Source organism: Duganella callida, assembly GCF_004614165.1.
Lineage (GTDB): Bacteria > Pseudomonadota > Gammaproteobacteria > Burkholderiales > Burkholderiaceae_D > Rugamonas > Rugamonas callida.
Genome location: NZ_SPVG01000253.1, coordinates 1 through 55,706 on the forward strand (window position 1 = coordinate 1; position 55,706 = coordinate 55,706).

The following is a 55,706-nucleotide window of genomic DNA, read 5'->3' on the forward strand; positions in this document are numbered from 1 at the left end:
TCCTCGCCGCCTGCCTGAGCGAAGCCGCCCAGGCCGACGATGACGCCCGTTCCGCCGAACTGGCCGCCGATGCCGCCCAAGCCGGCGCGCCGTCGTCCGGTTCGCCCGCCGGCGCGGCCTGATCCACGGATGGCCGGCGCCGTCGTCATCACCCGTCCGCTGGCGCAGGCCAGGCCGCTGGCGGCCCGCGTCGCCGCGCTGGGCCGCGCGGTGGAAGTGCTGCCGCTGCTGGAAATCGCCCCGCTGCAAGATCAGTCGGCGCTGCTGAACGCCCTGGCGCGCCTGCCCGACTACGCGCTGGTGGCCTTCGTCTCGCCCAACGCCATCGACGCCGCGTTTGCCCACATCAGGCAATGGCCGCCGGCGGTGACCCTGGCCGTGCTGGGCGAGGGCAGCCGCGCCGCGCTGGCGGCCCACGGCATCACCCCGGCGCAAGCCCGCATCGTCAGCCCGGCCGACGCCGCCCACAGCGACAGCGAACACCTGCTGCAAACCCTGGACCTGGACGCGCTGCGCGGCAAGCCGGTGCTGCTCGTGCGCGGCGAGAGCGGCCGCGAGCTGATGGCCGACGGCCTGCGCGCCGCCGGCGCCCTGGTGGACGTGGTCCCGGCCTACCGCCGCGCCGTGCCCGAGCTGACGCCCGCGCTGGCCGCCACCCTGCGGCGTCTGCTGGCGCAGCGAAACGACTGGGTGATCACCAGCTCCGAAGCGCTGCGCGGCCTGTGCGGCCTCCTGCATCAGATGGACTTGCAGACGGCTGGCGCGATGCAGCACAATAGCGTTGTAGCCATGCAACAACAGCATCTGATCGTGCCCCATGCCCGGATTGCCGAAACGGCAAACAATTTAGGATTTTCCCAGCTGACGCTGACCGGATCAGGCGACGAACGCCTGCTGGCCGCGTTACAATCATGTCTATGAACGATTTGCCTACATTACCTGATCCGGCCGTTTCGACAGCCAAGCCTGTCGAGCCGCCGCCACCTTCGCAGCCCGAACCGAGCCTGCTCGAAACCTTGCAACAACCGCAGATGCTGTCGGTGGGCATCCTCGTGCTGGCGATCCTGCTGGCCGGCCAGACCTGGTCGTCGCACGCGCGCGTGAACAAGCTGCGCGAAGAGATGGCAATGCGGCTGCAGAAGGGCGATGCGTCGAATGCCGACACCGGCAATCTGGTGCGCTCGGTGCAGGAGAGCACCAAGGAGCTGCAAGGCAAGGTGTCTCTGCTGGAGAGCAAGCAGCAGGAAGCCCAGAGCCAGCAACTGGCGCTGGAACAGCTGTATCAGGATCTCTCCAAGAACCGCGATGAATGGGCGCTGACCGAGATCGAGCAGGTGCTGTCGACGGCGTCGCAGCAGCTGCAACTGGCCGGCAACGTGCCGGGCGCGCTGATCGCGCTGCAAAATGCGGACCGCAGCCTGTCGCGCTCCGACAAGCCGCAATTCATCACCATCCGCCGCGCGATCGCCAAGGACATGGAAAAGCTCAAGGCGCTGCCGAGCGTGGACTCGGTGGGTGTGGCGCTACGCCTGGATAATGCGATCGCCCAGATCGATCAGCTGCCGATGCTGGCCGACGAGAAGCCGACGTTGCCGGCGCCGCCCGAGAAAAAGGTCAAGACCAAAATCGTGCGCGGCAAGGACGGCAAGCCGGTCAAGGTGGAGGAGCCGGCCGTCAACCCCTGGCTGCAAGCCTTGCAGGATGGCTGGAATGGCTGGAGCAGCGAGATGTGGACCGATGTGCGCCAGCTGATCCGCGTGCGCAACGTGGAGACGCCGGATGCGCTGATGTTGTCGCCGGCCCAGGCTTACTTCCTGCGCGAGAACCTCAAGCTGCGGCTGCTGAATGCGCGCATGGCGCTGCTGTCGCGTAACGAAGGCGCCTTCCGCGCCGACCTGATCGCGGCGCAGGATGCGCTGGTCAAGTATTTCGATACCCGCGCCAAGTCCACCCAGACCGTACAGGCCGTGCTGCGCCAGGTGCAGAGCAGCAATCTCGCGATCGAGATGCCGACCCTGGCCGAGAGCCTGAACGCGGTGCGCAACTACAAAGCGAAGCCTTAGTCATGCGTTTATTCCTCTGGTTAGTCGCCTTGATGGCCGCCGCCATCGGCATTGCCGTGACGGCGCGTTTCAATCCGGGCAATGTGGTGCTGTTTTATCCGCCGCACCGTATCGATCTTTCGCTGAACTTCTTCGTGGTGCTGGAGGTGGCGCTGTTCGCCTTCCTGTATGTGGTGATCCGCGCGTTCCGCGCCACGGTCAGGATGCCGGCCAAGGTGGCGGCCTACCGTCAGCAGAAGCGCGAGCGCGAAGGCAACAAGGGCTTGCGTGAAGCCCTGAAAGCCTTGTTCGAAGGCCGTTTCGGCCATGCCGAGAAGGCCGCGCTGCGCGCCTCCGAACTGCCGGAAAATGCCGGCGTGGCGGCGCTGATCGGCGCCCGCGCCGCGCACCGCATGCGCCAGGGGCCGCGCCGCGACCAGTGGCTGGCCAAGCTGGCCGGCGACAACGCGATGAAGACGGCGCGCCTGATGACCACCACCGAACTGGCGGTGGATGACCATCAGCCGGAACTGGCGCTGGAGGCCGTACGCGAGCTGAACGCCAGCGGTACCCGCCATATCCACGCCCTGCAACTGTCGCTGAAGGCGCAGCAGCAGGCCAAGAACTGGCCGGAAGTGCTGCGGCTGGTGCGCTCGCTGGACAAGCACCGGGCGCTGCATCCGGCGCTGTCGTCGCGGCTGCGCGAGCTGGCGTATGACGATCTGCTGTCGGGCAATCACGATGCCGAATCGCTGCTGCGCGTGTGGGCGACGGTGCCGACCGCCGACCGCATCAAACCCTACGTGGCCTGCCGCGCGGCGACCGCGCTGAACGCGCGCGGCCTGCACGACGAGGCGCGGCTGGTGGCGGAGGAATCGCTGGCGGCGGACTGGGATGAGCGCGTGGTGCGCGCCTACCGCGACGCGGCGGCCCCGGCAGGCTCGGCGGCGTTGCTGCTGCAGATCGAGCATTGCGAGAACTGGGCCAATGCGCGTCCGACCGACGCCGAACTGGCGCTGACCTTGGGCACGCTGTGCCTCAAGCAAAAGCTGTGGGGCAAGGCCCAGCGCTATCTGGAGCAAGCCTTGTCGGATGCGTCGGAGCCGCGCATGGTGCGCGAATCGCACCTGAAGCTGGCGCAGATGCACGAAGCGCTGGGGCAGGAAGAGGAAGCCGCCAACCACTATCGCCAGTGCGCACTGGCGACGATACTCTAAGGAACAGGCCGGTTGCTACCGGCCGTTTTTTTGTGCGGATACTTTTTCTTTGCATCCCGGTAGAGCCAGACTGATGCCCCTACACCAACGATCACGCCTATGCTGGTGATCAGGTGCGCGAAAATTTCCAAGGGTGTCATGACGGTCTCCTTGACGACAGCTGTCGAAACAGTACCAGACCAAAGGCGATCGATACTGTACATAAGAGGAAGCTGTCTTTTAAGACAGAAGCAGTGTCAATTAGTTCCGGATTACGTTCAGCGATGATGGTAAGTGCGTAAAGAGTGCCGTACAAAGTTACGAACATCAGTGATATAGCATTTAACAGAACTTTTGATCCGTGGTCAGGTGTATGTGCACGCGCAAGCTCATTAATAAGTGAAATGTGGACGACCAGACCAAGTGTTATGAAGTCTGGCGGCGCCAGCAAATTGATGTTGTCTCTCGCGACAGTCCAGGTGAGTAGTCGCGCGAGAACGGGAATCAAACCGATCAGGATAGTATTGATCAGCCATCTGTTGTTCGGGGGAATCATGGCGAGCCTCATCGTGTCGGGCACTAAACCTGCAGTGTAGGTATTGCGCCGGGCAGCGTTATTGAGGGCGCTCAGTTTAGGCGGGATCGCACTCGACCGGGAAGCCTTCGATTTTCCAGCGCAGCATGCCGCCGGCCAGGTTGGCGACCTGGCCGAAGCCGGCCTTGGTCAGCAGCACACTCGCCTGGGCCGAGCGCACGCCGGAGCGGCAGACGGCGACGATCGGCTGCGCGCGGTCGAACTCGCCCATGCGCTCGTTCAGCTGCGACAGCGGCACCAGCCGTGCGCCTTCCAGGTGGCCAAGACGGTCGATGAATTCCGGCGCTTCGCGCACGTCGACGATCTGTACTTCCTTCAGGTGTTCGAGCAGGGCCATCGGTTCGATTTCCCACACGCCGCTGAAGCGCAGGGTCAGCGGCGCCCACGACGGCGTGTCGGTGGGCGCGTCGCCTTCCGGCTTGCCGCAGCGCAGATTGGCCGGCACCGCCACCGCCATCAGCTTGGGATGCGGCAGGTGCAGGTTATTCATGTGGCCGGTGAAGTCGCCGACGTCGACATCGCCGCCCAGGCGCGGATTGTAGCGGCGTTCCTCGGCCACGCTGGTGACGGTGATGCCGCGGTAGTCGTGGGCCGGATACAGCAGGCATGCAGGCGGCAGACTGAGTATCTGCTCGTGCACCGAGGCGAACAGCTGCTGCGGGCTGCCCTGCTGGAAGTCGGTGCGGCCGCAGCCGCGAATCAGCAGGCTGTCGCCGGTGAAGGCCATGCTCTGGTCGTCCAGCACATAGGTCAGGCAGCCGCTGGTGTGGCCCGGCGTCGCGCGCACCTCGAGATGGCGCCGACCGAAGGCGATGCGGTCGCCGTGGTGCAGCGGCAGGTCGGTTTCGCTGGCTTGCGCCGTGGCGGAGATGCCGATACGGCTGCCGGTGCGCTGGCGCAGCCGCCAGGCGCCGGTGACGTGGTCGGCGTGGACGTGGGTATCCAGCGTCGCCACCAGTCGCAGCCCGAGTTCCTGCAGCAGCGCCAGGTCGCGCGGCGCCTGCTCGTAGACCGGATCGATCAGCAGCGCCTCGCCGCTGTCGCCGAGCAGATAGGTGTAGGTGGACGAGGCGGAATCGAACAGCTGGCGGAAGATCATGATGAAATGCGAGTAAGCAACAGGTAGAGGGCGAGTGAGCACCGTAAGTCACCATGATAGCAAATCCCCAACGGTGTTGCGCCGCACAAGCCGCCACTTGTTGGCTATAATGTCGCGGTTATAACCGTCCGCATCAATACAGAGGAAAATCCATGAGCTTGAATAAAGTGCCTTCCGGCAAAGACGTGCCGAACGATTTCAATGTGATCATCGAAATCCCGATGAACGCCGATCCGATCAAGTATGAAGTCGACAAGGAGTCGGGCGCGATCTTCGTGGACCGCTTCATGGGTACCGCCATGCACTACCCATGCAACTACGGTTACGTGCCGAACACCCTGTCGCTGGACGGCGATCCGGTCGACGTGCTGGTGATCACCCCGTTCCCGCTGATCCCGGGTGTGGTGGTGCGTTGCCGTCCCATCGGCGTGCTGAAGATGACCGACGAGTCGGGTGAAGACGCCAAGGTGCTGGCCGTGCCGGTCGACAAGGTGCTGTCGATCTACAGCCACTGGCAGAAGCCGGAAGACCTGAACGAACTGCGCCTGCGCCAGATCCAGCACTTCTTCGAGCACTACAAGGATCTGGAAAAAGGCAAATGGGTCAAGATCGACGGCTGGTACGGTCCGGAAGAAGCCAAGCAGGAAATCCTGGCCGGCGTGGCCAACTACGAGAAGGGCCTGCAGGCTTAATTCGCCGGCAGCCCGCGCAAGCCCCGAGGCGACGGCCCGGGGCTTTTTTTTATGGCTGTTCCGGCCGCGCCACGCCGGTTGCCGCTTCGGCCTCGCGGCGCAGGCGCGACATGTATTGCGGCGTGATGCCCAGGTAGGAGGCGATCGCCCGCTGCGAAATGCGCGCTTCCAGACCAGGATATTCCTCGCGGAACGCCGCCAGCCGCTCGTGGGCCGAGGTTTCGCCATTGGTGTAGGCGCGCTGGGCCAGGCTCTGCAGGCCGGCCATGGCGATGTTCAGGTGATACTGCTGCATCACCTCGTTCTGCGCGCGCAGTTCGCTGGCGGCCTTCCAGTCCAGCGTGAAGCCGTGGATCGGCGTCTCTGCCACCAGGAACTCGGCGGCCGGCTGGCCGGTTTCACCATTGATCAGATCGGTGAGCGTGGTGGCCGATTCGCCCTCGCGATAAAAGCGCAGCGTGATTTCTATTCCTTCGCGGTTGAAAAAGCCGGCGCGCACCACGCCGCTGGCCAGCCAGTGCACCTGGGTGGCCGGCACGCCGGCGCGTTGCAGGTATTCGCCCTTGCGTACATGGAAAGGTTTGGCGATGGTCGCCAGCACATTGGTGACCTGGTTGTACGATTCTTCGGAGACGTCGATCCGCTTCATGGTGGCGGATTTGAAGCGGTTACGTTGTTTTATAAAATCTGCATTCATACTCTTTACCACGTATTGCTTTTTGGAAAACCCTCCAGGGGAAGAAGATATATTGTACTCCCGTACGGGTTTCCCTGATGGATAAACTCATGTTTGAGGGAATCCGTTCCTTTTGGTGCTCTACGGGAAAAATATTTGCCATGGAGACTGTAACCCAAATAACGCCGCCAGCGTATTAGCAGATGGACCGGCCAGGCCGGCCTTTCACTTTTCTGCTTGGGTTGAATTTGCTTATGCTGGTGAATCTGAAAATACGCGCCGCGCTGGCGATGGTGCTGGCCTTGTTTTGCTGTGCGCTGGGCGCTACCCTGTTGGCAGGATGGCTGAACGCGCGCGCGGCGGCGGCCGCCATGGCGCGGGTGACGGCGCTGTCCGACCGCCAACTGCAGCCGCTGCATGACAGCGAACGTTTGCTGCTGCTGACGCTCAGCCGCATGGACAACGCTTACATCGACCTGCTGCGCGGCGATCAGATCACCGCGACCAACCATACGCGCCTGGCGTCCGCTTCGCTGAAAGCTGCCCGTCAGGCGTTCGAGCGCTACCTGCTGGCGTTGCGCGACGATGCCGCGCTGACCCAGCGCTCGGCCATGCTGGTGCGCGCCTACGACGACTATGTGCGCGTGCTGAGCGGGCGGGAAGAGGCGCTGTATGAAGTCTCGCTGGACCAGTACGCCGCCGCCAGCGCCAGCGCGGAGCAGGCCGACGCCGCATTCGCCACCACACTGCACGAACTGATACAGCATGCGGAAACCGTGCGCGCGGGTCTGCGCGATGCGTCCGTTGAGCGCTATCGCGCCGCCAACCGGCTGGCCGCCGGCATTGGTCTGTTTTCGCTGCTGCTGGCGGCCGGTTGCTGGATCTTCTTCCGCCGCCTGGTGTTGCGTCCGCTGACGACGGCGCAGGCGCATTTCGATCGCATGGCGACCGGCGACCTCAGTGTGCCGGTGGCGGCGGCCGGCAACAATGAAATCGCCATGCTGTTGCACGCCCTGCGCCATATGCAGCAGGAGCTGGTCGGCACGGTGGGATCGATCCGGCGCGCGACTGACGATGTGGATGCCGGCGTGCGTCACATTGCCAGCCGCAATACCACGCTGTCGCAGCATAATGATACGCAGGCCGGCGCGCTCAGGCAGACCGCCGCCACCATGCAGCAGCTGGCGCTGGCGGTGCGCCAGAACGCGGACGATGCCGGCGCTGCCGACCGCCAGGCCGCCGATGCGGCGCAGGATGCGGTACTGGGCGGCGAAAAGGTGGCCGGCATCGTGGCGACCATGGAGGCGGTCGGCGCGGCCGGGCAACGCATCGCGGAAATCGTCGGGCTGATTGACGGACTGGCGTTTCAAACCAACTTGCTGGCGCTGAACGCGGCGGTGGAGGCGGCGCGCGCCGGTACGCATGGCCGCGGTTTTGCGGTGGTGGCCGCGGAAGTGCGCGCGCTGGCCCTGCGCAGCGCGGAAGCCGCCGGACAGGTCAAGCAGTTGGTGGCCGCTTCCACCGCGAGCATAGGCGAAGGCGCCGTCCGCGTGGACGAGGCCGGGCAGGTGATGGAGCAGATCGTGCAATCGGCACAGCGCGTGATGGAAGCCATGCGGCGCATCGCGCAGGCGACGGCGGAACAATCCGACGGCATTGCCCAGGTCAGCCAGGCGGTCGCGCAGATGGACCGGACCACCCGGCAGAACGCCAGTCTGGTGGCCGGCACCGCCGAGACTGCCAATGTGTTGGCGCAGCAGGCTGGCCGGCTGGTGGCGGCGGTCTCGGTGTTTCGAACCGCCGGCGTCCCGGTGCTGCCGTCAGAGCGCGGCTAGCGGCCAGATTTGAATGGCGTATGTTCTTCGAGTTCGTCGATATAGTCGTCCATGGCGGCGGTTTCCTGTTGCAGGAAGTCGGCGATGGCGTCGGCGAAGCGGCGGTCGGCCACCCAGTGCGCCGACCAGGTCGGCGTCGGTACCAGGCCGCGCGACATCTTGTGCACGCCCTGGGCGCCGCCCTCAAAGCTGGCGATGCCGTGGCGGATGCAGTAGTCGATTGATTGCACGTAGCAAGTCTCGAAATGCAGGCCGGAGATGAATTCCCGCGTGCCCCAGTAGCGCCCGTACATGATGTTGTCGCCGACCAGATTCAGCGCCACCGCCACCGGCTGCTCGCCGCGCTTGGCCAGCACGAGCATCAGATTGTCCGGCATCTCGGCCAGCAGCCGCTGGAAGAAGGCCAGCGACAGATAAGGCTTGGAATAATGCGCCTGGTAAGTCGAGACGTAGCAGCTGTAGAAGAAGCGCAGCACCTCGTCGCTGATCGCGGCGCCGGCCAGGTGCTCGAAGTGGATGCCGGCGTCGGCCACGCGGCGGCGGTCCTGGCGCAGCTTCTTGCGCTTGTCCATCTTCATGCTGCCCAGGAAGGCGTCGAAATCGGCATAGCCGGCGTTCTCCCAGTGGAACTGCACGCCTTCGCGCAGCATGTAGCCGGCGTCGGCCAGCGCCTGCTTGTCATCGGCGTTGGGGAACAGGATGTGCAGCGAGGACGTCTCCAGCTGGCGCGCCGCCTGCACCGCGGCCTGCGCCAGCAGCAGGCGGTCTTCGGCCGTGCGCGCCAGCAGGCGGCTGCCGGTCACCGGCGTGAACGGCACCGCCGACAGCAGCTTGGGGTAGTAGGGGATGCCGTTGCGGTGGAAGGCGTCGGCCCAGGCGTGGTCGAACACGTATTCGCCGCGGCTGTGCTCCTTCAGGTACAGCGGCATCGCGGCCCGCAGCACGCCGTCGCGGTACAGCACCAGGTAGCGCGGGGTCCAGCCGGTGCGCGGCGCGGCGCAGCCGGTTTCATGCAGGGCGTGCAGGAAAGTGTAGCCGAGGGTCGGATTGTCGCCCGCCAGCGCCTGCCATTGCGCCGGATCCACGTCCGCCAACGAGTCGATAACCATGAACTCCGCTTCTGCCACACTGCCTCCCGCCCGATGCCTGATGATGCCGCCAGTCTAGCTCATCTCCGGGTTTCCCGTAGGCTGCGGCTTCGTCTTGCCCATGCGATAATCGGATTTTGCAGCCCTGAAAATATTGCCATGGCCTCCAACTTCTTCAATCTGTACACGCACGACTTCGCCCGCGTCGCCATCGCCGCGCCGGTGTGCCGCATTGCCGATCCGGCCTACAACGCCGAGCAGACCATCCGCCTGGCCGAGCAGGCCGCCGGGCAGGGCGCGGCGCTGGTGGCGTTTCCCGAACTGGGCCTGTCGGCCTATACCTGCGACGACCTGTTCCATCAGCGCGCCTTGCTGGACGGCGTGCTCGACGGGCTGAGCGCGATTCTCGACGCCTCCACCGATTGGAAGATGGCGGTGGTGGTGGGCGCGCCGCTGCGCGTCGACCACCAGCTGTACAACTGCGCGGTGGTGATCGCCAACGGCCAGATCCAGGGCGTGGTGCCGAAGAGCTATCTGCCGAATTACGGCGAATTCTACGAGGCGCGCCAGTTCAGCAGCGCCGATTACGCGCTGGCCACCGAGATCGATCTGCTCGGCGAGCGCGTGCAATTCGGTTCCGGCCTGCTGTTCGAAGTGGCCGATATTCCCAACTTCAAGTTCCACGTCGAGATCTGCGAGGACGTGTGGGTGCCGATCCCGCCGTCGTCGTTCGCGGCGCTGGCCGGCGCCACCGTGCTGGTCAACCTGTCGGCCTCGAACGCGCTGGTGGGCAAGTCGAACTACCGCAACCAGCTGGTCGGCCAGCAGTCGGCGCGCTGCATCGCCGCCTATCTGTACACCTCGGCCGGCGGCGGCGAATCGAGCACCGACATGGCCTGGGATGGGCAGGGCGTGATCTACGAAAACGGCGAACTGCTGGCCGAGCCGAAACGCTTCATCGACGAACCGACGCTGACCTTTGCCGACATCGACCTCGAACGCCTGTCGCGCGAGCGCATGCGCATGAACACCTATGCGCAATCGGCGCAGCGCCATGCCGCCGAAATCGGTAAGTTCCGCACCGTGTTCTTCGAGCTCGAACTGGCGCGCGACCAGCCGCTGGCGCTGAAGCGCTGCGTCGAGCGCTTCCCCTACGTGCCGGCCGATCCGCGCCGCCGCGACGAGCGCTGCAACGAGGTCTACAACATCCAGGTGCAGGCGCTGGCGCAGCGCCTGGTCACCAGCGGCCTGAAGAAAGTGGTGATCGGCATCTCGGGCGGCCTCGACTCCACCCACGCGCTGCTGGTATGCGCGCGCGTGATGGACAAGCTCAAGCTGCCGCGCACCAACATCCTGGCCTACACCATGCCCGGCTTCGCCACCAGCGAGCGCACCTTGAAGCAGGCGCATGCGCTGATGCAGCTGGTCGGCTGCGCGGCGCAGGAAATCGACATCCGCCCGAGCTGCCTGCAGATGCTGAAGGACCTCGGCCATCCCTACGCCGAAGGCAAGCAGCAGTACGACATCACCTTCGAAAACGTGCAGGCCGGCGAGCGCACCAACCACCTGTTCCGGCTGGCCAACCACAACGGCGCGTTGGTGATCGGCACCGGCGACCTGAGCGAACTGGCGCTGGGCTGGTGCACCTATGGCGTGGGCGATCACATGTCGCACTACAACGTCAACGCCAGCGTGCCGAAGACGCTGATCTCGCACCTGGTGCGCTGGGTGGCCGAGTCGGGCGTGATCGGCCGCAACGACGCGCAGGTGCTGCTCGATATCCTGGCCACCGAAATCAGTCCCGAACTGGTGCCCGGCACCGCCGCAGGCCAGCCCGAGCAGCGCACCGAAAGCACCATCGGCCCGTACGAGCTGCAGGACTTCAATCTGTACTACACGCTGCGCTTCGGCTTTAACCCGTCCAAGGTGGCGTTCCTGGCGCACACGGCGTGGAAGGACAAGGCGCAGGGCCGCTGGCCGGACGGCGACCACGTTACGCGCAACCAGTACGACCTGGCGGCGATCAGGAAAAATCTCGGCATCTTCCTCGACCGCTTCTTCCGCACCAGCCAGTTCAAGCGTAGCTGCGTGCCGAACGCACCGAAGGTGGGCAGCGGTGGTTCATTGTCGCCGCGCGGCGACTGGCGTGCACCAAGTGATGCCCAAAGCGTTGTATGGATGGAAGAACTGCGCGCCATTCCGGTGCAAGAGTAAAGAATAAGCTTATGCGCATGGACAGTCTCCGTGTGTCGATTACAATAGAACCAAAGTTTGCAGTTTTGCTGCACCGGATTTTCGATTTAGACATAAGGAGAAGTCATGAAACAGATTACCGCTGTGATCAAGCCGTTCAAACTCGACGAGGTGCGCGAGGCGCTGGCTGAAGTCAATGTCACCGGCCTGACCGTGACCGAGGTGAAAGGCTTCGGCCGCCAGAAAGGTCATACCGAGCTGTATCGCGGCGCCGAATACGTGGTCGACTTCCTGCCCAAAGTCAAAGTCGAAGTGGTGGTCGACGACGGCGTGGCCGAGCAGGTGGTGGACGCCATCATCAAGGCCGCGCGCACCGGCAAGATCGGCGATGGCAAGATCTTCGTGCAAAACGTCGAACAAGTGATCCGCATCCGCACCGGCGAGACCGGCCCGGACGCGGTGTAAGTCAGTTTCAGCCTTATTCGGAATGCCGGCCTCGCCGGCATTTTTTTTGGGCGGGGCCGATTAAGGTGATTTTTGTATATCTTTTATTGGTTATATTAGTTCGGGTTTTCTAGGTGAATCGGTAATATGGAAAAACTGTCCACTCCTGAAAGCCCGTGCCATGCCCAAGCATCCCTGCAAGCTTATCGCCCTGTCATTGCTGTCGCTCGCCGCCGCCAGGCTGGTTGCCGCGCCCAGTGTCTATCCGACCGGTGTCACCCGCTATGACCCGGCCACCGCGTACAACACCTACGTCATCTTCAGTGGCCAGGACAAGAATACCCATTTGATCGACATGAACGGCAACGAGGTGCACCGCTGGTCGGCGGAAGGCTTCCCGCCGGTGCTGCTCGACCCGGCGCTGACCGGCGGCCGGCGCGGTAACGTGCTGGTGCAGCTGGCCAGCGTGCCGGGCACCAGCAACGAAGGCAATGGCTTGCGCAATCAGGCCATCGGCGAGCTGGACTGGGATGGCACGGTGGTGTGGCAGTGGGGCGCGGCCGCCAGCGCGCAGGACGCGTACGCCGCGCCGGTCGAGGGCAGGGCGCCCGCGCAAGTGCCGGGCGGCGCCGCCCGCCAGCACCACGACTGGCGCCGCCTGGCGAATGGCAATACGCTGGTGCTGGCGAACCTGGTGCATGCGCTGCCGGGCTTCAGTGCGCCGCAGGTGCTCGACGATGTCATCTACGAGGTCGACCGCCAGGGCGACGTGGTGTGGAAATGGGTGGCGTCCGATCACCTGGACGAGTTCGGCTTTTCGGCGGCGGCGCTGCGGCTGGTGAAGCAGGGCGCTTCGCCGCGCGGCAAGGCGGCGCCGTTCGACTACCTGCACATCAACAATATGTCGGTGCTGGGGCCGAACCGCTGGTACGACGCCGGCGATCAGCGCTTCCATCCCGAGAACATCCTGATCGATTCGCGCGAAGCCAACTTCATCGTCATCATCGACAAGCGTACCGGCAAGGTGGTGTGGCGTCTGGGGCCGGATTATCCGGCGCCGGCGCGCGGTCCGCGCGTGCTGCCGCGGCCGGTCGATCAGATCGTCGGCCAGCACGATGCGCACCTGATCGCGCCCGGACTGCCCGGCGCCGGCAACCTGATCGTGTTCGACAACCAGGGCGAGGCCGGCTATCCGCGCGTCAGCGTCGGGGTGCAACCGCGTTCTCGCGTGCTGGAAATCGATCCGGTCAAGCAGCAGATCGTGTGGGAATACACGGGCGGCGATTCGAATGGACCCGACTGGGGCTTTTACAGCTCCTTCATCAGCAGTGCACGCCGTCTGCCGAACGGGAATACCCTGATCGACGAAGGCATGAACGGCCGCATCTTCCAGGTCACGGCGAACGGCGCCATCGCCTGGGAATACATCAGCCCTTATTTTGCGGCGACGCCGGTGGCCGGCGCCGGCAGGCCGGTGCTGAGCAACTGGGTCTACCGCGCGCAGCCGGTGCCGTACGACTGGGCGCCGGCGGGCACGCCGCGTTCGGAAAAAGCGGTGACTCCGCCGGAGCTGGGCGCGTACCGCGTCGTGACCAACTAAAACAGTTCTTCTTATCTTCTTTCATAACGATAACGCGCCGGCCAGCCAGCCGGCGTGCGGGGCAGTCTATGCCCGCTTTTCAGAAAGCCCGGAACATGCGACAGAAAAAAATCGCCGCCGCCATCGCGTCGGCACTGATACTGGCCTACGGGCCGTGCGCGCTGGCACAAACGCCGGCGGCGCCAGCCGCCGCCGTGGCCGTGCCCGGCGCTGTGCTGGCCGCCGATGGCGCCAGCGCCGAGACGGCTGACGCCGACAGCGCGCTGGGCGTGATCGCCAGCGTCACCGTCTCGACCCGGCGCCGCAACGAAACGGCGCAAAGCGTGCCCGCCACCATGAGTGTGCTCGACGACAAGACCCTGGAAAACAACCGCGTCTACCGCGTGCAGGATTTGCAGCAGCTGCTGCCCAGCACCACGGTCAATTTCGTCCATGCGCGCCAGCTCAGTTTTGCCGTGCGCGGGCTGGGCAACAACACCGCCAGCGACGGCCTGGAGGGCAGCGTCGGCCTGTACCTGGACAATGTCTACCTGGCCCGGCCCGGCATGGCCGCTTTCGATGCGCTCGACGTGCAGCAACTGGAACTGTTGCGCGGTCCGCAGGGCACGCTGTTCGGCAAGAACACCACCGCCGGGGTGCTCAACATCACCACCAAACAGCCGGGCTTCCGCAGCGAAAACAGCGCTTCGCTCGCCGTCGGGCAGGACCGTTACGCGCAGGCCAAGGCCAGTCTTTCCGGCGCCTTTTCGGACACGCTGGCCGGTCGCCTGTCCGTCTACAAGACGCACGAAGGCGGCTACATCACCAATCTGTACAATGGCAACCGGGTACAGGGCGGCGAGCGCGAAGGCGTGCGCGCCCAGCTATTGTACGAGCCGGACGCCAGCCTGAGCGTGCGCGTCATCGCCGACTACAACAGCGAAGATTCGAACAACGGCACGCTGGTGTTTTACAACGCCGGCCCGAGCGGACGATTGCTGACGCAGGCCGCCGCGGTCGGCGGCCACGTGATCACCGACCCGGCCCGCTACGCGGTAAACCTGGACAGCGGCTCGCACGTCGACGTGCACCAAGGCGGGCTGTCGGCGGAAACCAACTGGAAGCTCGACAACGACTACAAATTCACCGCGGTCAGCGCGTTCCGCTACTGGAACTTCACGCCCCGCAACGACGACGGGCTGGATGTGCCGGTCACCCTGAACGTGGGCGCGCTGACGCGCCACCGCCAGTTCACCCAGGAATTGCGCCTGGCGACGCCGTCCGGGCGCGAGGTGGAATCGGTGGCCGGCGCCTACTACTATTACCAGAACCTGGACAACACCAGCTTTACCTACAACGGTCCGCTGGCCGATACCTTCAACGCGGCGCCGGCCGGGGCGCTGAGCAACCTCACCAGCCTGGCCGACGGCCATCTGCGCGTCAACAGCTACGCCTTGTTCGGCCAGTCGATCTGGCATATCGATCCGCGCTGGGATCTGACCGGCGGCTTGCGCGCCACCTATGAAGACAAGCGCGCCTATGAAATCCGCTACGCGCCGACCGGCGGCGCCAGCGTCACCGGCGCGGCGCTGGCGGCGCGCAACGCCCGCTACGGCGCGTTCGATTCCGGCGACGTGCGCCTGCATAATCTGAGTCCGTCGGCCCTGCTGACGCTGGCTTACCGGCTGGATGCCGATGTGCTGACCTTCGCCACGCTGTCGCACGGCGAAAAGTCGGGCGGCATCAACCTGACGGTGCCCGGCGCGGCCGGCATCGCCTCGCTCAAGGTGGGCAACGAGAAAGCCAACAACCTCGAACTGGGCATCAAGAGCAATCTGTGGGAGCGCCGCGCGCAGATCAATGCCAGCCTGTTTGCCAACATCGTGCGCGGCTACCAGAACAATGCCTACGACCCGGCCACGCTGACGTCTTATCTGACCAACGCCGGCGACGTGCGCAGTCGCGGCGCGGAACTGGAAACGTCGTGGCTGGCCGCGAAAGGCCTGACCCTCGGCGCCAACGCCGCATACAACGACGTCCGCTATCTGCGCTACACCAACGCGCCGTGCCCGCCGGAGAGTGGCGCCACAGCGTGCGATTTGTCGGGCCGCGCCGCGCTGGTCAACGCGCCGCGCTGGACCGGCAGCCTGAACGCGCAATACGCGCACGCGCTCGCCGAGCGGGTGGAGGGCTACGTCAACGCCAACTATGCCTACCGCGACGAGGCCTACGGCACATTGGACGCGTCGCGTTATTCGAAGATTCCCGCATACAGCCTGAGCAACCTGTCGGCCGGCGTCCGCTTCAAGGCCGGCGGCGCCCGATGGGACGTATCGCTGTGGGCCAAGAACGCCTTCGACAAGCTGTATTACACCAGCATGTGGAACACCAGCTTCGGCGCGTACAACGCCGTGATTGGTACACCCCGCACTGTGGGCCTCAGCGCCCGCGCAGATTTCTGAACAGGAGACATGATGACCAGCACTTCCCGCCGCCGCGTGCTCAAAACCCTGCCTGCGCTGGCGCTGGCAAACTGCCTGCCGGCCGCACGCGCGGCCGGCCAGCCGCAACCGAACATCGTCTTTATCCTGGCCGACGACATGGGCCACGCCGACCTGGGCGTGTACGGCCAGACCGACTATCAGACGCCTCACCTGGACCGGCTGGCCGCGCAGGGACTGCGCTTCACCCAGGCTTACGCCAACTCGGCGGTGTGCTCGGCGACGCGCTTCGCCCTGATCACCGGCCGCTACCAATACCGTTTGCGCGGCGGGCTGGAGGAGCCGATCGCCGGCGCATCGGACACCATCGGCCTGCCGCCATCGCATCCGACCCTGCCGTCGCTGTTGAAGCGGCAGGGCTACACCACCGCGCTGATCGGCAAATGGCATCTGGGCTACCTGCCGGCGTTCGGCCCGCTGAAAAGCGGCTACGACAGCTTCTTCGGCAACTACGGCGGCGCGATCGACTACTACACGCACAAGCCGGGCGTCGGTCCGCAGGTGCGGGAAGATTTGTACGAAGGCGAGGTGCCGGTCCACCAGGTCGGCTATTACACCGATCTGCTGGGCGCGCGCGCGGTGGCGTTCATCAACCGCCAGCAGGCCGGCCAGCCGTTCCTGCTGTCGCTGCACTACACCGCCCCGCACTGGCCGTGGGAAGGGCCGGGCGACGAGGCGGTGTCGCGCGAGATCGACAACATCTTCCATTACGACGGCGGCGACCTGGCGACCTACGGCCGCATGGTGGAGGCGCTGGACGCGTCGGTCGGCCGCGTGCTGCGGGCGCTGGAACAGCGCGGTCTGGCCGACAACACCATTGTGATCTTCACCAGCGACAATGGCGGCGAACGCTTTTCCAAGACCTGGCCGCTGACGGGCCAGAAGACCGAGCTGCTGGAAGGCGGCATCCGCGTGCCGGCGCTGGTGCGCTGGCCGGGCAGGATCGCGGCCGGGCAGGTCAGCGCGCAGGTGGCGATCAGCATGGACTGGCTGCCGACCCTGCTGGCGGCGGCGGGCGCGGCGCCCGACCCCGACTATCCGAGCGACGGCCAGAACCTGCTGCCGGTCCTGCTGGGTCAGGCGCAGCCCTATGAGCGCACGCTGCTGTGGCGCTACAAGGCCAACGCGCAGCGCGCAATCCGCGCCGGCGACTGGAAATATCTGAAGATCGGCAAGAACGAATTTTTGTTTGATGTGGTCAAGGATCAGCGCGAGCGCGCCAACCTGGCCAGACGCCATCCCGAGGTGTTCGCCAGGCTCAAGGCGCAGTGGGAGGCGTGGAACCGGCAGATGCTGCCGATAACGGCCGATGTGCGCACCCACGCCGTCACCGGCAATGTGCAGGCGGACCGCTATGGCGTCACGACAGCGGGCAGCCTGGAGGATTGAGGCGCACGCCGGCGGTCGCGCGCTCAGGGGTTCTTGTGATAGTGGATGTGCAGGTCGAACTTCCAGGTCACCAGCCGCAGGATGGTGATGAAGGCGGCGCTGGTCCACAGCGCGAAGTCGTCGGAAACGTCGGTGTATTGCAGTCCGATGTAGAGCCAGGCGCCGAAGAAGGCGCAGATGGCGTACGGCTTGCCATCGCGGAAGACCATCGGCACCTCGTTGCAGACGATGTCGCGCAGCACGCCGCCGAAGATGCCGGTGATGACGCCCATCATCGAGGCGATGAAGATCGGCATGTGCGCGGTCTGCGCCTGCGCCACGCCGGCCACCGCAAACAAGCCGAGGCCGATGGCGTCCGCCACCACGATCACCCGTTCGGAAATGATCTGCCTGACGGTTTTCATCAGCGGCGTCGCCAGCAGGGCCAGCACGAAGATCAAAATCGCGTATTCCTGGTGCTGGACCCAGAACAGCGGCCGCTTGTCGAGCAGGATGTCGCGCAGCGTGCCGCCGCCGAACGCGGCAATGAAGGCGACCGTGAATACGCCGACGATGTCCATGCGCTTGCGTCGCGCTTCCACGAAACCCGATAGCGCCCCCACCAGTATCGCCACGACTTCAATGATGGCGATCAGGGAAACGTGCGGTATCGGTAAATGCTTCATCGGTTGCTTGCAGGACCATGGTTGCGTTGCACGTAGGTTAACATGACCGACCCGTCAGGGATAGATCCGTTGAATCAGATTAACGTTTCGCGGGGGGGGGGCAAACAACAACGGCAGCCGGCCGTGGCGGCGGCACAGGGGAGGGATGCGGGCGCCGCGGCGCCCGGCGGTCAGTAGCGCTGCGGCTGCAGGGCGGCGCGCAGCAGCACGATCAGCGCGCCTTCGCCGCCTTCGTGGTTGCGTGCCTGGCAGAACGCCACCACGCCTTTTTGCACCAGCCAGCTGTGCACCATGGATTTCAGCACCGGCTCCTGGCCGCGCGAACCGAAGCCGCGGCCGTGGATCACGCAGACGCAGCGGTGATTGCGCTGTTGGGCGCGGGTCAGGAAGGCGCCCAGCGCGTCGCGCGCCTGGTCGCGGTTCATGCCGTGCAGGTCCAGCTCGTCCTGGACCGGCCAGTGGCCCTTGCGCATTTTCTTCATCACGTCCGGGCCGACGCCGGGCGCCGAGTAATTCAGCGCCGGATCGTCTTCCAGGTAATGATCGACCTCGAACAGGTCGGACAGCGATTCGCGCAGCACGGCCGCGTCGTCCTCGGCCTGGGTCAGCTTGCGGGCCGGCGCCTTGTCCGGCGCGACCGATTTGGGCACGCTGGGCGGCACGTAGCGGTCCGAGACCGGCATGCGTTGCACGCCACCCAGCGCCGACTGGAACAGATTGGCTTCGACGGCCTGCTTCTTCTGCTGTTGGACGCGCTCCTTGTCGGCGACGGCGCGCGCCTCGGCCTGCTCCTTGAGCTGTTTGCCCAGGGATTTCAGGTCGGCGAAGTCTTTCATGCGCTTACTCCTGCGCTTCCAGGTAGCGCTGCGCGTCCAGCGCGGCCATGCAGCCGGTGCCGGCGCTGGTGATGGCCTGGCGGTAGATGTGGTCCTGCACGTCGCCGGCGGCAAACACGCCTGGCACGCTGGTGGCGGTGAACATGCCGTCGCTGCCGGCATTGGTCTTGATGTAGCCGTTGTGCATTTCCAGCTGGCCTTCGAAGATGCCGGTGTTGGGCTTGTGGCCGATCGCCACGAACAGGCCGTGCACGGCGATTTCGGTGATGGCACCGGTGTCGGTCGATTGCAGCTTGAGGCCGGCCACGCCGCCCTCATTGCCGGTGACTTCCTGCAGGGTGTGGTTGTACTTGATCTCGACCTTGCCTTCGGCGACCTTGGCGTGCAGGCGGTCGATCAGGATCGGTTCGGCGCGGAACTTGTTGCGGCGGTGGATCAGCGTGACCTTGCTGGCGATGTTCGACAGGTACAGCGCTTCCTCGACCGCGGTGTTGCCGCCACCGATCACCGCCACTTCCTGGTTGCGGTAGAAGAAGCCGTCGCAGGTGGCGCAGGCCGACACGCCGCGGCCCATGAATTCCTGCTCCGAAGGCAGGCCCAGGTACTGGGCCGAGGCGCCGGTGGCGATGATCAGGGTGTCGGCGGTGTATTCATGGCTGTCGCCGATCAGGCGCAGCGGCTTTTCGTTCAGCTTGACCGTGTGGATGTGGTCGAACACGATTTCGGTGTTGAAGCGTTCGGCGTGCTGCAGGAAGCGCTGCATCAGGTCGGGACCGGTCACGCCCATCGGATCGGCCGGCCAGTTCTCGACATCGTGGGTGGTCATCAGCTGGCCGCCCTGCTCGACGCCGGTGACCAGCATCGGTTTCAGGTTGGCGCGTGCCGCGTAAATGGCGGCGCTGTAGCCGGCGGGGCCGGAGCCGAGTATCAGGACGCGGGCGTGTTTGGGAGTGGTCATGGCAAGCTTCTTCAAGTATGTTGGATTAATCCGAATGTGGGGGCGCACGCAAGAGCCGCAAGGGATGCTGCTATTGCAATTACGCAAGCAATACAAGATTATAGTGCAAGCGCGGAATCAGGATGAATCGTGGGGCCGGAATGGCCCGTATGCCTTAGAATACCGCTTGAGGAACATTTCCTGACCGCCAACATTGCAACACCTTAATACCTATGAGCAGTAAAAAAGTTCAGGAACGCACGCCGCGCAGCAGCGCCGGCAGCGCCGCCGCCTCCGGCTACACCCGCACGCCCGTCGAGCGCCAGCCGCTGCCGAACCGGCTGGTGCGGCTGCTGTCGGAAGCGCGCTGGCTGGCGCTGGCGGTGCTGGGCGTGTATTTCGTGCTGATCCTGGCCAGTTACAACAAGCTGGATCCGGGCTGGTCGCACGAGACGCTGGTGCCGCAGGTGCGCAACCTGGGCGGCCGCGCCGGCGCCTGGCTGTCGGACCTGCTGCTGTATATTTTCGGCATCTCCGCCTGGTGGTGGGCGTTCTGCCTGCTGCGCGTGGTGTGGAAGGGTTACCGCGGCCTGACGCACAAATACGTGCTGTCGACCGAGCCGGAACCGGAGCACGCGCAGGAGGGGCTGATCCGCGCGATCGGCTTCGTGCTGCTGTTCATCGGCAGCGTCGGCCTGGAATTCCTGCGGCTGCGTTCGCTGACCAGCCACGCCGCGCTGCCGCGCGTGTCGGGCGGCGTACTGGGCGAGCTGATCGGGCATTCGGCGCACGTGGCGTTCGGCTTCACCGGCGCCACGCTGTTGCTGTTGCTGCTGTTCGGGCTGGGCTTCAGCCTGTTCTTCCAGGTGTCGTGGATGGCGGTGGCCGAGCGTATCGGCGCCGGCATCGAGAACGTGATCGACTGGTTCATCCAGCGCTACCAGTACCGCGAGGACCGCCGCCAGGGCGAGGTCGCGGCGGTCAAGCGCGAGGAAGTTGTGGTGCACGAACGCGCCAAGCACGTGGAAAAGCATCCGGTGGCGGCGCCGCCGATCAAGGTCGAGCCGCAGGTGGTCACGGTGGTCAAGTCCGAGCGCGTGGAGAAGGAGCGCCAGGCCAGCCTGTTCCAGGACCTGCCGCGCCCGGGCGGCGACGGCGGCCTGCCGGCGCTGTCATTGCTGGACGAGGCGCCGGAAACCCAGGAGACGCTGTCGATCGAGACGCTGGAATTCACCAGCCGCCTGATCGAGAAGAAGCTGTCCGACTTCGGCGTCGAGGCCAAGGTGGTGGCCGCTTATCCGGGGCCGGTGGTGACGCGTTACGAAATCGAGCCGGCCACCGGCGTCAAGGGCAGCCAGATCGTCAATCTGGCGCGCGACCTGGCGCGTTCGCTGTCGCTGACGTCGATCCGCGTGGTCGAAACCATCCCCGGCAAGAATTACATGGCGCTGGAGCTGCCGAACCCCAAGCGCCAGATCGTGCGCCTGACCGAAATCCTCGGTTCCAAGGTCTACAACGACAACGCCTCGCCGCTGACGGTGGCGCTGGGCAAGGACATCGCCGGCAAGCCGGTGGTGGCCGACCTGGCCAAGATGCCGCACCTGCTGGTGGCCGGCACCACCGGTTCCGGCAAGTCGGTGGGCATCAACGCCACCATCCTGTCGCTGCTGTACAAGGCCGATCCGCGCGACGTGCGCATGATCCTGATCGATCCGAAGATGCTGGAGATGTCGGTGTACGAGGGCATCCCCCACCTGCTGGCGCCGGTGGTCACCGACATGCGCCAGGCCGGCCACGCGCTGAACTGGGCGGTGAACGAGATGGAGCGCCGCTACAAGCTGATGTCCAAGCTGGGCGTGCGTAACCTGGCCGGCTACAACGCCAAGATCGCCGAGGCCAAGAAGAAGGAAGAACACATTCCGAATCCGTTCAGCCTGACGCCGGATTCGCCGGAACCGCTGGAAAAACTGCCGACCATCGTCATCATCATCGACGAGCTGGCCGACCTGATGATGGTGGTCGGCAAGAAGGTGGAAGAGCTGATCGCGCGTATCGCGCAAAAGGCCCGTGCCGCCGGCCTGCACTTGATTCTGGCGACGCAGCGCCCATCTGTGGATGTGATTACCGGCCTGATCAAGGCGAACATCCCGACCCGGATCGCGTTCCAGGTCTCGTCGAAGATCGACTCGCGCACGATTCTGGATCAGATGGGCGCGGAAACCCTGCTGGGCATGGGCGACATGCTGTACATGCCGCCCGGCACCGGCCTGCCGATCCGCGTGCACGGCGCCTTCGTCTCGGATGACGAGGTGCACCGGGTGGTGAAACACCTCAAGACCACCGGCGAGCCCGATTACATTGAGGGCATCCTCGAAGGCGGCACGCTGGAAGGCGAGGGTGGTGGCGCCGACGGCGCCCCGGCCGGCGAGGGCGGCGGCGAGGCCGATCCGATGTACGATCAGGCGGTGCAGGTGGTGCTGAAGAACCGCCGCGCCTCGATCTCGCTGGTGCAGCGCCATCTGCGCATCGGCTACAACCGCGCGGCGCGCCTGCTGGAACAAATGGAAAATAGCGGCGTGGTCTCCGCCATGCAATCGAACGGCAACCGCGACATTCTCGTGCCGGCTGCCAGTGCAGAATAAGGATAAATCGTATGATGCGTTTTAAATCGGCCATGGCCCTGGGCGCCGGCCTGCTGCTGGCGGGCTTCGCCCACGCCAGCGCGCTGGAGCAGTTCAAGTCTTTCGTGGCATCGACCAAGGCGGCCAGGGGCGAGTTCGTGCAGCGCCAGGTCAAGGGCAGCACGGAGGCACCGAAGGTGTCGACTCCGGCCAGCGGCACCTTCGTGTTCGCGCGCCCCGGCAAGTTCATCTGGACCTACAGCAAGCCGTACGAGCAGGTGCTGCAGGCCGATGGCGACCAGCTGTTCGTGTACGACAAGGATTTGAACCAGGTCACGGTCAAGAAGCTTGGCGATGCGCTGGGTTCGTCGCCGGCCGCGATCCTGTTCGGCAGCAATGATCTGGAAAAGAATTTCACCCTGTCCGAAGGCGGCAGCAAGGATGGCCTGGAGTGGCTGAAAGCAGTGCCGAAAGGGAAGGACACCAGCTTCGAGCAAATCAACATCGGCCTGCGCAACGGCTTGCCGGAAGCGATGGAGCTGAAGGATTCCTTCGGCCAGACCTCGGTGCTGAAGTTCAGCAAAATCGAAAAAAATCCGGCGCTGAGTGCCACGAGTTTTAAATTCGTCATCCCCAAGGGCGCGGACGTATTCAATAATTGACCGCTGGCTGAATCATTGTCATTCCCGCGCACGCGGGAATCCATGCTGAGCATCCCGGCCAGCGCTGTATGGATTCCCGCGTCCGCGGGAATGACATTATTGGCCTTAAGAACATGGCAGACTTATTTTCCACCGAACCGCGCCAGCCGCTGGCCGAAGCCCTGCGGCCCAAGACGCTCGACGACGTCATCGGCCAGCGCCACCTGCTGGGGCCGGGCAAGCCGCTGCGGCTGGCGTTCGAGTCGGGCCAGCCGCACTCGATGATCTTGTGGGGGCCGCCCGGCGTCGGCAAGACCACGCTGGCGCGCCTGACCGCCAAGGCCTACGACTGCGCCTTTATCGCGCTGTCGGCGGTGTTCTCGGGCGTGAAGGATATCCGCGCCGCCATGGAACAGGCCCAGCACAACCTGGACATGGGCAAGCACACCATCCTGTTCGTCGACGAGATCCACCGCTTCAACAAGTCGCAGCAGGACGCCTTGCTGCCATACGCCGAATCGGGGCTGGTGACGCTGATCGGCGCCACCACCGAGAATCCCTCGTTCGAGGTGAACTCGGCACTGCTGTCGCGCGCGCAGGTGTATGTGCTGAAATCGTTCGACGAAAGCGAGCTGCGGCAGATGGTCGACCGCGCGCGCGCCAAGGTGCTGACCCAGCTGGAATTCGACGAAGCGGCCATCGACACCCTGATCGGCTACGCCGACGGCGACGGCCGCCGCCTGCTGAACCTGCTGGAACAGACCAGTACCGCCGCCAACGCCGCCAAGACCAACAAGATCACGGCCGAGTTCATCCAGAACGCGCTGACCCTGAACGCGCGCCGCTTCGACAAGGGCGGCGACAATTTCTACGACCAGATCTCGGCGCTGCACAAGTCGGTGCGCGGCTCGAATCCGGACGCGGCGCTGTACTGGCTGTGCCGCATGCTGGATGGCGGCGCCGACGCGCGCTACCTGTCGCGCCGCATCGTGCGCATGGCGTGGGAAGACATCGGCCTGGCCGATCCGCGCGCCATGCAGATCGCCAACGACGCGGCCACCACCTACGAGCGGCTGGGGTCGCCGGAGGGCGAGCTGGCGCTGGGGCAGGCGGTGGTCTACCTGGCGATTGCCGCCAAGAGCAACGCCGGCTACAACGCCTTCAACGAAGCCATGGCCTTCGTGCGCAAGGACAAGTCGCGCGAAGTGCCGGTCCACCTGCGCAATGCGCCGACCAAGCTGATGAAGGAGCTCGGCTACGGTCACGAATACCGCTACGCCCACGACGAGCCGCACGCCTACGCGGCGGGCGAGACCTACTTCCCCGACGACATGCGCGAACCCGGCTGGTACCAGCCCGTCCCGCGCGGGCTGGAAACCAAGATCGCCGACAAGCTGGCCTTCCTGCGCAAACTGGATGAGGACGCTGGCAAGTCGTAATGTTGTAAGATAAGACATTCAACAGCGCGCAGTTTTCAGAGGAGCAGCATGCAGCCGGCTATGGTGGTCGACGGGATCGACATTTTTATCGAAGGTGAGGGCGACGAGACCATCGTCATGATCCACGGCTGGCCCGATACCTACCGCCTGTGGGACGCGCAGGTGGCCGAGCTCAAGCATCGCTACCGTTGCGTGCGCTTTACGTTGCCCGGTTTCGATATCGCCAAGCCGCGCCGCTCGTATACGCTGGACGCCATGGTCCGCATCCTGCTGCACATCGTCAACAGCGTGAACAAGAAGGACAAAGTCATCCTGATGCTGCACGACTGGGGCTGCGTGTTCGGCTACGAGTTTTACATGCGTAATAAGGCGCTGGTCTCGGCCATCATCGGCGTCGACATCGGCGATGCGCAGTCCAAGGCCACGCGGCGCTCGTATTCGGTCGGCCAGAAAATGATGGTGGGCGGCTACCAGAGCACGCTGGCGCTGGCCTGGACCATCGGCGGCCCCATCGGCAGGATGATGACGCGCTCGATGGCCGGCGCGCTGGGGGCGCCGTCGCCGCGGGAATACATCAGCTCGGGCATGAACTTCCCGTACTACATCCTGACCGCCGGCGCGGCCGGGTCGTACAGCTCGCTGGTGCCGTTCGTGCCCAGGGTGCCGATGCTGTACATCTACGGCATGCGCAAGCCGTTCATGTTCCACTCGCCGCAATGGACGGAAACGCTGGCGGCCAAGCCGGACAGCAAGGTGGTGGCGCTGGAAACGGGACACTGGCCCATGGTGCATCAGGCGCAGCGCTTCAATGAAATCGTCCTCGGCTGGCTGGACAAGCCAGCCCAAACCGGGGACGCGGAGGAAGAGGACGCCGCCTGAGCGCGCTTAGCGCAGGCGGATCGGCTTCTGGTACGGGGCGAACGGCGGCGGCGGCAGCTGCGCCGAAGCGTAGGCGTCGCGGAAGCACTGGGCTTTCTTGTTCTCGACGTCGGTGATGGTCTTGGTGACCTTGCCCTGCGCGTCCAGGGTCAGGATGATCACCACCGGGTACTTCGACATGTCGTGGCAATTGCCGCGCTCATCCAGCTTCTGCGCGTTGTTATAGTTCAGCGAGACTTCCTCGTACTTGGTCGCCTTGTCGTTCGGGAACTGGCCGTTAAACTGGTTCATCGCGGCGGCGAAGTTGGGATTCTGCGGCGGCGGCGGTTCGTTGGCGTTGGAGCCGGCGCCGCCCATCGTCGAGCAGCCCGCCGCCAGCAGCACGGCGGCACTGGCCGCGGCAAGTTTCAGCATCTTGGTCTTCATTTTTTTCTCCTTGTGGTTTGTACTGTTGAGCACATAGTACAAATTTCAATCGGCGCATGGCGCACGATTAGTTGCGTAGGAGAAATCCTACGCGGGCTGATGGCGGCGTCCTGCATGTCGTTGCCTGCCGGTTTTTCGCATTTCAGCCGCCGTTTTTTGCGCTTCATCGCAAGCCGGTGGAGGCCCGGAGCGCCTTTGGATACAGTATCACCATACCGCAGCAGTTCTTAACCGACACCCGAAGGAGAACATCATGAACATCGCCAAACATATGGAAGTCATCTTCGTTGCCGCCGCCGTGATCGGCGCCGCCACCAGCTACGCCTCGGCCGCCAACGACCGCGCCGAAGCGCTGGCGCCGGCCGCCATCACGACCGTGATCGCCAAGGCCGACAGCAGCATGCCGAGCGTGACCGTCAGCGCCAAACGCCTGACCGCCGCTGAAAAAGCCGCCCTGTAATGTCCGCCAGCCGGCGGGCTGTTAAAACTCGCAAGGAAGTGGTCTCGTCTTGGTACAATTGACGTTTTCGATACAAACGGCTTTCGTTCCCATGATTGATATCCAACTTCTCCGTAAAGACATCGCCACCGTGGCCGCGCGCCTGGCGACCCGCAAGTTCCAGCTCGACGTGGAAGCCTTCAACGCCCTCGAGTCGGAGCGCAAGGCGATCCAGACCCGCACCGAAGAACTGCAGGGCAAGCGCAATTCGCTGTCCAAGCAGATCGGCATGATGAAGGGCAAGGGCGAGGATACCTCGGCCGTCATGGCGGAAGTGGCTGGCCTGGGCGACGAGCTCAAGGCCAATGAAGTCAAACTGGGCGAACTGCAGACCCGCCTCGGCGAATTCCTGCAAACCATCCCCAACCTGCCGCATGAGTCGGTCCCGGTCGGCAACGACGAAAGCGGCAACCTCGAAGTGCGCAAGGTCGGCACGCCGCGCAGCTTCGATTTCGAGGTGAAAGACCACGTCGACGTCGGCGCCGCGCTGGGCCTGGACTTCGACACCGCGACCAAGCTGACCGGTTCGCGCTTCTCGGTGATGAAAGGTGGCATCGCCCGTCTGCACCGCGCGCTGGCGCAGTTCATGCTGAACACCCACACCGACGAGCACGGCTACACCGAGTGCTATACCCCGTACATGGTCAACGCCGATTCGCTGTACGGCACCGGCCAGCTGCCGAAGTTCGAGGCCGATCTGTTCTCGGTGAAGAAGGGCGGCGCGGAAGGCGAGGGCGAAACCTTCTACCTGATCCCGACCTCGGAAGTATCGCTGACCAACATCGTGCGCGACGAGATCGTCGCCGCCGAAAGCCTGCCGCTGAAGATGACCGCGCACACCCCGTGCTTCCGCTCGGAAGCGGGCAGCTACGGCCGCGACACCCGCGGCATGATCCGCCAGCACCAGTTCGACAAGGTCGAAATGGTGCAGGTGGTGCATCCGGACCAGTCCTACGCCGCGCTGGACGAGATGGTCGGCCACGCCGAAACCATCCTGCAGCGCCTGGGCCTGCCGTACCGCGTGCTGTCGCTGTGCACCGGCGACATGGGCTTCGGCGCCGCCAAGACCTATGACCTGGAAGTGTGGCTGCCGGCGCAGAACACTTACCGCGAAATTTCCTCGCTGTCGAACTGCGAAGCGTTCCAGGCGCGCCGCATGCAGGCGCGCTTCCGCAACGCCGCCGGCAAGCCGGAACTGCTGCACACGCTGAACGGTTCCGGCCTGGCGGTGGGCCGCACCCTGGTCGCCGTGCTGGAAAATTACCAGCAGGCCGACGGCTCGGTGGAAATCCCGGAAGTGCTGCGTCCGTACATGGGCGGACAAACGCATTTGAAAGTGTAATTTCACCCTTCCATTTTCCTGAAGGCCTGCTATAATCTTGCCTTCTCGCAGCAGCACGTGGGAAAACGGAGAGGTGGCAGAGTGGTCGATTGTACTTGACTCGAAATCAAGCGATGGGGCAACCCATCCGTGGGTTCGAATCCCACCCTCTCCGCCAATGTGCGGTTGTAAGAAAAAATGCGTCACCAGGAGAGGTGGCAGAGTGGTCGATTGTACTTGACTCGAAATCAAGCGATGGTGCAAACCATCCGTGGGTTCGAATCCCACCCTCTCCGCCAATATTCAATAAAAAAGCTCCCGCAAGGGAGCTTTTTTATTTCCGGACCGGAGAGGAGCGAGCGCAGCTCGCGCGTGGGATTCGAAGACTCGCGCGTACTCGCGCGAGGGCGGCCTGCAGGATGTAGGCGAATCCCACCCTCTCCGCCAATATTCAGTAAAAAAGCTCCCGCCAGGGAGCTTTTTTATTTGTGTGGCCGCTTCTTCGGTATTGGTAATAGAATTCAAGAAAAATTACCAAAGGAGCAAAGATGAGAACACCCGCCGCCTTCCTGATCGCCGCATTGCTGGCCGGTTCCGCGCACGCCGCCACGGCCAATCCCGACGCCGCCCAGATCAAGGCCGCGCACGACCTGATGGCCGCAATGCAGGCCGAGAAAATGATGCGCATGACCGCCGGCATGAGCAAGTACGCCTCGCCGGCCCAGCGCGAGCAGGTGATGGCCAAGGTGAAGGCGCTGCCGCCGGAAACCGTTTATACCCGACTGGCGACGCCGGTGGCCAAACTGCTCAGCACCGAAACCGCGCTGGAAATGACCAAGTACTACCAGTCCAGCTACGGCCAGAAAGTGCTGCATGACACCTACAACAGCGCGCCGCAGCTGTATCCGACGCTGCCCAAGCCAACCCCGGCCGAAGCGGCCGAATTGAAGAAACCGGCCTACGTCAAGGCCGACCAAGAATTCAAGGCCAACGAGTCCGCCATCCAGCACGAAACCTTTGTGCTGCTGAAGGACATCATCAACGGCAAATAACCCTCAGGCGCCGCAGCACTTCTTGTATTTCCGGCCGCTGCCGCAAGGGCAGGGATCGTTGCGGCCGACCTTGGCCGCTTTCGGTTGCGGTGTGTGGAAGAAGGCGTTGATCTGGATGACGGCCAGCGGCAGCTTGCCGACCCAGTTGTCGCCCTTGCGTTCCAGCGGCGCCAGCAGCGCCGGCTGTTGCGCACGCAGCGGCGCCCATGCTTCCTGCGCCAGCTGCATGCCCTCGACAAACCCTTCGCTCCAGGCTTCGGCGGTCCAGGTGCCGCCGCATGCGTAAATCGGTTCGAAGCTGTCCGGGTCCTTCGCCATCCAGACGCGCATGTAGTCGTGATGGCGCAGCACCAGCGCGGCGGCTTCGTCGCTGCCGCCCTCGCCGCCCCAGACCCTGGGCAGCCACACATCCCTTGCGACCTCGGCCGGACCGACCGCCAGCGCGGTCAGAAAACCCTCCAGCTTCGCCACATCCATGCTCTGCGGCCCCATGGCGGCCAGCAGGTCGTCGAGTCGATCGTATTCGTCATCGTTCAGTGGTGTGCTCATCGGGTGATCCGCGCGGGACAGAAAAACGCCATTGTACAGTGGGGCAAAAACCTGGCGGCAGACTGCGTGCGGCAACGCACGCAGGGACGCATTGACGCCTTGTTTCTCGCCGCGCTTCCCCAACACTGAAAGCAAGTTCAAAAAGGAGAGCAGCATGACTTACTACGCCCACATCACCCCCGATCCGGACGATCCGCCGCCGCAACCCTTGCCGGAAAAAGAACCGCCGCCCGACAATTCGCCGCCGCCACCCGAACACGCGCCGATCGAGGAGCCGGCGCCGCCCAAGCCACCTATCAAAATGTAAATATTGCTGTGCTTGTGTGCGCCAGCGTACCGTCCGTTCCGTGCAACGGACGGTAAAGTATCCTTGACTCTGGAGCGTATTGTGCTCATGTTGCTCGGTGGATACTTTTTTTGTTATTTGTGCTCGCCGTCACAATCAGGTCATGCAGTGTTTTCTATAATTTAGTCATGTCATCGGACCTGTCACGGAGAGCATCATGGGCAACTCTTTGCACAACAAAATCTATCTCGGCCGCCGCAGCATCGCCCTGAGCGAGAAGCGTGTACAGGCCATGCTCTGCCTCGCCGCCTTCGCCAGCATCGGCCTGGCCTGGCTGCTGATCCGCGTCCTGCAATAAACGTTCCGGATTTGCCATCGCCCCGCCGGGCGCGTACCATGAGGGCCGCAGCAGTCTCTTATGGAAAAAATGGCAATGAAGAACGAAAAATTCACGCAGGACGAGTACGACGCCCTCAACGAAATCAAGCGCGGCATCAAGGGCGACCGCGTCAGTGCGTGTGTGGGCCGCAACAGCAAGCGGCTGTCCGGCCTCAAGCTGATCAGCATCGCCCGTAACGGCCGCATCAGCCTCACCGACAAGGGCGAGGAAACCCTATTCCTGCGCCGTTGCGTGCTGGGCTTGCGCGCGATCGAGGCCGATCCGGCCAGTCACATCGATCAGGACGTCGCGCTGTTCCTGGGCAAAAAATCCCACATCATTCCCCGCCCCGACGGCGGTTACGACATCAGCGACAAGGGCCGCGAGTCGCTGGCCGACATCATCAGCCAGGGTTTATGAAAAAAAACGCTCCTGTGGGGCGTTTTTTTTGCTGTAATGTATTAGCCAAGTCAGCAACGTTATAGGGCCTCCGCTGCCATGAGATTTGCCACGCTGCAAAAGTTTCGCCAATTGTTCGGTGTATTGGCGACTGCCGTAGTTCTGGTGTTGCTGATAGTTTCGCTCGCAGTATTCCATGTCCTGAACAAAAGTCGGGAACGCTATTACGCGACCGCCGAGGAAACCTCGCGCAATCTCGCCATCACGCTGGAAAATTACCTGCAATCGCACTTTCTCGAGGTCGATCTGGCCATGCGGCGGGCAGACCTGGAGTTCCGTACCCTGCATCAGGAACACCGTTTCAGCGACGAGGTCTTCAGCGCCTACCTGCGTTCGCTGAAGGAGCGGCTGCCGCATGCGCAGGCCGTGCGCGGCGCCAATGCCCAAGGCATGGTGATTTACGGCGAGCAGGTCGATCCCGCCAATCCGCAGGACCTCAGCATTCGCGAATTCTATCCGCGCTTGCAGAGCGAGCATGAACTGATCTTCGGCATCCCGGTGCAGTCGCGCATCAGCGGCGAATGGGTGTTGCCGCTGGCCTACCCGCTGACCAGGGCCGACGGCAGCTACGGCGGCGCCGCCTATGTGCTGATGAACAGCTCGCGCCTTACGGAAGCGTTTTCCCAGCTGAATATCGGCGCGCACGGCTCCATCGTGCTGCTGGATGACCGCAAGCGCGTGCTGCACCGCTACCCGGAAGCGGCCGACATGAAGTTCGGCTCCGTCATCCGCGTCAACCCCGCCACTCAGGCCATCCTCGACGGCCGGCAGAAGCGCGCCAGTTATACGGTGGTCAGTCCGCGCGACAACCGCGAGCGCACGCTGAGCGTGGAGAAGGTGGGCGCGTATCCGGTATATGTTGTGGTGGGGCTGGCCAGCGAAGACTTCCTGGCGCCGTGGCACAAGGAAATCCGCAATGCCTCGATCTTCCTGATCCTGCTGGTCGGCTTGTCCGGCGCTCTGCTGGTCGGCGTGCGTTATGCCTTGCAGCGGCAGTACCAGGTGCTGCGCACGCTGGGCGAAACCGACCGCGCGCTGCAGGATTCGCTGGCGCGGCTGACCGCCTCGGAATCGCGCTGGCGCTCGCTGACCGAGGGCTTGCCGCAGATGGTGTGGACCGCGACCCCCGACCTGCGCCTGGATTTCCTCAGCCACCACTGGGAAGCGTTCAGCGGCGTGCCGTCGGCGCAATTGCTGGCCACCGGCGACTGGTCGCGCGTGATCCATCCGGACGACATCGACACCGTGCGCGCCGCCTGGCGCCAGGCGCTGGCGGACGGACGCCAGTTCCGCTGCGACTGCCGCCTGCGCCGCCATGACGGCGTATGGCGCGTGTTCGACAACCACGCGCTGCCGCAAAAGGATGGCGGCGGCGCGGTGGTGAGCTGGGTCGGCAGCAGCACCGACAGCACCGAATTGCGCGCCGCCCACGACGAACTGCTGCGCGCCAAGGAGGACGCCATCCAGGCCGGCCGTGCCAAGTCCGACTTCGTCGCCAACATGAGCCATGAAATCCGCTCGCCGATGAACGCGGTGCTGGGCATGTTGCAGCTGCTGCGCCAGACCGCGATGAACGGCCGCCAGCAGGACTACGTCGACAAGGCGCACGCGGCGGCCAGCGCCCTGCTGGGGCTGCTGAACGACATCCTCGATTTTTCCAAGGTGGAGGCGGGCAAACTGGCGCTGGACCCACATCCGTTCCGGCTGGACAAGCTGTGGCGCGATCTGGCGGTGATCCTGTCGGCCAATGTCGGCCACAAAGACATCGAAGTGCTGTTCCGCATGGATGCCTCGCTGCCGGCGGCGGTGGTGGGGGATGCGCTGCGGCTGCAGCAGGTGCTGCTCAACCTGGCCGGCAATGCCATCAAGTTCACCGAGCGCGGCGAAGTGGTGGTCTCGGCCCAGGTGCTGACCCGCAGCGACGACAAACTGATGGTGGCGTTTGCGATCCGCGACACCGGCATCGGTATCGCGCCCGACCAGTGCGAGCATATTTTCGACGGCTTCTCGCAAGCCGAAGCGTCGACCGCGCGGCGCTATGGCGGCACCGGGCTGGGGCTGGCGATCAGTCAGCGGCTGGTGCGGCTGATGGGCGGGGCGTTGCGCGTCAGCAGCCAGCTGGGGCAGGGCAGTGTGTTCGACTTCGCGATCGAGCTGGGCGTCGCGGCCGAGCAGCCCGAGCCGGCCAGCACGGCGACGCCGCCGGCCGCCATGCGCGGCCTGTCCTGCCTGGTGGTGGACGATAACCCGGTGGCGCGCACGGTGCTGCGCGAGATGGCCGCCTCGTTCGGCTGGCGCGCCGACGTCGCCGGCAGCGGTTACGAAGCGCTGGACCTGATCGCCGCACGCCTGCGGCAGCGCAAGGCGTACGACGTGGTGTTCATCGACTGGCGCATGCCGACCCTGGACGGCTGGGAAACCAGCCGCCGCATCCGCGAGCTGACACCGGCAGGCAAGACACCGCTGATCGTGATGGTCACCGCGCACGACCGCGAACTGCTGGCGCGGCGGCAGAAGGAAGTCGCGTCGGTGCTGGATGGCTTCGTCGTCAAGCCGGTGACGGCCTCGATGCTGTTCGACGCCGTGGCCGATGCGCGCCTGGAACAGCGCAAACCGCCGGAACGGCCGGCGCAGCCGACGCAACGGCGGCTGGCCGGCCTGCGCGTGCTGCTGGTGGACGATAACCCGGCCAACCAGCAGGTCGCCAGCGAACTGCTGAGCAGCGAAGGCGCGCAAATGGAAGTGGCCAGCTCGGGGCAGATGGCGATTGGCGCGCTGTGCCGCTCCGGACCGCTGCCCGACCTGATCCTGATGGACATCCAGATGCCGGAAATGGACGGTTACCAGACCACGGCGGCCATCCTGGAGCAGCTCGGCAACACCGCGCCACCGATCGTCGCCATGACCGCCAACGTCATGCAGTCCGACCGCATCGCCGCGCTGGACGCCGGCATGGTCGACCATGTGGGCAAACCGTTCGACCTCGATCAACTGGTGGCGGTCATTCTCGTCCACACCGGGCGCGCTGGCGCGAACGCGGACGCCGGCACTGCGCCGATACTGTCGGAGGGCGGCGCACCCGGTCGAGAGACGGCGGAAGAGAGTCCCGCCGCGCTGCCCGCACCGGGGCTGAATACCGCGGCGGCGCTGAAGCGGCTGGGCGGTCTGGAATCGGTCTACCAGATCGCGCTGCGCAGCTTCGTCACCGAAGCCGAACGGCTGGCGGCGCAGCTGCACAGCGCGCGCGAACGCCGGGATTGCGGCGCCGCGCTGCCCGTCATCCACACCCTGAAAGGCTTGGCCGGCACGGTCGGCGCCGACCTCCTGGCCGCGTTGTCGCAGCGGGCCGAGCTGGCACTCAGCCAGACCCCGCCCGATTGGGAGCCGCTGCAAGCCGTCCTCACCGCCTGTCCCCGTATCACCGCCGAAATCGCCGACAGGCTCTGACCCCGACTTTTTTAGCGGAAGCCGTCGGCGGCGATGTCGAGTTCGGTGACGTCGCCCCAGGTTTTGGCGATGTCGCGGATGGCGTCGGCTTTGCCGATCAACACCGTCTGCAGGTTGTCGCGCGGGTAGTGCCGGGCGATCAGCGCTTGCGCTTTTTCGGGCGTCAGGCTGTCGACGTCGCGCGTGAAGTGGTCGATCTGCGCGCGGCCGACCTGGTTGGCGTACATGTCGCCCAGCAGGCTTGCCAGCTGTTCGCCGGTTTCGTAACGCGGCGGGAACTGGCCTTTGACGTAGGCCTTGGCCGATTCCAGCGTGGCCTTGTCGATACCCCGGTCCCACAGCCGCTGGTAGGTCTTGTTGGCCAGGGCCAGCGCCGCTTCGGTCTTCGGCAGCGCGGTGAAGCTGCTGATGGCGAAGGTGCCGGTCTGCGACAGTGTGGCGAACTGGCTGCTGGCGCCATAGGTCAGGCCGGAGTTGACCCGCAGTTCGTCGTTCAGCCATGAGGTGAAGCGCCCGCCCAGCACGGTGTTGATCACCTGCAGCGGCACGTAATCCGGGTCGTTGCGGGCGATGCCGGCGCCGCCGATCAGGAAGGTGGTCTCGATGGCGTCCGGTTTGTTGACCAGCCAGACGCGCGCCTTGTCGGCCTTGACCTTGCCGTTGTCCTGCGCCGCCGGCGCCGGGCCGCTGGCTTTCCAGGCGCCGAACAGGGATTCGATCTGCTGGCGCATGTCGGTTTTCTGGAAGTCGCCCACCACGATGATGGCGGCGTTGTCCGGACGATAGTAGCGCTGGTAGTAGCCCTGCACATCGTCGCGTTTCAGCGCGCCGACGCTGCTGACGGTGCCGCCGGGCGGAATGCCATACGGGCTGTCGCCGAACAGCATGGCGCGGTAGTAGTTCTGCACCACGTTGCGCGGCGCTTCCTTGGCTTGTTTCAAGCCGTTGACTTTGCGGTCGCGCAGCTTGGTCAGTTCGGCCTCGTCGAAGCTGGGCTGCTGGACGATTTCGGCGAACAGCGGCAGCAGTACGGCGCTGTCGGCGCGGGCGAAGTTGGCCTGCACGGTGCTGGCCTCGGTGCCGGCGCCGCCGGCCAGACGCGCGCCGCGGTAGTCGAAGGCGTTGTCGATGGCGGTCTTGTCGTGCGCTTTGGTGCCGAGCAGCAGGCCGTCGCCGGTCAGGTTGGACAGGCCGGGCTGCCCGCCGTCGTTGACGGCGCCGGCTTTCACCACGGCGCGCACGGAGATCAGCGGCACGTCGTGCCGTTCCATCAGGTAGACGGTCAGGCCGTTCTGCAAGGTGATGGTGTCGAATTCGGGCAGGCGGAATTCGGCGCCGTGGGCCACGCCGACGGTCAGCAGGGCGGCGGCAATGATGGTGTTGCGCATGTGATCAATCCTCCTTCGCGGCCAGCACGCCGACGGTGCGCTGCGATTTCTTCAGGTATTTGGCGGCGACGGCCTGGATGTCGGCCGGCGTCAGTTTTGCGTAGGCGGCGGGGGCGTCGAACATTTTGCGGTAGTCGCCGAAGAACACTTCATAGGTGCCCAGCGATTGCGCCTTGCCGTTGATGGTTTCCTGCTCGCGGTACAGGTTGACCAGCTTCTGGTTCTTCACCTTTTGCAGTTCCTCGTCGGAGACGCCGTCCTTGACCAGTTTGTCCACCTCGGCCAGCAGCGCCTTTTCCAGCACGGCCGGTTCGGTCTTGGCGGTGGCCACCGCCGACAGGTAGAGCAGGCCGGGATCGAATCCATCGAGGCTGCTGGCGCCGACCTGGGTGGCCAGCTGCTTTTCCACCAGCGCCTTGTACAGGCGCGAGGTCTTGCCTTCGGCGAGCAGGCTTTGCAACACTTCCAGCGCATAGAAGTCGGGATTGTCGGCGCGCGGAATCTTGTAGGCGATGGCCAGGTTGGCCGAGGTGGCCGATTCCTTGGTGACGAACACGCGCCGTTCGCCTTTCTGCGGCGGTTCGATGGTGCGCACGGCCGGCGGCGCGGCGCGTTTCGGAATGCCGCCGAAGTATCGGGTGGCCAGCTTCTTCACCTCATCGGCCCTGACGTCGCCGACGATCACCGCCACCGCGTTGTTGGGCGCGTAGTAGGTGCGGAAGTAGTGCTCCAGGTCTTCCTGCGTCCACGCCTTGATGTCGGACTCGTTGCCGATCACCGACCACGAATACGGATGCGCGAGGAAGGCGACGCTGTTGACTTCCTCGCGCAGCATGCGCATGTTGGAATTCTCCAGCCCAGTGCTGCGCTCGGACAGCACCACGCCGCGCTCGCTGGCCACCATCTTGGGATCGATGGTCAGATGCGCGATGCGGTCGCTCTCCAGCGTGAAAATGGTTTCCAGCGAGGTGGAGGGGAACCAGTCCTGGTACACGGTCAGGTCGGTGCTGGTGTAGGCGTTGTTGGCGCCGCCCTTGGCTTCCATGGTGCGGTCGAACATCTTCGGCCCATAGTTCCTGGAGCCGTTGAACATCATGTGTTCAAAGAAGTGCGACAGGCCGGTGATGCCGGGCGCCTCGTTGCGCGAACCCACCTTCCAGAAGGTGTACATATTGGCGTTGGGGATGCCGTGCGATTCGAGGACGATGAACTTCATGCCGTTGGCCAGCGTGAAGGTCTGCACCTGGTCCGCCGTGACGGCGGCTTGCGCAGTCAGGGTCAGGCCCAGCGCAAGGCCGGCGGCGAGGACTTTCCATTTCATGAGCGCTCCTTCCAAAGTAAGCGCAAAGCATACAACTATTGTTTAGTAATTGCGAATGCCGGCTTTAGCGGCTAGCATGGTGCAAACATAACCTCCGGAGCAAACATGGAAAAACCGATGAATTGGGAGGCGCATGAGCTGAGCATGACCGTGCTGATGACGCCCGATATGGCTAACTTCTCAGGCAACGTCCACGGCGGCACCATCCTGAAATTCCTCGACAGCGTGGCCTACGCCTGCGCCAGCCGCTGGGCCGCCAGCTATGTGGTGACGCTGTCGGTGGACCAGGTGATGTTCCTGCAGCCTATCCACGTGGGCGAGCTGGTGACTTTCCTGGCCTCGATCAATTACACCGGCAACTCATCGATGGAAGTCGGCATCCGCGTGGTGACCGAGAACATCCAGCAGCGCCTGGTGCGTCACGCGAACAGCTGTTACTTCACCATGGTCGCGGTGGATAGCGACCGCAAGCCGGTCAAGGTGCCGACCCTGGTGCCGCACACCGAGGAGCAGAAGGCGCGCTGGGAACAGGCGCTGCTGCGCAAGCAGGCGCGCCAGATGGTGCACGGCAACCGCAAGAAATGAGGCGGCTGGCGCTGGCAATCATGCTGGTCGCGGCGGCGCTGGGCACGGCCGCCGCGGCCGAACCGGCCGGCAGGGACATCATCGCCGATGTCGGCAGGATCGTCGCGCCCAACGGCGTGCAGGAGAATTTCAAGCTGCGCATCGGCGGCATCGACCAGTGGATCTATACGCGCGGCCAGGACCGCCGCAACCCGGTGCTGCTGTTCGTGCACGGCGGCCCGGCCTCGCCCAGCGCGCCCACCATGTGGATGTACCAGCGTCCGCTGGAAGAGTACTTCACTGTGGTGAATTACGACCAGCGCGGCGCCGGCCGCACCTATCTGGAGACCGATCCCGAAGTGGTGCGGCCGACGCTGCGCATCGGCCAGTTCGTCGACGATGCGGTGGAGATTGCCCGCGCCGTCAGCAAGCGCTATGGCAAGCGCAAGGTGATTCTGGTCGGCCACAGCTGGGGTACGGTGGTGGGCATGCGCGCGGTGCTGGCACATCCTGAGCTGTTCCATGCTTACGTCGGCATCGGGCAGGTGATCAGCATGCGCGATAACGAGAAGCTCAGCTTCGACTTTGCGCTGGCGCAGGCGCGCAGGGAACACAACGGCAAGGCGATCGGCGAGCTGGAATCGATTGCGCCGTACCCCGGCGATACGCCGATCACGCGCGAGCGTATCGTGATCGAACGGAACTGGGCGCAGCATTATGGCGGGCTGGCGGCGTATCGTGGCGATTTCGCGTATTACTTCAACGCGCCGCTGCTGTCGCCGGAGTATGACGACAAGGCTGTCAAAGCCATCGATCAGGGCAGCCTGCTGACGCTGGACCGTGTGTTGAACGAATGGCTGCAGGTGGATTTCAAGCCGGTGACGAAGTTTCCGGTGCCGGTGCTGATGTTCATGGGACGGCACGATTACACCACCCCATCCGAACCGACGGCGGCCTGGCTGGCCAAGGTGCAGGCGCCTTACAAGCGCGCCGTCTGGTTCGAGAACTCCGCGCATCTGGTGCAGTTCGAGGAGCCGGGCAAGACGCTGGTCAGTCTGCTGGAGTACGTCCGCCCGCTGGCGCAGGATTAAGATTTGCGGCGGGTGAGGAATACCAGTCCCGCCGCAAGGACCGACGCCGCCGACAGCGCATACAGGCCGCCCTGGATGGAGCCGGTCTTCTGCTCCAGGTAGCCGAAGGTGGCTGGCGCCACGAATCCGCCCAGATTTCCCAGCGAGTTAATCAGCGCGATCACGCCCGCCGCGATGCGGCTGTCCAGGTAACCCTGCGGAATCGGCCAGAACAGCGAGGACGCCGCCTTGAAGCCCAGGCCCGCGAAGCAGATCGCCACGAACGCGAACACCGGGCCGCCGGTGGTGGAGGCGAACATGCCGCACGCCGCCACGATCAGCGCCACCGCCACCCACGCCTGCTGGTTGCGGTAGCGCTGCGCCAGCGCCGCGAACATGTACATGGCCGCGATCGAAATGATCCACGGGATGGAGTTGAACAGCCCAACCTGGAATTCCGAGAAGTGCCCCATCTTCTTGATGATGGACGGCAGCCAGAACGTGGTGCCGTAAATGGTCAGCTGGATCGCGAAGTAGATGAAGCAGAACAGCGCGATGCGGCCATCCTTCAGCAGCGACAGCATGCTGGCGTTTTTCGGCTTGCTGGCGTCGCGCTCCTTTTTCTCGGCGTCGATCACGGCCGCCAGCGCGTCGCGTTCGGCCTCGCTCAGCCACTTGGCGTCCCTGGGATGCGAGTCCAGGCAGAACCAGACGATGAAGCACAATACCACCGAGGCCAGGCCTTCGATGATGAACATCCACTGCCAGCCGTGAAAACCGCCGCCCTCGATCTGCAGCAGGCCGCCCGACAATGGCCCTGACAGAATCGACGCCAGCGCGGAACCGCTGAGGAAGATGGCCATCGCCTTGCCGCGCTCGCGGTTCGGCAGCCACTGGGTGAAGTAGTACACCACGCCCGGGAAGAAGCCGGCTTCGGCCACGCCCAGCAAAAAGCGCATGATGTAGAACGAGGTTTCGCCCTGCACGAAAGCCATGCCGGTGGCCACCACGCCCCAGCTGCCCATGATGCGCGTCAGCCAGGCCTTGGCGCCGAAGCGCTGCTGCAGGATGTTGGACGGCACCTCGAACAGCGCATACGCCAGGAAGAACACGCCGGCGCCAAAGCCGAAGGCCGCCGCGCCTATGCCCAGGTCCTTCTCCAGGTGCGCGCGCACAAAGCCGATGTTGACGCGGTCGATGTAGTTCGCAATGAACATCACCACGAACAGCGGCAGGATGCGCCATTTGACTTTCTCGACCGCGCCATCGAGAACGGTGGGCGCCGCTGCGGCCTGCGCGGCCGCTGGAATTGCTGTATTCATGATCGTCTCCTTGATCGTTCCGTTGTGTTTTTATCGAACCATGCAAGGCATCTTGTTATTGAATTTCCAGCCGGGGATCAGGAACTGCATGGCCACCGCGTCGTCGCGCGCGCCCAGGCCCATGTTCAGGTACAGCTGGTGCGCCGCTTCGATGGCGTCCAGGTCGATTTCCACCCCCAGGCCCGGTTTCTGCGGCACCTGCACCATGCCGCCCTTGATCCGCAGCGGTTCCCTGGTCAGATGCTGGCCGTCCTGCCAGATCCAGTGGGTATCGATGGCGGTGATGTTGCCCGGCGCCGCCGCGGCCACATGGGTGAACATGGCCAGCGAGATGTCGAAGTGGTTGTTCGAGTGCGAGCCCCAGGTCAGGCCCCATTCGTGGCACATCTGCGCCACGCGCACCGAACCCTGCATGGTCCAGAAGTGCGGGTCGGCCAGCGGAATGTCGACCGATTGCAGCTGGATCGCGTGGCCCATTTCGCGCCAGTCGGTGGCGATCATGTTGGTGGCGGTCGGCAGGCCGGTGGCGCGGCGGAACTCGGCCATCACTTCGCGGCCGGAATAGCCGTTTTCGGCGCCGCACGGGTCTTCGGCGTAGGCCAGTACGTCGCCCTGGTCGCGGCACAGGCGGATCGCGTCCTTCAGCAGCCAGCCGCCGTTCGGGTCCAGCGTCACGCGCGCCCGCGGGAAGCGCTCGTGCAGCGCGGTGACGGCTTCGATCTCCTCTTCGCCGCGGAACACGCCGCCTTTCAATTTGAAGTCGTTGAAGCCGTAGCGCTGATAGGCAGCTTCGGCCAGGCGCACCACGGCCTCCGGCGTGACGGCGGCTTCATGGCGCAGGCGCAGCCAGTCGTCTTGTTCTCCGGGGGCTTCATCGTAGGGCAGGTCGGTGGCCTTGCGGTCGCCGATATAGAACAGATAGCCAAGCATTTCCACTTCGCTGCGCTGCTGGCCTTCGCCGAGCAGGGCGGCAACCGGCACGCCGAGGAACTGGCCGAGCAGGTCGAGCAGGGCGGCTTCCAGCGCGGTGACGGCGTGGATGGCGATGCGCAGGTCGAAGGTTTGCAGGCCGCGGCCGCCGGCGTCGCGGTCGGCGAAGGCCTTGCGTGCGGCGTTGAGGATGGCGTTGTAATTGCCGACCGGCTGGTTCAACACCAGGCTGCGGGCGTCTTCCAGTGTCTGGCGGATTTTCTCGCCGCCGGGCACTTCGCCAACGCCGGTGTGGCCGGCGCTGTCGGTCAGGATCACGACGTTGCGGGTGAAGTAGGGGCCGTGGGCGCCGCTCAGGTTGAGCAGCATGCTGTCGCGGCCGGCGACCGGCACCACGCGCATGGCAACGATGCGAGGGGTGTCATTTTTTTGCTGTTCCATGGTATGTCCTTGTGAAATGATTGCGCTGTCAGAAGTCATGGTAGCGGTGTCAGGCAGTAAACACAAGCTTAAACCTGCGGTTTTGATGAATTGTAAATGATAGAAAATGATGTTCGATGCTATAATGGCATATCGACTTTTATCAGGATTGCGATGGATAAGCGGACTTTGCGCACGGCGGCCGGCATGTTGGAAGTGAGCGGCGCCACCTTGGCCGATGTGGCGAAAGTAGCCGGCGTGTCGCCGATCACCGTGTCGCGCGCGCTGAATCAGCCACACCTCGTGCGGCCCAACACGCTGGCCAAGGTGCAGGCGGCGGTGCAGCAGACCGGCTATGTGAAAAACATGATGGCCGGCGCACTGGCGTCCAGCCGCAGCCGGCTGGTGTCGCTGGTGCTGCCCAGCATTTCGACGCCGATCTTTGCCGACATGGTGCATGCCGCCAGCGAATGCCTGACCGCCGCCGGCTACCAGGTGATGCTGGGCCTGTCCAGCTACGAAGCCTGGCGCGAGGAAGTGCTGGTTGAAACCATCCTCAGCCGCCGGCCGGACGGCGTCATCCTGACCGGCTCGCTGCACACCGACAGCACGCGGCGCCGCTTGCAGGCGGCGCAGGTGCCGGTGGTGGAAGCCTGGGATTTGACGCCGTCGCCGATCGACATGATGGTCGGTTTCTCGCACGAAGACGTCGGTCACGTGATCGCCCAGCACCTGCTGCAGCGCCGCTACCGCCGCATCGCCATCCTGGCGGTGCAGGATCCGCGCGCCGCGCGCCGCAATCAGGGCCTGCAGGCCGGGCTGGCCAAGCAGGGCATCGAGGTGGCGGCGGTGGAAATCATGGCGCTGCCGTCGACCTTCGAACTGGGGCGCGACGGCGCCGCGCGGCTGCTGGCGCGCTGTCCGGACCTCGATGTCATCGTCTGCAGTTCCGACACTCTGGCCCATGGCGTATTGACCGAGGCGATCGCGCGTGGCATCAATGTGCCTGAGCAACTGGCGGTGGTGGGTTTCGGCGATATGAACTTCGCCGCGCGCACCTATCCGCCGCTATCGACTGTGCGCGTCGATGGCGCTAATATCGGACGTGTGGCGGCGCAAGCGATATTGGACCGGATCGAAGGCAGGGCTGCGGCCAGCCTGACCGACACCGGCTTCCAGTTCATCGAGCGCGGCAGCACCTGAATAACCATTACAGGGAGAGAGGGCCGGCATGGAAATGAAGCGCATCAATGCGGGGAAATTGCGGGCCATCGGCTACGACGCGCGCGACAAGCTGCTGCGCGTGGAATTCGACGACGGCACCGCCATCGATTACTCGGGCGTCGGCAACGAGGTCTGGCGCAAGCTGTCGAGCTCCGGCGCGGCCTGGAGCTACTACCGCGACAATATCGAGGAAGAATACAGCGGCCGCAAAGGCACGGTGCGCAAACCCACCACCCGCGCCGACCTGGAAAACCTGTTCCGCGCGCCGGACGAGTGAACCATCAGCGGGGACTGACGAGAAAATCCGATTGAATCGCGCCAGGGGCTGTGGTCTAATCAAAAGATCATCGATCTCACGGTTCATCATGACTTCCGCCAGCTCATCCGCAGTCTTGCCCGCCTATCGCGTTCACAGCTCATCGGTTCACGGCAACGGCGTGTTTGCCGAGCGCGACATCGAACCCGGCGAGCGCATCATCGAATACGCCGGCCGCGAGATCAGCTGGGACGAGGCGCAGCGGCGCGCGGAAGTCTCGGGAGCGCCGCACAACCACACTTTTTTCTTCAGCCTGGCCAACGGTAACGTCGTCGATGGCGGCGATCATGGCAACGAGGCGCGCTTCATCAACCATTCCTGCGAGCCCAATTGCGAAGCCATCGAGGAAGAGGATGGCCGCATCTTCATTTACGCGCTGCACGCGATCAAACAGGACGAGGAACTCAATTATTCCTATCCGCTGATCTACGAGGGCCGCCACACGCCGGCGATCAAGAAGGCATTCGCCTGCCGCTGCGGCGCCCCGACTTGCAGCGGCACCATGCTGGCGCCCAAGCCGCGCAAGCGCAAACCGCGCGCCCAGCCGCAACTGCCGGTGGAACCCATCCCTGGCGCGGCGGCCGCCCGCCATCCCGAGCCGGTGGCGGCGCACTGACCTGATCCTCTCGCCGGGCGGTGGGGCAGCTCAGCGGTTTTGCCACTGGAGCTTCGCCACGGTCCAATGCGCCAGTACCCGGTTCAGCAGCGGCAGGCCGCCGGTGCGGGCGATTTTCTGCTGCATGGCCAGCGCCGGCGTGTTGCCGCCGCCACGCACCGCGAACAGGATGTGGTTGTTGCCGGCGATACCGGGAAAGCGGCAAATGCGGCCCTGGAACGCCTGGCGCAGGCGCTTGACCATACCGTGATAGTTGGGATCGTAGTTGAAGATGTTCGCCGCCAGCACGCCGCCCGGACGCAGGGCGCGGCGGCAATCGGCGTAAAAGCCGGCGCTGCCCAGCACCGGTGGCAAGCCGTCCGCGTCGAAGCCGTCGATCAGCAGCACGTCGGCGCCGCCGGCCAGTTGTGGCATATAAGTCACGGCGTCGGCCTGAATCACGCGGAAGCGCGCATTGTCGCGCGGGACCGCAAACTGCTCGCGCAGGGCGATCACCTCCGGGTTCAGTTCCAGCACGGTGATGCGGCTGTGCGGCAGGTAGCGGTAGCAGAATTTGGCCAGCGAGCCGCCGCCCAGGCCCACCATGACGATATGCTCGGGCCGGGGATGAAACAGCACGAAACACATCATGGCGCGCAGATAACTAAGCACCAGATCGTCGGGGCGCGACAGCTTCATCTCGCTTTGCACCATGCCCGGACGGAATTCCAGCCGGCGGCGGTCGCCTTCCGTGTGCACCTGAGGACGGTCGTTAGGTGTGGTCAAGTTTCTTTGTGTTATGGATTTACCCCGGGGATTTATAGTAGCATGGCGTTCGTACCGGCATGCCTCTGTGGCGGCCCACTTGGAGAGAGACGATGTTTTTAGACCACCCCACGCTAACCGCCACCAACAGCTTTACCGAGCCGGACCGTCTGGAGCGCCTGACGCGCGTCTACGGCTACGTGGCCGCGCTGGCCGATATCGCCGGCAAGCAGAGCTTTATTGAGAAAGTCAGCCAGCTGCACGACCACAAGGGCACCCTGATCGTGTTCTGGCACGACACCCCCACCGAAGAGGAAAAAGAGCTGTTCACCAAGGCCTGGGCCAGCAAGGTGGGCGACGGCAGCACCAACGTCGAGCACGAGGTCTGACGCCGCCTGCGGTCATGGATATCCGAACGCTGTTACTGGCGCTGGCACTGGGCAACCTCAGCCTGTGCGCAGCGCTGTTCTTTTTTGAGCAGGGCGGCTCGGCCAATGCAACTGGCCCGGCGCCGCGCCGTCACCTGAGCTGGGGTCATGCCAAGCTGTGCCAGGCGGTGGCGTGGACGCTGTTGTATTTCCGTGGCGTGCTTCCCGATTTCCTCACCATCCCGCTGGCCAACGCCATCCTGTTCGCCGGCTTCGCGCTGGACGCCGCCGCGTTGTGGGAGCTGGCCGGCCGCCGCGTGTGGCGCCGCTACCTGCTGCCGGCGCTGGGCGCGGCCGTCGGCGTGTACACGGCCGGCTGGCTGCTGCAGTTCGGCGCCGGCGCGCGCACGGCGATCGCCTCGGTGGCCGCCGGCTTCTTCTTCGTCTCCGGCATCGCGGCGTTGGGCCGCGGCTGGCGTGCCGGCACGCCATTGCGCCGCTACCTGCTGCTGCTGATGCTGGTGCTGACCGTGATGGTGGTGGCGCGCGGCCTGCGCGGGCTGACCCCGGACGGCGCCAGCCCGCTGCTGGCCCAACTGGGCGTCGCCGCGCTGTACCTGATGATGCTGGCGAACGCCTTCGGCTATCTGCTGCTGGTGCGCGAACAGGCGCAGAGCGAGCTGGCGCGGCTGGAGGTGGTGGATCCGCTGACCGATGTGCCCAACCGGCGCGGCTTCTACCAGGCGCTGACGCCGTGGATCGCGCTGGCGCGCCGGCCCGGCATGCCGGCCGCGCTGATCGTCATGAACCTGGACCAGTTCAAGCGCGTCAACGACAACTACGGCCACCCGGCCGGCGACATGGTGCTCAAAGCCATGGTTGATATCTGCAAGAAACAGTTGCGCGACTCCGACCAGATGGGCCGGCTGGGCGGCGCCGAATTCGCCATCCTGCTGCCGCGCACGGGCCAGGCCGACGCCGTCATGGTCGCCGAGCGCATCCGCAGCGCGATTGCCGCGCTGCCCGTGAAAGCCGAGGCCGAAAAGGCTATTATCTCGATGACGGCCAGCCTGGGCGTGACGGTGATCCGCGCCGAGGACAGCACCGTCAGTCTGTTCAAGCGCGCCGACGAGGCGCTGCAGGCGGCCAAACTGGCGGGCCGCAACCGCGTCATGGAAGCTCAGGTCAGCAGCATGATAGATGCGTAATGTTGCCGCTTGGTCATCAAGCTGTCACATTCGGAGCATATCGTGCTTATAATGGTGTAAATCGTTTAGTCTGATTCTTAGAACGGGGCCTTCCAATAACATGTATGCAGCAGTAGATCTGGGTTCCAACAGTTTTCGCCTCCACATCGGCAAGCACGATGGGGAGGCCATCCGCGTCCTGAAGAGCGTGCGCGAGCCGATCCGCCTGGCCGCCGGGCTGGACAAGGACGGCAACCTGACGCCGGCGGCGATGCAGACCGCGCTCGCCTGTCTGAAGAATTTCCGCACCGTGCTGGCCGCCTACAAGCTGGACGCGGTGCGCGTGGTGGCGACCTCCGCCATGCGCGTGGCGCGCAACTCGGCCGTCTTTTTGCCGGAGGCCGAGCAGGCCATCGGCTATCCGATCGAGATCATCTCCGGCGAGGAGGAGGGGCGTCTGATCTACATGGGCGTGGCGCACGCGGTGGCGCTGCCGGGCGAACGCCGGCTGGTGATCGACATCGGCGGCGGCTCCACCGAGCTGATACTCGGGCGTGGCCAGGAAATCGAGAAGGTCGAGTCGTTCAGCGTCGGCACCGTCAAGCAAAGCCTGGCGTTCTTCATCGGCGGCCGGGTCGACGGCCCGTCGTTCGAGGCGGCCATCCTGTCGGCGCGCAGCCATTTCGAGGACGCCGCGCCGCCGTACCATCCGCAGTTCTGGAAGCAGTGCTACGGCTCCTCCGGCACCGCGCGCACCATCGCCGACATCATCCAGAAAAACGGCCTGGGGCGCCAGGTCGACGCCGCCTCGCTGGAGGCGCTGAAGCAGCGCTTCATCGATTTCGGCAACGTCAGCCGCATCGACATGCCGGGCCTGAAGCCGGACCGCGCCGCCACCATCATCGGCGGGCTGGCGATCCTGATCGGCCTGGTGCGCGAGCTGGACATCCCGGTGGTGCAGCCGATCGAGGCCGGCCTGCGCATGGGCGTGATGTGGGACTTGCACCTGCGCTCCACCAAGCGCGACCGGCGCGAGCAGTCGGTGCAGGCCTGCGTGCAGAAATTCCACGTCGACGAGCGCCGCGCCAACCGCGTGGCCGACGACGCGCTGGCGCTGTACGCGCAGACCAAGCCGGCCTCGGACCAGTACACGCGCCACCTGTACTGGAGCGCGCTGCTGCACGAGATGGGCATGGTGGTGTCGCACACCGGCTACCACAAGCACGCCGCCTACATCATCGAGAACGCCGACCTGCCGGGCTTCACCGCGCGCGAGCAGCGCATGATGAGCCGTTTGATCGTGGCCCACAAGGGCAATCTGCGCAAGGTGGCCGAGGTGCTGCACGAGCCGGACTTCACCAAGGCCATCGTGGCGCTGCGGTTGGCGGTGTTGTTCATGCACTCGCGCATCGACATCGACTTCACCCAGATCCGCTTGCGCGTCAAGAGCCGCATCGAGCTGGAAATCCGGCGCGTGTGGGTGGCTGACCATCCGACCCTGTCCTACTGGCTGGAAAAGGAGCAGGAGCAGTGGGATGACGTCGGCGTGGACTTCGCCATCCGCACCAGCTAAGCCGGAGCCGCCATGACCAGCATCCCGCGCCATCTCGCCTGTCTGCTGCTGGTCCTGTCGTTGCCGGCGTCCGCCGCCGAGACGGTGCGCCTGTGCTTCGAGGCGCAGGACGTGCGGCCGTGGCGCACGGAGCAGGGCGGCGGCCTGAATTTCGAGCTGCTCAAGATGGTCGGGCAGCGGCTCGACGTCCGTTTCGATTTCCAGAGCATCCCGTGGAAGCGCTGCCTGGCGCAACTCAAGGACAACGCGGTCGACGGCGCGTTTGCCGTCAGCTACAAGCCGGACCGGCGCGAACTGGGCGAGTATCCAGGTGGCGAGCGGCCCGACGCCGGCAAGCGCATGCACACCGATACCTACATGGTCCTGCGCCGCAAGGGCAGCAGGGTCGATTGGGACGGCAAACGCTTCCGCAACCTCGATGGCGCGGTCGGCTTCCAGCTCGGCTACTCGGTGGGCGACGTGCTGCGCGCGCAGCGGGTGGAAGTGGACGAGGGCAGCCAGCGCGCCGATGAACTGGCGCGGAAGCTGATCGCCGGCCGGCTGGCGGCGGCGGCGGTGGGCGGCAGCGACGCCGCCACGCTGATGCGCGGTCCGCTGGCGCCGCGGCTGGAGCTGCTGCCCATCCCCATCGTCGAAAAACCGTATTTCCTGATCCTGTCGCACGCCATGCTGGCACAACGCCCGCAGCTGGCGCAGCGCATCTGGGACGAGATCGAAACCACCCGCAACGGAGCGGCCTACCGGAAGCTGGAACAAGCGCAGGGAGTTCGCCATTGACACTGAACTGAACGACGGCGGCGGTCCGCTGATGCAACTACGCCTGGCGTGGCGGCGCAACATCCTGCTGCGCCTGGGCGCCGGCATTTTCCTCGCGGTGGCCTTGTTCACCGGGATTTACACCACCTATGTGATGCAGTCGCTGCGGCATGAGGCCGAGCAGAACCTGCTGGAGCGCGCCGAGCGGCTGGCGGCGGTGCTGTCGCGGGCGCTGGCGCGGCCGCTGTTCGACATGAACGGCACCGCGGTGTCCAGCGTGGTCGACGCTTCCGGCGCCACGCCGGAAGTGCTGACGCTGCGCGTGCTGGACCCCGACGGCAAACTGCTGGCCAGCTATGCCGCCGCGCAGAAGGAGCAGATCGGCGCCATCAGCGTGCACCGCGACATCAGCTACAGCGATGCGCGCCGCAGCTATCCGGTCGGTTCTATCGACCTGTCTTATTCGCGCCAGCAGATGGACGGCGACCTGCAGCGCCAGATCGTCAATACGCTGACCGCCAATCTGCTGCTGGCGCTGGGCATCGTGCTGGCCATCTTCCTGGTCGGCCGCCGCGCCTACCGCCAGTTTGCCGGCATCCGCCACGGCCTGGAAAAGCTGACCCACGGCGAGACCGACTTCAAGCTGTCCGGCGTCGGCCGCATCGACCAGGTGGGACGCATGTCCGACGCGGTGCTGCGCTTCCGCGACACCATGACGCGGCTGCGCGATACCGAGCGGGCGCTGCGCGACCTGAATTACGAGCTGGAGGAACGCATCAGCGCGCGCACGGCGGAACTGAGCCTGAGCATGCAGATGGCGCGCGACAGCCAGGCGATCCTGCAGGCCATCGTCGACACCGCGCTGGACGCGGTGGTGCGCATGGACGCGCGCGGCCGCATCGTCGGCTGGAACCGGCAGGCCGAGACCATCTTCGGCTGGAAGCGCGAGGAAGTGCTGGAGCTGGAACTGGAGACCACCGTGATTCCGCCGCGCTTCCGTTACGACTTCCGCACCGACCTGCAGCGCCTGCTGAAGCACAGCGGCAGCGCCAGCCGCACCGAGGTGTTTGCGCTGCGCCGCGACGGCGAGGAATTCCCGATCGAGCTGGCCATCACCCAGGTCAGCACGGAGGAGGGCAACACCCATGAATTCTGCGCTTTCATCCGCGACATCAGCGTGCGCCGCGAGCGCGAACAGAAGCTGGTCAGCGCCAACGTGATGGCGGAAGCGGCAAATGTCGCCAAGACCGAATTCCTGGCCAATATGAGCCACGAGATCCGCACGCCGATGAGCGCCGTGATCGGCATGTCCTACCTGGCGCTGCGCACCGAACTGACGTCCAAGCAGCATGAATACATCAGCAAGATCCACCGCGCGGCGCTGACGCTGCTGGGCATCATCAACGACATCCTGGACTTTTCCAAGATCGAGGCCGGGCGGCTGGAGCTGGAGGCGATCCCGTTCGCGCTGGAGGACGTGCTGGCCAATGTCAACAGCGTGACGGCGCAGCGCGCGGCCGACAAGCAGTTGCAATACCTGGTGCACGTCGACACCGACGTGCCGCGCTATCTGGTCGGCGACCCGCTGCGCCTTGGGCAGGTGCTGATCAACCTGGTCAACAACGCCGTCAAGTTCACCCAGGAAGGCCGGCTGGAGCTGCGCTGCCAGCTGCGGGCCGAAGCGCCGCCCGGCGGCAAGGCACTGCTGCGCTTCACCGTGCGCGACACCGGCATCGGCATGACGCCGCAGCAAAGGGCCCGCTTGTTCCGCGCTTTCAGTCAGGCCAACGGCTCGACCACGCGCCAGTATGGCGGCACCGGTTTGGGCCTGTCGATCTCGCAGCAACTGGTGCGGCTGATGGGCGGGAATATCGACGTCGAGAGCGAGCTGGATCGCGGCTCCACCTTCCATTTCGATCTGCCGTTTGCGCTGTCGGATGCGGCGGCGCTGGCGGTGCAGGCGGCCGTGTATCACGGCCCGGCGGGCGAGCCGCTGGACGGCGCAGCGCGCCGCAGCGCGCGCGTGCTGCTGGCCGAGGACAGCGCCGACAACCAGGATGTGACGCGCGAGCTGCTGGAGCTGCAGGGGCTGGAGGTCGATGTCGTCGACAACGGCCTGGATGCGGTGAAGCGGCTGATGGAGGCTGGTCCCGGCGTCTACGATCTGGTGCTGATGGATCTGGCCATGCCGGCGATGGACGGCCACGAGGCCACCAGCCTGCTGCGCACCGACAGCCGCTTCAGCGAACTGCCCATCATTGCCGTCACGTCGGATGCGGTGGCCGGCGTGCAGGCGCGCTGCCTGGAGGAGGGCATGCAGGATTACCTGACCAAGCCGCTCGATCCGCAGCGGCTGTTCAACGTCCTGTCGCGCTGGCTGGGAATGGCGATGAAGGTGATCCCGCCGGCGGCGCCGCTTCCGCAGACGGACGATGAGCACGACGCGCGTCAGGCGCTGGACGAACTGGCCGCGCTGCTGTCCGAATACAGCGGCGAGAGCAAGGACTATTTCAGCCGCGTGCGCGGCAGCCTGGCGACGGTGCTGTCGCCGCAGGTGATGGCGCGGCTGGATCATCACATGGAACAATACGAATACGAGGCGGCCGGCAGTCTGCTGGCCGTCGCCATCAGGAGCCTGCATGAATAATATTCACCGTCCCACCGTGCTGATTGTCGATGACACGCCGGACAATCTGACCTTGCTGTCCAATTTGCTCAAGGACAAGTACAACACCAAGGTCGCCAACAACGGCGCGACGGCCTTGCAGATCGTCGCCTCGTCCCGGGTCGATCTGGTCCTGCTGGACATCATGATGCCGGAACTGGACGGCCTGGAAACTTGTCGCCGCATCAAGGCCGATCCAGCCGGCGCGGCGGTGCCGGTGGTGTTCCTGACGGCGAAAAGCCAGCAGGAAGACGAGGCGCAGGGCCGCAGCGCGGGCGCGGTGGATTTCCTGCGCAAGCCGGTAAATCCCGGCGATTTATTTGCCCGGGTGGCAGCACATTTGCGCTAGATTAAGAAAATAACCGGATAAATGATATATACTATTTATATTGTTGAATAAATCGGAGCTTACAATGGCCACCAAGCCAACCACCAAAACCAGTCCCAAGGCCGCAACCAAGGCTGCCGCCGCCCCCGCGGCCAAAACCGTAGCCGCCAAGACCGCGACCCCGAAGGACGCAATCCCCAAGGCTGCAACCACCAAGGCCGCAGCTTCCAAGCCGGTAGCGCCGAAAGCCGCGCCCAAGGCTGCTCCTAAAGCCGCTCCTAAAGCCGCCGCGCCCATGGCCGCGGTGAAAGCGCCGGCCAAGGCCGCGACGCCGAAGGCCGCGCCGAAAGCTACTCCGAAGGCTACTCCGAAGGCCGCCGCCCCGAAAGCCGCCAAGCCGGCCGCCGGCGATGATGCCAAGGCCAAGGTTCAAAAAGAAAAGCTGGTGCGCGACAGCTTCACCATGCCGGAAGCCGAGTACGCGGTACTCGGTCAGGTCAAGAAAGCCGCATTGAAAGCCGGTTTCGAAGTCAAGAAAAGCGAACTGCTGCGCATCGGCGTGGCGCTGATCTCGCAGATCGACATGGCCACGCTGAAGAACGTACTGGCCGGCCTGCCGCAGCTGAAAACCGGCCGTCCGAAGAAGGCCTGACAAAAAAACAACACGTCATGAAAATGACATCGGACTGTCATTTTCCTGAAAAATTCGCTGGTTACGCTTGCTTCGTCTTCCACAGAAAGGATGAAGCATGCAAACCTCGATCATACAAGCGGACGCCCGAGCAACGTCCGGCAAGCTGGTACTCAGTATGGCAAGCACGCCGGAAGAACTGCGCGAAGTGCAGCGCTTGCGTTACAAGGTGTTTATCGAATCGATGGGCCTGAGCGCGCTGGAACGCGCCGACGGCCTCGATAGCGACGAGTTTGACGAGCATTGCGACCACCTGATCGTGCGCGACCGCGACACGCTGATGGTGGTGGGCACCTACCGCCTGCTGAGCGCCGCCCGCGCGCGCAAGCTGGGCCGCCTGTATTCCGAAGGCGAGTTCGATCTGGGCCGCCTGAACAACATCCGCAACCGCATCGTCGAAGCGGGCCGCGCCTGCATCCATCCTGATTATCGTGGCGGCAGCGTGATCATGCTGCTGTGGTCCGGCCTGGCCGACTACATGCGCCGCGAGAACTGCGAATTCCTGATCGGCTGCGCCAGCATCTCGCTGGCCGATGGCGGCCACAATGCCGTCGCGGTCTACCAGCAACTGGTGACCAAGCACATGGCGCCGGTCGAATATCGCGTCACCCCGCACCTGCCGTTCCCGTTCTCGAAACTGGACGCGGCGCAGAAGCCGCAAGTGCCGGCGCTGCTGAAGGGTTACATGCGCTCGGGCGCCTGGATCTGCGGCGAACCGGCCTGGGATCCTGATTTCGAAAGCGCCGACCTGTTCCTGCTGATGCCGCTGTCCAATCTGGACACCCGCTATGCCCGCCACTATGGCGTCGGCGCGGAAGCATCGGCCCAGCCGCTGGTCGCCTGACGCGGTTCGGCCGCCCCGTGTAGAATAAGCCGTTGTGCTTATTCTGCGGGGCTGTCATGAAGTTGGATCTGGAGTCGGACAAAACGGGTTTTGAGGAGCGTCCGGTGCTGCGGCACCGCGGCGCCAGCGCCGCCCGCACCACCGACAGCGTGATCGAGGAAGTGCCGGTCGCCCTGGTCTTCAATGGCATTTCGCATGCCGTCATGATGGTCACGCCGCGTGACCTTCAGCCGTTCGCCATGGGCTTTGCCCTGACCGAAGGGCTGGTATCCAAGGCCGCTGATGTTTTCGATATCGAAGTGCGCGAGCATGCGCGCAGCTTCGAGATCGACGTCACCATCGCCAGCGAAGATTTCGTCCAGCTCAAACAGCAGCGCCGATCGATGGCGGGCCGCAGTGGTTGCGGCGTATGCGGCATCGAAAGCCTGGAACTGCTGGATCTGCAGCCGGAGCGCATCAGCGCGGCTCCGCTGCATGCGGAAGGCGGTCTGCAGCCGGCGATTGCCGTCGCCGCCGCGCAGCTTGGGCAGCACCAGGAACTGATGCGCGCCACCGGCGGCGTGCACGCGGCGGCGTGGTGCGATGCGCAGGGCAATGTGCTGCGCGTGTGCGAAGACGTCGGCCGGCACAATGCGCTCGACAAGCTGATTGGCCATCTGGCGCTGGAGGGTACGGACATGCGGCGCGGCTTTGTGTTCATGTCCAGCCGCGCCAGTTATGAGCTGGTGCGCAAGGCGGCGCGCATGAATATTCCGATGCTGGCCACTATCTCCGCACCCAGCACGCTGGCGATCGACATCGCCGCCGAAGCAGGCATCAAGCTGGTCAGCTTCTGCCGCCAGGACGGCTGCGTCGAATACACTTAGGCCGCGCAAGGCTCCAGCAACACCGGAATCGACTTGGAAGTCGGCGTGCCGGCGATGTCGGCCTTGCTGTGCAGCGGCACCAGGCCGTTCGTCTCGGGGAAGTAGGCGCCCAGGCAGCCGCGCGGGATGTCGTATTCCACCAACAGGAAACGCTCGGCGCGGCGCACCACATCATCATCCCACACGCTGACCAGATCCACATGCTGGCCATTGCGCAGGCCCAGCATCGCCAGGTCGTCGCGGTGGATGAACACCACGCGGCGCAGGCCATACACGCCGCGATAGCGGTCGTCCAGCGCGTAGATGGTGGTGTTGTACTGGTCGTGTGAGCGCATGGTCATCAGCGTCATCAGCCTTTCGCCATGTTGTGCGCGGGCGCGGTGCAATGGCGTATCGGTATCGACCGCATGCGGCGCGAACTGCGCGCGTCCGCTGGGTGTGCGCCATTCGCGTTCGCGCGAAGCCACGCGCAGATGAAAACCGCCCGGATGCGCCACCCGCGCATTGAAGTCGTGGAAATCGTCGAACACCTGCTCGATCATCTCGCGGATGCTGGCGTAATCGGCGGCGCAGGCCAGCCAGTCCACCTTGGCGCTGCCGAGCGTGGCATGCGCCAGCTGCGCCACGATCGCGGTTTCCGACAGCAGGTTGGGCGAGGCGGGCTTGTTCATGCCGTACGAGAGGTGCACCATGCTCATGGAATCCTCCACCGTCACGCCCTGCGCCACGCCATTCTGCAGATCGATCTCGGTGCGGCCCAGCGTCGGCAGGATCAGCGCTTCCTTGCCGATCACCAGATGGCTGCGATTCAGCTTGGTCGACACCTGCACCGTCAGGTCGCAGGCGCGCAACGCCTCGAAGGTGAGGGGCGTGTCGGGCGTGGCCATGGCAAAATTCCCGCCCAGTGCGAAGAACACCTTGATCCGGCCGTCCAGCATGGCCTGGATGCTGTCCACCGTATCGTAGCCGTGCGCGCGCGGCGGCTCGAAGTCGAACACTTTTTTCAGGCGGTCGAGGAAGGCCGGCGTCGGCTTTTCCTCGATGCCCATGGTGCGGTCGCCCTGCACGTTGGAGTGGCCACGCACCGGGCACAGGCCCGCGCCAGGGCGGCCGATCTGGCCGCGCATCATCATCAGATTGGACAGCATCTGGATGGTCTTCACCGCGCCCTTGTGCTGGGTCAGGCCCATGCCCCAGGTGCTGATGATGTTGCTGCCCTTGATGAATATCTCGGTCAGCTGCTCGATCTGCGCGCGCGGCACGCCGGATTCGGTGAGGAGAAGATCCCAGCTTTCGGCGCGCAGGTCCTGTTCGAAAGCCTCGTAGCCGCTGGTGTGGCGGGCGATGAATTCGCGGTCCAGCAGGCTGTCCTGGCCGGCCGCCAGCGCCGCGTCGTCGCGCTCGACCAGGCGCTTGGCGACAGCCTTGATCAGGGCGAAGTCGCCGGCCAGCTTCGGCTGCACGAACAGCGTGCCGATGCTGGTGCTGGCGCCGGTCAGCATCTCCAGCGCATGGGCCGGGCTGGTGAAGCGCTCCAGGCCGCGCTCGCGCAGCGGATTGATGGAGACGATGGTGGCGCCCCGGCGCGCGCAGTCGCGCAACTCGTTCATCATGCGCGGGTGGTTGGTGGCCGGGTTCTGGCCGAAGATCAGCAGCGTGTCGGCCTGCTCGAAGTCGTCCAGCGTCACCGTGCCCTTGCCGGTGCCGACGGTGCCGGGCAGGCCGCGGCTGGTCGGCTCGTGGCACATGTTCGAGCAGTCCGGGAAGTTGTTGGTGCCGAGCATGCGCACGAACAGCTGGAACAGGAACGCCGCCTCGTTGCCGGTGCGGCCGGAGGTGTAGAAGGTGGCCTGGTTGGGATCGGGCAGGGCGCGCAGATGGCGCGCGACCAGCGCGAAGGCGCGGTCCCAGGCGATCGGGATGTATTTGTCGCTGGCGGCGTCGTAGACCATGGGATCGGTCAGGCGGCCGTGCTGTTCCAGTTCGTGGTCCGACTGTCGCAGCAGTTCGGTGACGGTGTGGGCGGCGAAGAACGCCGGCGTCACGCGCTTGCTGGTGGCCTCGGCCGCCACGGCCTTGACGCCGTTTTCGCAGAATTCGAAGGTGGAGGCATGCTCGCGGTCCGGCCAGGCGCAGCCCGGACAGTCGAAGCCATCCGGCTGGTTCTGCTTGAGCAGGGTTTTGTAATTGCCGCCGGCGACCTTTTCGCGCACCAGGTTGATCGCCACCTGTTTCAACGCGTCCCAGCCGGCGGCAGGATGGGTGTAAGGTGCGATGTGGCCTGCGGGCTTTCTACTCATGCTACGATCCGTTTTCAATTGCATTTTAGCTAAATTTAACACAGATGGACGATGAAGTGATGGCCGCCCTGGCCGGCATATTGGTGGCGCTACGGCGCATCGCCGCCGAGCGCCCGGACAAGGCTTGCTCGCTGGCCAAGCTGAGCAAGCAAGTCGGGCGCCCGATGAGCGCGCTGCGGCGGCAACTGACGATGATGGAAGAGGCAGGATTGGTACTCGTCACGCTGGACGATGGCGGCGTCACCGGCACCGTCGAGTTGAGCGATGCCGGTGCGGGGCTGGCGCGCGACTTGAGCGGCTAACCGCGATGCGGTTGCCCTTCGTGCTTGTCGTTCTGGCGCTTGTTGTCCTGGTGCTTTTCCGCATGCGGTTTGGGCGGCGAGGGCGGCGCCGGCGGTGCGGCATGCGGGCGTTCGGTATGCATCGCCACCATATTCTGCGCCGGCGC

General features: G+C 64.7%; 52 protein-coding genes and 2 tRNA genes (1 of these 54 running past the window's edge). 38 read left to right on the top strand and 16 right to left on the bottom strand.

Going from position 1 to position 55,706, the window contains the following annotated elements; all coding sequences use genetic code 11:
- Positions 1-129 precede the first annotated feature (129 nt).
- From E4L98_RS26275 to E4L98_RS26285, 3 genes are read left to right on the top strand one after another with little or no spacing between them, the layout of a single operon-like run.
- Complete coding sequence (locus E4L98_RS26275) at positions 130-921, top strand: uroporphyrinogen-III synthase (protein WP_135204491.1); 792 nt, start codon at positions 130-132, stop codon at positions 919-921.
- Complete coding sequence (locus E4L98_RS26280; RefSeq protein ID WP_135204492.1) at positions 918-2,063, top strand: uroporphyrinogen-III C-methyltransferase; 1,146 nt, start codon at positions 918-920, stop codon at positions 2,061-2,063. The genes E4L98_RS26275 and E4L98_RS26280 overlap by 4 nt, the downstream gene beginning before the upstream one ends.
- Positions 2,064-2,065: 2 nt before the next feature.
- Positions 2,066-3,259 (top strand): heme biosynthesis protein HemY, encoded by a 1,194-nt coding sequence (locus tag E4L98_RS26285; RefSeq protein WP_135204493.1) that lies wholly within the window; start codon positions 2,066-2,068, stop codon positions 3,257-3,259.
- Here E4L98_RS26285 and E4L98_RS30230 read toward each other — a convergent pair.
- Positions 3,256-3,399, bottom strand: a complete 144-nt coding sequence (locus tag E4L98_RS30230) for a hypothetical protein (RefSeq protein ID WP_167761455.1) — start codon at positions 3,397-3,399, stop codon at positions 3,256-3,258. The genes E4L98_RS26285 and E4L98_RS30230 overlap by 4 nt on opposite strands.
- Before the next feature lie 471 nt (positions 3,400-3,870).
- Positions 3,871-4,932: an MBL fold metallo-hydrolase gene (locus E4L98_RS26290; RefSeq protein ID WP_135204494.1), complete on the bottom strand. Its 1,062-nt coding sequence runs from the start codon at positions 4,930-4,932 to the stop codon at positions 3,871-3,873.
- Positions 4,933-5,084: 152 nt separating this feature from the next.
- On the opposite strand from E4L98_RS26290, the gene ppa reads away from it, so the two are divergent.
- Positions 5,085-5,624, top strand: a complete 540-nt coding sequence (gene ppa, locus E4L98_RS26295) for an inorganic diphosphatase (RefSeq protein WP_135204495.1) — start codon at positions 5,085-5,087, stop codon at positions 5,622-5,624.
- Between the two features lie 49 nt (positions 5,625-5,673).
- Here the strand turns inward: ppa and E4L98_RS26300 are convergent, their stop codons facing one another.
- Positions 5,674-6,273, bottom strand: a complete 600-nt coding sequence (locus tag E4L98_RS26300; RefSeq protein ID WP_135204496.1) for a Crp/Fnr family transcriptional regulator — start codon at positions 6,271-6,273, stop codon at positions 5,674-5,676.
- Between the two features lie 281 nt (positions 6,274-6,554).
- On the opposite strand from E4L98_RS26300, the gene E4L98_RS26305 reads away from it, so the two are divergent.
- Positions 6,555-8,135, top strand: a complete 1,581-nt coding sequence (locus E4L98_RS26305; RefSeq protein ID WP_167761456.1) for a methyl-accepting chemotaxis protein — start codon at positions 6,555-6,557, stop codon at positions 8,133-8,135.
- Here the strand turns inward: E4L98_RS26305 and E4L98_RS26310 are convergent.
- Positions 8,132-9,244, bottom strand: coding sequence for a GNAT family N-acetyltransferase (locus tag E4L98_RS26310; protein WP_135204498.1), 1,113 nt, complete (start codon positions 9,242-9,244; stop codon positions 8,132-8,134). The two genes, E4L98_RS26305 and E4L98_RS26310, sit on opposite strands and share 4 nt — an antisense overlap.
- Before the next feature lie 138 nt (positions 9,245-9,382).
- On the opposite strand from E4L98_RS26310, the gene E4L98_RS26315 reads away from it, so the two are divergent.
- The 5 genes from E4L98_RS26315 (at position 9,383) to E4L98_RS26335 (ending at position 17,329) form a co-directional block, all read left to right on the top strand.
- A complete protein-coding gene (locus E4L98_RS26315; RefSeq protein WP_135204499.1) occupies positions 9,383-11,437 on the top strand; it encodes an NAD(+) synthase in 2,055 nt (684 codons plus the stop codon).
- A 105-nt stretch (positions 11,438-11,542) separates the two neighbouring features.
- On the top strand, positions 11,543-11,881 hold the full coding sequence (locus E4L98_RS26320) for a P-II family nitrogen regulator (protein WP_019922031.1): 339 nt from the start codon (positions 11,543-11,545) through the stop codon (positions 11,879-11,881).
- 160 nt (positions 11,882-12,041) lie between these two features.
- Complete coding sequence (locus E4L98_RS26325; RefSeq protein WP_135204500.1) at positions 12,042-13,460, top strand: aryl-sulfate sulfotransferase; 1,419 nt, start codon at positions 12,042-12,044, stop codon at positions 13,458-13,460.
- Between the two features lie 95 nt (positions 13,461-13,555).
- Complete coding sequence (locus E4L98_RS26330) at positions 13,556-15,901, top strand: TonB-dependent receptor (RefSeq protein WP_135204501.1); 2,346 nt, start codon at positions 13,556-13,558, stop codon at positions 15,899-15,901.
- Between the two features lie 12 nt (positions 15,902-15,913).
- Positions 15,914-17,329: a sulfatase family protein gene (locus tag E4L98_RS26335; RefSeq protein WP_135204502.1), complete on the top strand. Its 1,416-nt coding sequence runs from the start codon at positions 15,914-15,916 to the stop codon at positions 17,327-17,329.
- Positions 17,330-17,352: 23 nt separating this feature from the next.
- On the opposite strand, the gene E4L98_RS26340 is transcribed toward E4L98_RS26335, so the two are convergent.
- From E4L98_RS26340 to trxB, 3 genes are all read right to left on the bottom strand, one after another.
- Positions 17,353-17,994, bottom strand: a complete 642-nt coding sequence (locus E4L98_RS26340) for a trimeric intracellular cation channel family protein (RefSeq protein ID WP_135204503.1) — start codon at positions 17,992-17,994, stop codon at positions 17,353-17,355.
- Positions 17,995-18,164: 170 nt separating this feature from the next.
- Positions 18,165-18,830, bottom strand: a complete 666-nt coding sequence (locus E4L98_RS26345) for a Smr/MutS family protein (protein WP_135204504.1) — start codon at positions 18,828-18,830, stop codon at positions 18,165-18,167.
- Between the two features lie 4 nt (positions 18,831-18,834).
- A complete protein-coding gene (gene trxB, locus E4L98_RS26350; RefSeq protein WP_135204505.1) occupies positions 18,835-19,788 on the bottom strand; it encodes a thioredoxin-disulfide reductase in 954 nt (317 codons plus the stop codon).
- 212 nt (positions 19,789-20,000) lie between these two features.
- Between trxB and E4L98_RS26355 the strand changes: the two genes are divergently transcribed.
- From E4L98_RS26355 to E4L98_RS26370, 4 genes are all read left to right on the top strand, one after another.
- Positions 20,001-22,409: a DNA translocase FtsK gene (locus E4L98_RS26355; protein WP_135204506.1), complete on the top strand. Its 2,409-nt coding sequence runs from the start codon at positions 20,001-20,003 to the stop codon at positions 22,407-22,409.
- Positions 22,410-22,420: 11 nt separating this feature from the next.
- A complete protein-coding gene (gene lolA, locus E4L98_RS26360) occupies positions 22,421-23,050 on the top strand; it encodes an outer membrane lipoprotein chaperone LolA (RefSeq protein ID WP_135204507.1) in 630 nt (209 codons plus the stop codon).
- A gap of 113 nt (positions 23,051-23,163) precedes the next feature.
- The gene (locus E4L98_RS26365) at positions 23,164-24,468 is read left to right on the top strand and encodes a replication-associated recombination protein A (RefSeq protein WP_135204508.1); all 1,305 of its coding nucleotides are present in this window, start codon (positions 23,164-23,166) and stop codon (positions 24,466-24,468) included.
- A gap of 48 nt (positions 24,469-24,516) precedes the next feature.
- On the top strand, positions 24,517-25,347 hold the full coding sequence (locus tag E4L98_RS26370) for an alpha/beta fold hydrolase (RefSeq protein ID WP_135204509.1): 831 nt from the start codon (positions 24,517-24,519) through the stop codon (positions 25,345-25,347).
- Between the two features lie 6 nt (positions 25,348-25,353).
- Here E4L98_RS26370 and E4L98_RS26375 read toward each other — a convergent pair whose 3' ends face one another.
- Positions 25,354-25,773, bottom strand: a complete 420-nt coding sequence (locus E4L98_RS26375; RefSeq protein WP_135204510.1) for a hypothetical protein — start codon at positions 25,771-25,773, stop codon at positions 25,354-25,356.
- A 253-nt stretch (positions 25,774-26,026) separates the two neighbouring features.
- On the opposite strand from E4L98_RS26375, the gene E4L98_RS26380 reads away from it, so the two are divergent.
- The 5 genes from E4L98_RS26380 (at position 26,027) to E4L98_RS26400 (ending at position 28,645) form a co-directional block, all read left to right on the top strand.
- Positions 26,027-26,233, top strand: coding sequence for a hypothetical protein (locus tag E4L98_RS26380; protein ID WP_135204511.1), 207 nt, complete (start codon positions 26,027-26,029; stop codon positions 26,231-26,233).
- Positions 26,234-26,324: 91 nt separating this feature from the next.
- Positions 26,325-27,614 carry a serine--tRNA ligase gene (gene serS / locus E4L98_RS26385; RefSeq protein WP_135204512.1) on the top strand — a complete coding sequence of 430 codons (1,290 nt, stop codon included), beginning with the start codon at positions 26,325-26,327 and terminating at the stop codon, positions 27,612-27,614.
- A gap of 67 nt (positions 27,615-27,681) precedes the next feature.
- Positions 27,682-27,771 (top strand) — tRNA-Ser (locus tag E4L98_RS26390).
- 31 nt (positions 27,772-27,802) lie between these two features.
- Positions 27,803-27,892 (top strand) — tRNA-Ser (locus E4L98_RS26395).
- Positions 27,893-28,141: 249 nt separating this feature from the next.
- Positions 28,142-28,645 carry a DUF2059 domain-containing protein gene (locus E4L98_RS26400; RefSeq protein ID WP_135204513.1) on the top strand — a complete coding sequence of 168 codons (504 nt, stop codon included), beginning with the start codon at positions 28,142-28,144 and terminating at the stop codon, positions 28,643-28,645.
- A gap of 3 nt (positions 28,646-28,648) precedes the next feature.
- On the opposite strand, the gene E4L98_RS26405 is transcribed toward E4L98_RS26400, so the two are convergent.
- The gene (locus E4L98_RS26405; protein ID WP_135204514.1) at positions 28,649-29,194 is read right to left on the bottom strand and encodes a UPF0149 family protein; all 546 of its coding nucleotides are present in this window, start codon (positions 29,192-29,194) and stop codon (positions 28,649-28,651) included.
- 154 nt (positions 29,195-29,348) lie between these two features.
- On the opposite strand from E4L98_RS26405, the gene E4L98_RS30235 reads away from it, so the two are divergent.
- The 4 genes from E4L98_RS30235 (at position 29,349) to E4L98_RS26415 (ending at position 33,765) form a co-directional block, all read left to right on the top strand.
- Positions 29,349-29,501, top strand: a complete 153-nt coding sequence (locus E4L98_RS30235; RefSeq protein WP_167761457.1) for a hypothetical protein — start codon at positions 29,349-29,351, stop codon at positions 29,499-29,501.
- Between the two features lie 196 nt (positions 29,502-29,697).
- The gene (locus E4L98_RS30240; RefSeq protein ID WP_167761458.1) at positions 29,698-29,838 is read left to right on the top strand and encodes a hypothetical protein; all 141 of its coding nucleotides are present in this window, start codon (positions 29,698-29,700) and stop codon (positions 29,836-29,838) included.
- 75 nt (positions 29,839-29,913) lie between these two features.
- Positions 29,914-30,279: a hypothetical protein gene (locus tag E4L98_RS26410; RefSeq protein ID WP_135204547.1), complete on the top strand. Its 366-nt coding sequence runs from the start codon at positions 29,914-29,916 to the stop codon at positions 30,277-30,279.
- A 144-nt stretch (positions 30,280-30,423) separates the two neighbouring features.
- Positions 30,424-33,765 (top strand): response regulator, encoded by a 3,342-nt coding sequence (locus E4L98_RS26415; RefSeq protein ID WP_229257588.1) that lies wholly within the window; start codon positions 30,424-30,426, stop codon positions 33,763-33,765.
- A gap of 11 nt (positions 33,766-33,776) precedes the next feature.
- Here the strand turns inward: E4L98_RS26415 and E4L98_RS26420 are convergent, their stop codons facing one another.
- The gene (locus tag E4L98_RS26420) at positions 33,777-35,153 is read right to left on the bottom strand and encodes a M16 family metallopeptidase (protein WP_135204516.1); all 1,377 of its coding nucleotides are present in this window, start codon (positions 35,151-35,153) and stop codon (positions 33,777-33,779) included.
- Between the two features lie 4 nt (positions 35,154-35,157).
- Positions 35,158-36,474: a M16 family metallopeptidase gene (locus E4L98_RS26425; RefSeq protein WP_135204517.1), complete on the bottom strand. Its 1,317-nt coding sequence runs from the start codon at positions 36,472-36,474 to the stop codon at positions 35,158-35,160.
- Between the two features lie 105 nt (positions 36,475-36,579).
- On the opposite strand from E4L98_RS26425, the gene E4L98_RS26430 reads away from it, so the two are divergent.
- Complete coding sequence (locus tag E4L98_RS26430; RefSeq protein WP_229257589.1) at positions 36,580-37,059, top strand: acyl-CoA thioesterase; 480 nt, start codon at positions 36,580-36,582, stop codon at positions 37,057-37,059.
- A 20-nt stretch (positions 37,060-37,079) separates the two neighbouring features.
- Positions 37,080-38,129 carry an alpha/beta fold hydrolase gene (locus tag E4L98_RS26435; RefSeq protein WP_229257590.1) on the top strand — a complete coding sequence of 350 codons (1,050 nt, stop codon included), beginning with the start codon at positions 37,080-37,082 and terminating at the stop codon, positions 38,127-38,129.
- Here the strand turns inward: E4L98_RS26435 and E4L98_RS26440 are convergent.
- Entirely contained in the window at positions 38,126-39,430 is a 1,305-nt protein-coding gene (locus E4L98_RS26440) for an MFS transporter (protein ID WP_135204519.1), read from the bottom strand. The two genes, E4L98_RS26435 and E4L98_RS26440, sit on opposite strands and share 4 nt — an antisense overlap.
- Positions 39,431-39,460: 30 nt before the next feature.
- The gene (gudD, locus tag E4L98_RS26445; protein ID WP_205746839.1) at positions 39,461-40,801 is read right to left on the bottom strand and encodes a glucarate dehydratase; all 1,341 of its coding nucleotides are present in this window, start codon (positions 40,799-40,801) and stop codon (positions 39,461-39,463) included.
- A gap of 153 nt (positions 40,802-40,954) precedes the next feature.
- Here gudD and E4L98_RS26450 point away from each other — a divergent pair, with 153 nt between their 5' ends.
- The 3 genes from E4L98_RS26450 to E4L98_RS26460 all read left to right on the top strand — a co-directional run bounded on the left by E4L98_RS26450 (position 40,955) and on the right by E4L98_RS26460 (position 42,936).
- Entirely contained in the window at positions 40,955-41,983 is a 1,029-nt protein-coding gene (locus tag E4L98_RS26450) for a LacI family DNA-binding transcriptional regulator (RefSeq protein WP_135204521.1), read from the top strand.
- Positions 41,984-42,011: 28 nt separating this feature from the next.
- A complete protein-coding gene (locus E4L98_RS26455) occupies positions 42,012-42,281 on the top strand; it encodes a KTSC domain-containing protein (protein ID WP_135204522.1) in 270 nt (89 codons plus the stop codon).
- An 88-nt stretch (positions 42,282-42,369) separates the two neighbouring features.
- A complete protein-coding gene (locus tag E4L98_RS26460; protein ID WP_135204523.1) occupies positions 42,370-42,936 on the top strand; it encodes an SET domain-containing protein in 567 nt (188 codons plus the stop codon).
- A gap of 30 nt (positions 42,937-42,966) precedes the next feature.
- Here the strand turns inward: E4L98_RS26460 and E4L98_RS26465 are convergent, their stop codons facing one another.
- The gene (locus tag E4L98_RS26465; protein ID WP_135204524.1) at positions 42,967-43,701 is read right to left on the bottom strand and encodes a spermine/spermidine synthase domain-containing protein; all 735 of its coding nucleotides are present in this window, start codon (positions 43,699-43,701) and stop codon (positions 42,967-42,969) included.
- Positions 43,702-43,793: 92 nt separating this feature from the next.
- Between E4L98_RS26465 and E4L98_RS26470 the strand changes: the two genes are divergently transcribed.
- From E4L98_RS26470 to fdhD, 9 genes are all read left to right on the top strand, one after another.
- Positions 43,794-44,069, top strand: a complete 276-nt coding sequence (locus E4L98_RS26470; protein ID WP_135204525.1) for a hypothetical protein — start codon at positions 43,794-43,796, stop codon at positions 44,067-44,069.
- 14 nt (positions 44,070-44,083) lie between these two features.
- Complete coding sequence (locus tag E4L98_RS26475) at positions 44,084-45,256, top strand: GGDEF domain-containing protein (RefSeq protein ID WP_135204526.1); 1,173 nt, start codon at positions 44,084-44,086, stop codon at positions 45,254-45,256.
- 100 nt (positions 45,257-45,356) lie between these two features.
- Entirely contained in the window at positions 45,357-46,808 is a 1,452-nt protein-coding gene (locus E4L98_RS26480; RefSeq protein WP_135204527.1) for a Ppx/GppA phosphatase family protein, read from the top strand.
- A 12-nt stretch (positions 46,809-46,820) separates the two neighbouring features.
- The gene (locus E4L98_RS26485; RefSeq protein WP_135204528.1) at positions 46,821-47,585 is read left to right on the top strand and encodes a substrate-binding periplasmic protein; all 765 of its coding nucleotides are present in this window, start codon (positions 46,821-46,823) and stop codon (positions 47,583-47,585) included.
- A gap of 31 nt (positions 47,586-47,616) precedes the next feature.
- Positions 47,617-50,211, top strand: a complete 2,595-nt coding sequence (locus E4L98_RS26490) for an ATP-binding protein (RefSeq protein ID WP_135204529.1) — start codon at positions 47,617-47,619, stop codon at positions 50,209-50,211.
- Positions 50,204-50,578, top strand: a complete 375-nt coding sequence (locus E4L98_RS26495; protein WP_135204530.1) for a response regulator — start codon at positions 50,204-50,206, stop codon at positions 50,576-50,578. The genes E4L98_RS26490 and E4L98_RS26495 overlap by 8 nt, the downstream gene beginning before the upstream one ends.
- Positions 50,579-50,642: 64 nt before the next feature.
- Complete coding sequence (locus E4L98_RS26500) at positions 50,643-51,209, top strand: hypothetical protein (RefSeq protein WP_205746840.1); 567 nt, start codon at positions 50,643-50,645, stop codon at positions 51,207-51,209.
- A gap of 97 nt (positions 51,210-51,306) precedes the next feature.
- Positions 51,307-52,092, top strand: coding sequence for a GNAT family N-acetyltransferase (locus E4L98_RS26505; protein WP_135204531.1), 786 nt, complete (start codon positions 51,307-51,309; stop codon positions 52,090-52,092).
- Positions 52,093-52,148: 56 nt separating this feature from the next.
- A complete protein-coding gene (fdhD, locus tag E4L98_RS26510) occupies positions 52,149-52,958 on the top strand; it encodes a formate dehydrogenase accessory sulfurtransferase FdhD (protein WP_135204532.1) in 810 nt (269 codons plus the stop codon).
- On the opposite strand, the gene E4L98_RS26515 is transcribed toward fdhD, so the two are convergent.
- Positions 52,955-55,258: an FdhF/YdeP family oxidoreductase gene (locus E4L98_RS26515; RefSeq protein WP_135204533.1), complete on the bottom strand. Its 2,304-nt coding sequence runs from the start codon at positions 55,256-55,258 to the stop codon at positions 52,955-52,957. The two genes, fdhD and E4L98_RS26515, sit on opposite strands and share 4 nt — an antisense overlap.
- A gap of 44 nt (positions 55,259-55,302) precedes the next feature.
- Between E4L98_RS26515 and E4L98_RS26520 the strand changes: the two genes are divergently transcribed.
- A complete protein-coding gene (locus E4L98_RS26520; RefSeq protein ID WP_135204534.1) occupies positions 55,303-55,560 on the top strand; it encodes a helix-turn-helix domain-containing protein in 258 nt (85 codons plus the stop codon).
- Here the strand turns inward: E4L98_RS26520 and E4L98_RS26525 are convergent.
- Positions 55,557-55,706 carry the 3' portion of a DUF3300 domain-containing protein gene (locus E4L98_RS26525; protein ID WP_229257591.1) on the bottom strand. The gene runs 1,608 nt beyond the window's last position, so the window shows 150 of its 1,758 coding nt (coding positions 1,609-1,758); its start codon lies beyond the right edge, outside the window; the stop codon is at positions 55,557-55,559. The genes E4L98_RS26520 and E4L98_RS26525 overlap by 4 nt on opposite strands.

What these genes read in the sequence shown, in the direction of transcription:
- E4L98_RS26275 (WP_135204491.1), top strand. Translation starts at nt 130, where the DNA reads ATGGCCGGCGCCGTCGTCATCACCCGTCCGCTGGCGCAGGCCAGGCCG.
- E4L98_RS26280 (WP_135204492.1), top strand. Translation starts at nt 918, where the DNA reads ATGAACGATTTGCCTACATTACCTGATCCGGCCGTTTCGACAGCCAAG.
- E4L98_RS26285 (WP_135204493.1), top strand. Translation starts at nt 2,066, where the DNA reads ATGCGTTTATTCCTCTGGTTAGTCGCCTTGATGGCCGCCGCCATCGGC.
- E4L98_RS30230 (WP_167761455.1), bottom strand. Translation starts at nt 3,399, where the DNA reads ATGACACCCTTGGAAATTTTCGCGCACCTGATCACCAGCATAGGCGTG.
- E4L98_RS26290 (WP_135204494.1), bottom strand. Translation starts at nt 4,932, where the DNA reads ATGATCTTCCGCCAGCTGTTCGATTCCGCCTCGTCCACCTACACCTAT.
- ppa (WP_135204495.1), top strand. Translation starts at nt 5,085, where the DNA reads ATGAGCTTGAATAAAGTGCCTTCCGGCAAAGACGTGCCGAACGATTTC.
- E4L98_RS26300 (WP_135204496.1), bottom strand. Translation starts at nt 6,273, where the DNA reads ATGAAGCGGATCGACGTCTCCGAAGAATCGTACAACCAGGTCACCAAT.
- E4L98_RS26305 (WP_167761456.1), top strand. Translation starts at nt 6,555, where the DNA reads ATGCTGGTGAATCTGAAAATACGCGCCGCGCTGGCGATGGTGCTGGCC.
- E4L98_RS26310 (WP_135204498.1), bottom strand. Translation starts at nt 9,244, where the DNA reads ATGGTTATCGACTCGTTGGCGGACGTGGATCCGGCGCAATGGCAGGCG.
- E4L98_RS26315 (WP_135204499.1), top strand. Translation starts at nt 9,383, where the DNA reads ATGGCCTCCAACTTCTTCAATCTGTACACGCACGACTTCGCCCGCGTC.
- E4L98_RS26320 (WP_019922031.1), top strand. Translation starts at nt 11,543, where the DNA reads ATGAAACAGATTACCGCTGTGATCAAGCCGTTCAAACTCGACGAGGTG.
- E4L98_RS26325 (WP_135204500.1), top strand. Translation starts at nt 12,042, where the DNA reads ATGCCCAAGCATCCCTGCAAGCTTATCGCCCTGTCATTGCTGTCGCTC.
- E4L98_RS26330 (WP_135204501.1), top strand. Translation starts at nt 13,556, where the DNA reads ATGCGACAGAAAAAAATCGCCGCCGCCATCGCGTCGGCACTGATACTG.
- E4L98_RS26335 (WP_135204502.1), top strand. Translation starts at nt 15,914, where the DNA reads ATGACCAGCACTTCCCGCCGCCGCGTGCTCAAAACCCTGCCTGCGCTG.
- E4L98_RS26340 (WP_135204503.1), bottom strand. Translation starts at nt 17,994, where the DNA reads ATGAAGCATTTACCGATACCGCACGTTTCCCTGATCGCCATCATTGAA.
- E4L98_RS26345 (WP_135204504.1), bottom strand. Translation starts at nt 18,830, where the DNA reads ATGAAAGACTTCGCCGACCTGAAATCCCTGGGCAAACAGCTCAAGGAG.
- trxB (WP_135204505.1), bottom strand. Translation starts at nt 19,788, where the DNA reads ATGACCACTCCCAAACACGCCCGCGTCCTGATACTCGGCTCCGGCCCC.
- E4L98_RS26355 (WP_135204506.1), top strand. Translation starts at nt 20,001, where the DNA reads ATGAGCAGTAAAAAAGTTCAGGAACGCACGCCGCGCAGCAGCGCCGGC.
- lolA (WP_135204507.1), top strand. Translation starts at nt 22,421, where the DNA reads ATGATGCGTTTTAAATCGGCCATGGCCCTGGGCGCCGGCCTGCTGCTG.
- E4L98_RS26365 (WP_135204508.1), top strand. Translation starts at nt 23,164, where the DNA reads ATGGCAGACTTATTTTCCACCGAACCGCGCCAGCCGCTGGCCGAAGCC.
- E4L98_RS26370 (WP_135204509.1), top strand. Translation starts at nt 24,517, where the DNA reads ATGCAGCCGGCTATGGTGGTCGACGGGATCGACATTTTTATCGAAGGT.
- E4L98_RS26375 (WP_135204510.1), bottom strand. Translation starts at nt 25,773, where the DNA reads ATGAAGACCAAGATGCTGAAACTTGCCGCGGCCAGTGCCGCCGTGCTG.
- E4L98_RS26380 (WP_135204511.1), top strand. Translation starts at nt 26,027, where the DNA reads ATGAACATCGCCAAACATATGGAAGTCATCTTCGTTGCCGCCGCCGTG.
- serS (WP_135204512.1), top strand. Translation starts at nt 26,325, where the DNA reads ATGATTGATATCCAACTTCTCCGTAAAGACATCGCCACCGTGGCCGCG.
- E4L98_RS26400 (WP_135204513.1), top strand. Translation starts at nt 28,142, where the DNA reads ATGAGAACACCCGCCGCCTTCCTGATCGCCGCATTGCTGGCCGGTTCC.
- E4L98_RS26405 (WP_135204514.1), bottom strand. Translation starts at nt 29,194, where the DNA reads ATGAGCACACCACTGAACGATGACGAATACGATCGACTCGACGACCTG.
- E4L98_RS30235 (WP_167761457.1), top strand. Translation starts at nt 29,349, where the DNA reads ATGACTTACTACGCCCACATCACCCCCGATCCGGACGATCCGCCGCCG.
- E4L98_RS30240 (WP_167761458.1), top strand. Translation starts at nt 29,698, where the DNA reads ATGGGCAACTCTTTGCACAACAAAATCTATCTCGGCCGCCGCAGCATC.
- E4L98_RS26410 (WP_135204547.1), top strand. Translation starts at nt 29,914, where the DNA reads ATGAAGAACGAAAAATTCACGCAGGACGAGTACGACGCCCTCAACGAA.
- E4L98_RS26420 (WP_135204516.1), bottom strand. Translation starts at nt 35,153, where the DNA reads ATGCGCAACACCATCATTGCCGCCGCCCTGCTGACCGTCGGCGTGGCC.
- E4L98_RS26425 (WP_135204517.1), bottom strand. Translation starts at nt 36,474, where the DNA reads ATGAAATGGAAAGTCCTCGCCGCCGGCCTTGCGCTGGGCCTGACCCTG.
- E4L98_RS26430 (WP_229257589.1), top strand. Translation starts at nt 36,580, where the DNA reads ATGGAAAAACCGATGAATTGGGAGGCGCATGAGCTGAGCATGACCGTG.
- E4L98_RS26435 (WP_229257590.1), top strand. Translation starts at nt 37,080, where the DNA reads ATGCTGGTCGCGGCGGCGCTGGGCACGGCCGCCGCGGCCGAACCGGCC.
- E4L98_RS26440 (WP_135204519.1), bottom strand. Translation starts at nt 39,430, where the DNA reads ATGAATACAGCAATTCCAGCGGCCGCGCAGGCCGCAGCGGCGCCCACC.
- gudD (WP_205746839.1), bottom strand. Translation starts at nt 40,801, where the DNA reads ATGGAACAGCAAAAAAATGACACCCCTCGCATCGTTGCCATGCGCGTG.
- E4L98_RS26450 (WP_135204521.1), top strand. Translation starts at nt 40,955, where the DNA reads ATGGATAAGCGGACTTTGCGCACGGCGGCCGGCATGTTGGAAGTGAGC.
- E4L98_RS26455 (WP_135204522.1), top strand. Translation starts at nt 42,012, where the DNA reads ATGGAAATGAAGCGCATCAATGCGGGGAAATTGCGGGCCATCGGCTAC.
- E4L98_RS26460 (WP_135204523.1), top strand. Translation starts at nt 42,370, where the DNA reads ATGACTTCCGCCAGCTCATCCGCAGTCTTGCCCGCCTATCGCGTTCAC.
- E4L98_RS26470 (WP_135204525.1), top strand. Translation starts at nt 43,794, where the DNA reads ATGTTTTTAGACCACCCCACGCTAACCGCCACCAACAGCTTTACCGAG.
- E4L98_RS26475 (WP_135204526.1), top strand. Translation starts at nt 44,084, where the DNA reads ATGGATATCCGAACGCTGTTACTGGCGCTGGCACTGGGCAACCTCAGC.
- E4L98_RS26480 (WP_135204527.1), top strand. Translation starts at nt 45,357, where the DNA reads ATGTATGCAGCAGTAGATCTGGGTTCCAACAGTTTTCGCCTCCACATC.
- E4L98_RS26485 (WP_135204528.1), top strand. Translation starts at nt 46,821, where the DNA reads ATGACCAGCATCCCGCGCCATCTCGCCTGTCTGCTGCTGGTCCTGTCG.
- E4L98_RS26490 (WP_135204529.1), top strand. Translation starts at nt 47,617, where the DNA reads ATGCAACTACGCCTGGCGTGGCGGCGCAACATCCTGCTGCGCCTGGGC.
- E4L98_RS26495 (WP_135204530.1), top strand. Translation starts at nt 50,204, where the DNA reads ATGAATAATATTCACCGTCCCACCGTGCTGATTGTCGATGACACGCCG.
- E4L98_RS26500 (WP_205746840.1), top strand. Translation starts at nt 50,643, where the DNA reads ATGGCCACCAAGCCAACCACCAAAACCAGTCCCAAGGCCGCAACCAAG.
- E4L98_RS26505 (WP_135204531.1), top strand. Translation starts at nt 51,307, where the DNA reads ATGCAAACCTCGATCATACAAGCGGACGCCCGAGCAACGTCCGGCAAG.
- fdhD (WP_135204532.1), top strand. Translation starts at nt 52,149, where the DNA reads ATGAAGTTGGATCTGGAGTCGGACAAAACGGGTTTTGAGGAGCGTCCG.
- E4L98_RS26515 (WP_135204533.1), bottom strand. Translation starts at nt 55,258, where the DNA reads ATGAGTAGAAAGCCCGCAGGCCACATCGCACCTTACACCCATCCTGCC.
- E4L98_RS26520 (WP_135204534.1), top strand. Translation starts at nt 55,303, where the DNA reads ATGGACGATGAAGTGATGGCCGCCCTGGCCGGCATATTGGTGGCGCTA.